We start from the raw sequence: 45419 nt of genomic DNA on the forward strand, positions 1-45419 counted from the left end.
TCATGCGAAAGCGCTCGCGGCGTTTTCCCAAACGGACTACCTTGTACAGCACTGGCACTCACAAGGTCACGATCAGGTATAAGTTCAGGAATCGCTTTATTTCCTGCATGAAATATTTGCAGTATCGCAGGTGCTTCCCCTCGTTTGGCAGCACTGGCTAATTTCCGCAAGCTGGGGATGAATTTGTCATCAAAACCCGCGAATTCATCCGTAAACCCGATTCCGTTTGCTGTAATATGCGTACAGCCCGTTATCACAAGTCCTACTCCATTAACACGATTATTATAGTAGGTCACCTCTTCATCCGATATCGTAAAATCAGCATTGCCTGACCATGTGGTCATCGGAGCCATAACTACCCTGTTTTTCAGAGTGACTCCGTTATTTAATGTGAATGGTGCCAATAACTCTTTATATTTCGGATTCATACCGTAACCTCTTTTTCAGACTTTTTTCAATGCATCGGCAATCAAATCGTCACCAGTAATCAGATCGAATGCACGTTTATAGGTATGCTTCTCATCCAAAGCAGCCAAAATGGCATGAGCTACATCTTCACGAGGGATACTGCCATAGGTGATATTCTCAGCAGCAGACACTTTTCCCGTTCCTGGTTCATTCAAAAGAATTCCTGGACGTATAATGGTGTAGGTCAACCTGCTACTTTCCAGCACTCTGTCTGCATAATGCTTCGCTGCATAATACGGAAGGATATTATCGTGCCAATTCTCCCGGTTATTCGCCTGAATTGCACTGACCATGATAAATCTGTCAATGCCTGCTTTTTCGGCCGCTTCAATTGTTTTTCCAGCACCATCCAGATCAATCAATAGCGTTTTATCGTCTCCCGTTTTCCCACCCGAGCCAGCCGTAAACACAATGGCATCACAGCCCTTGGCGGCTTCTGCAATGGAGTCGACCGTCCCTTCCAAGTCTGCAAGAACCGTTTCGACGCCCTGCTTTTCATATGCATCGGCTTGTTCTTTTTTTCGTACCATCGCCCGAACTGTGTGCTCTTTGTTTTCCTTCAAAAGTTGGATCAGGCGCTGTCCGATTTGTCCATTTGATCCCACTACCAAAACTTTCATACCCAGTCACTCCTCGTCACAAGATTTTGATTTCTGTCAACACAAATTACAGAACTTGAATCTTACCATTCTTGGGCTGTAGGAGCCACAATGACGTCATTGATCATAACATTTGCGGGCTTGTTTACGACAAAACCAATGGTTTCAGCCACATATTCCACATCAATGGCGACGTTATTCAAATCTTCCAATACCGTTTTGACATCCTGATCCGTTACTGTACTCTGCCAGTTCGTTGCGATAACCCCTGGGGATACCAGAACCGCTTGAATATTGTGTTTGACGGCGACTTCTTTACGAAGACTTTCTGTAATCGCCCGCATTGCATATTTAGTTGCACTGTAGACGCCATGACCTTCCCCTACCGCATGGCCTGCAATGGACCCAACATTGATAATCTGGCCTTGTCCCTGTTTTTTCATTTGAGGCAATACGGCTGCAATTCCATATAACGTCCCTTTGATGTTAAGGTCAATCATCTTTTCCCACTCTTCCACATGGGCATTATCCCACAGGGAGAATAGCATGTAACCAGCACAATTGATCAATGTGTCGACGCGACCCAAGTGGTCTATGGTGAAACTCACCAAAGATTGTACTTCATCATTGACAGTGACATCGGTTGCTTTATAGAACGCGTTACCACCCTCATTTTTGATCCGTTCAGTCAAGGATCTCAATTTACCTTCATTTCTTGCTGCGAGGACAACCGTTGCACCATTTTTCGCCAGATACAAAGCCGTCGCCTCACCTATTCCGCTTGAAGCACCTGTTATAATAATGACTTTGTCTTTAACATATTGCATTTCCAAAACTCCCTCTCTTGTTTTAGATAATTACCCAATAACTAATATCTAGCACGGGTACAAAATAAAAAGCATGCGCATGCATTTAATTTAATGGAAAAATCAGATGTTGTCAAGTCTGTGACAATAGAACACCATTATTTCTGCCTAACTGATTACATTTACTGCAGACACATCGTATAGATCAAACATTTAACATTATTAGTTTGTTTTAATAAAATATACGTGGATTAATTTATGAAACTGTATAAATCGGAGGTGCGAAAATTGGGTAGGTTTCATTTTAAACAACCGTTCAAGGATTTAGTAACATATCGGAGCGCATAGTAATGGGATCAAACTTAAGCATGGCATTTACATCTGATATTTACACTTCTCTCGTTATGTTCGCAGGTGTCACAGGAATGATCTTTTGTAAATCACTTAACGCCAGTTGCACCTGACATCCTACTCGCCCACCTGAAAAATAAATAGTCTCAGAATTTACAGCGATATGGTCAATAAAGGTCTTGAACTGCTTTTTCATTCCGATCGGTGAACAGCCCCCGTGAACATACCCCGTCAAGGGCAGTAGCTCCTTCTGAGGAATCATCTCTAGTGTTTTTTCCCCCGTCACCTTTGCGGCTTTTTTTAGATCAAGCTCCTTCTCAACAGGTACCATAAAAACATAATGTACTTTCGAACGACCAGATGTCACAAGTGTCTTGAACACCATAGCGAGATCCTGTCCGTAGGAGTTTGCCACATCAAAAATATTAAGCGTTTTATGATCAAAGTAGTAATAATTATAGTTGATTTCCTTCTGATCAAGGATTCGCATTACGTTGGTCTTATCTAACTTTTTCACCATATTCATCACCAAATATATAAAATTTTTATTTTATAGCTCTGATCGTTGGTTTTTTTATTTTGCAAGATATTCTAATAAATGAATGTGCATTCATATTAATTTGCGTGTTTCCATTTTCACCTGTGCAGTATTCAGAATAATTCGTTCTGACAATACGAAAAGTTCACAAAGAAATTTAATGAATCGTGCATGGAACTAAAAAAGACACCCCTCTAACCTTCTGTAGAGTGCCTTTCACATAACAACGTTAAGCTATATTAAGAATCTTAAGTTTGATATGGCAACGCAGGTAAGCAATCTTAAAGCAATTTTTGGATAACGTTATGAAATTCAGATTTCAATCCTTTTTTTTGAAGTTCTGATTGTAAAACCTGGTTGAAAGTTTGTAGAGCACGCTGGAATTTATTTTCGCCCAATTCCGTAATCCGAGTATAAATACCTCGGCGATCATCCTCGCATATATGTCTTTGCAGGGCGCCACAGTTCTTGGCTTCCATTCTTACTACGAGTCTCGAGGTCGCACTTTGACTTAAACCCACCATTTCCTGAAGTTTCTGTAATCGTAATTCTTTATCCTCCGACTTGGATATAAAATTCAATACATAAAACTCCTTTAATGATAAATCATATTGTTGTTGCAGAGCTTGTTCCAATTTGTCAGTAACATTGGAATATATATCAGACAAAGACAACCATATATCTAAAAGATCATTTTTATTTTGCAATTTTTGAACCACCCAATCTATACTAAAGTAGTATCACATAGTTTATATTATTGTATCAAGCTTAAACGGAACGGTCAAAACCAATTTCATACCTGATAATGATTCATAAAAGTTCTGTTATAAACAATTGTTCGAGACATAGCCAATTCAAGACATTGCCACGAGCAATAAATTTCGATTCATGTTTATGAAAGAAACTGATGGATAGCTTGGAAATTACTTTTCACTTACCGCCAACCAAAAATTGGATACTCCTCATTAAATCCAGCTAAAATCGTGAAATCTGGCCATTTTTCGATCCCTTTCAGATGCGTACCAATACGATTCTCGGCAGCTACCTGTTAGTCCTTCAGCAAATCGATTAGTTATACTCATTTCTACGATGAGCGACAACAAACAGTACTTTCATAATATCTTTCCTTTCAATTAAGAATCTCGAACCTTAAATCAATCTTATTTCGTTTTTAGTCAGTCTTTCTCATCAATAGCGACTGCATTCAATTCATCTAATACATAGTTTACATCTTGCTTTATCTTTCCATTCTGAAGAGCACACCTGAAGATAAAACGCGGAACAAACTAAAACAAAACTGCAGCAAAAAATCATGCGTATGCATATATTTTAATGGATATCTAGACTTTTGTCTGGGTGAGCAATTGTTCAATTGTAACGGGCGTATTATGCGAATTAGTGATTTTGTAGCCATCCAAATATGTTTCGACATTGTCTTGAAAGTAAATCTCCCCTTGTTTGACGAACTGTATTGCAGCTACTGCCGTAAATACTTTTGATACAGAAGCGATTCGGAAAACCGTATTGTTTGCATCTACAGGTAAATTCAATTCGTGGTCAACAACACCATAGCCTTTGGAAAAGAGCCTCTTTCCCTTCTGGACGACAGACATTGCGACGGCCCCCGCCTTCTGCTTGATCTCATCTTTAGCTTCGCTTTAAGCTTTGACTTCATGCTTCTCATAACCCAAGCGAGTACCCAGTTCTGCCTCCAGCATTTCGGCGCAGTATCCTTCTCTTGAAAACTGCCTAATCACTATGATGTTCCCTACGGATGGGACGCTGAAGGTCGCAGCTTATGTAGAGGTAGTATGGAAAGCGAATGGTCCATGGTCTGATTCATTCTGAGGGAGTACATGTGCTAACAAGATTGCATCAGAAAGATTCTTACCCTAGTAGATGTCCTTATATAAAGAACACCTAAATTTATCTACACAGCCTCTCAGCGGAGTTTAGAAATTGATCTTTCAATCCCAGCCTTCTGTTAGATTCAATTCTCTATTACAGATATCGCATTGAACATAAATAACTGTGCCAAGACTAGTTGGAATGAATATATAGGAAAACTTTGCTCCCACTACATCAATCGGTTTACATGAATCCCATTCCTTTATTTTCTTTTCCATTTCATCAGTAATCTCAAATAACATTTGATCTCTCCCCATAATTTTTATTAGTTTGGAAATGGTACATTTTAAATTTCAGCCTTATATACCGGATTCAGCATCTACAGATATATCCCTTAAAAAGTATCGATCCGCGCAACTACTTACGAGGGCTTCTCGATTTTCCTCATAAATCTTTAACAATTGGTTTAATACGAAAATCCGTTGAACATTGTTTTCAGCAAACATGGATAGTTGCTTCTTATAATAATCAGTTTTTCTTCTGGTAAGCTCCGGAGCACTGTTTGTTTTTTTCATAAATGCTGAGTAATTTTAAATGTAACTTATAAAAATCTTCATCATTCATTTGGTTGACAACCTCTCTGAAAACACAGTGTTTTAATAAAACATTGTCTCTATATTTGGATAAATAATACTGTTAACGTATAGTACTCATTTGGTAGAAGCTCTATATATCCAGGTACTATTTATCACTAACTTATATAAATATCTTTATAAAGCAAAACCCTTAATTTTTCTTAGTTTCGTTTATCACTTTAAGCAATAGCTCTAAGAACCTAAAGATACTCTTCTTCAATAACAGCTCGGATTTCCTGTTCAATTTGTTTCTCATACTTCATCCATACTTCTTTCCTTAATCCTGAGACCCTTTTTACTTGCCAAGATTTTGGAATTCCTACTCTTTTGTGTAGTAATCGAACATTGTTTTTTATGCGGCGTATCTGAAAATCACCGACTGATTCATTGAGCCTCTCAAGAATCATCTGAGTTTTTGGTAGTCGTTGCAATCGATTAGAAAGAAGAGGGAGTTTATATAATCTTCGCCCGATTTCATTTGTTGTAATTCTTATTGTTTGGGTTGTATTAGCCATAATTTCAAAGCAAACTTTCTCTACTTCCGATACTAATTCTAAATCTCGCTCGACCCAATTCACCCTTGAAACAAAAGTACCTGCCTTAGTTTTTCGGTCCAAATTGTATTGTAGTAACCATTCTCTGTCATTGCTGTATAGCCATCTGTAGACGTCTGGTCTTTTAAAGCGAAGATTCACTATTTTCTCATCGCTGTATGTACTAAGTAAATCTCTCCAATCCAAACGGTATTTCTCTTTTATTGCTTCCCCTGCACTTGCTTGTATTGTTAATTGGCAAGTCTCTATTTGATTTTTCACTGTTTTAGATCAAGAATTTTAGCTTTTTGTCTAAGAGGCAGATTGGTTAGTTTAAGCTCGTGCAGTTTATCCCTCCATACCTTTCCAAATGATTTAATCCTGCCTATTCGATAATTATCAGCATCTGACCTATCAGGACCTCTTCTAGAATAGACGAATCCACATTCACACGAAAATGTACCCACTGGTTTTCCAGTATCCGAGCATCTAGTTACCAAACACTCAGATATAACCGGTTGTTTATAGTGATTGGCCACCTTGTTTAAACACATCCAAGGCCCTGAGCCAAAAATGGATGGGATGTAGAATTATGATTTCCATAGATATCAATAATTTCTTTACCAAGGAAATGAAGGAGTAATATATGTCTAAGGGGATGACATGTGACACGAGGCGTTCTGCAGAGTTTATGTAGCCACGAATGGTTTTCTTCAGAGTCGATGTAACTATTCATGCTCTGGAGTAATCCCCTCCCATAATAAGCATTGAATTGCGTTTTTAGTTCATTAATTCTTACATCCCCTAGTGCTGTAACTAGATCTCTTTTCAGAAGTTCATTTTTATAAAAACTATGTAACTGTTCAAGGCCAATTGGCATTAAATCATGATTTAATAAATAGCTTGTTTGTTTCGATATAAATATTGGTACATCCAAATTTTGGATGCTCTCATTACGTAAAACCTCCGCATTAACAGCATCTTTCTCGAGAAGATAGAAAGCATGTTTGTTTTTTCTTTGAGCAATAGGTATGGAAGAATCCATAAGCTCACAGTAGTGAACATGACAAACTTGCACACCCTCAATCTGATGCGTTCTGTGCCAGTATGCTACTCCTAGACTTCCTTGCTCTTCTTCATAGCAATCGGGACAATAACGTAGATATTGAGGACTTTTAAGAGAGGACGCCGCCTTACCTAATTTCATGTAAACACTCGAACCATTTCCCACACGCAGAGTTTTTTTCAGTGTTTCAAATCTTTCTGAAGGAAGAAAAGGCGCGTAATACGGAAGTATTGTGTGTTTCGCTATTAAGATATCCGGATCGTAATATTTAGATTTATCTAAATTGTCCCATAGCTTTTCAAGGTTAGAGGTGAACATCGGAGCTGCGCATACAGAGGCATCGCTAAATAACTCATTCATTGTTCGCTTCACATTTATGTTACCGTAAACTCACCGAAAAAGGGATGAGGAACATTAGGAATGATCAAGCCGATGACATTGAATTGCTTACTCAATAAAGAGCAAACAAGTTCGTTGGGTTGATAGTTAGTTTCTTCGATAGTTTGATAAACTTTTTGCCGGGTTCCCTGGCTGATGTATCCCCGGTTGTTTAATACTCGAGAAGCGGTAGTGACTGACACTCCCGCTCTCTTCGCTACATCGTATATTGTCCTCTGCATCTCTTTCGTTAATCAGACGAAATATTCAATCAAGTTGCTATTCTCATCAATGTATTGGATAGTGGTTCGCTTAGTTATAAGGTCAATAAGAAGTTCGCAGTACTTTCCATTATGATCCCAACGCAATCTAACTTCTTCTGTTGATGATTCCTTTACTTTAAACTCTCCGTTAAATGCCTCATAATCGTTACGGAATTGAATGAGCTTCAGAAGCCGCTGTACGACTTCTTTTTGAAGCGATTGCTCGATTTCTTCAAGAGTGTAGTTGTGACGGTTAATTTCACGGCCATCACCGGTTGCCTCAACACGCTCATAGTCATTTTCTCCGGCAAGCAGCCCTACATAATACACCTGTGGAATTCCGGGTGCAAAAAATTGAATGGCTCTTGCAGCAAGGTAAGAATCATCATCGCAATTAAGTACGGAGTAGTAGGTACAGCGAATCTGATGCACATCGAACCCGTCCTCCCCTTTATGCTCATCCGATAGAATTAAGCTGAGATTGGAGCCTCTATCCAAACAGATGTTCACGAGTTCTTGTGCCTCTGTGCTATTAATTAGTCCGTCCAAATCAGGCTTAACCGGGATGCCGTCATGGCAGTCAAGCATCGTGAACTGCTTGGCGGGACGGGTCTTCAAGTAGTCGCAGAGAGCTACGCTAGACTGGTTTATAATGGCTTGCAGAATGCGGTAGGGTAAAATAAAGTCGTAAATCCAGTAACCATGTTCTGCTAATTTATACTGAATGGAGTGATGTGAGTGTACTTCTGGAAGCAGTTCAATCTCTAATGATTCAGCAAGATCCTTGATCCAACCAAGAAAATCATAAATTTCCGGTTCAACGAAAAAACAACTAGTTCCCAGTTTCTTAATAACGTATCCCACCGCATCCAAGCGAACAATTTTGACATTGTATTTTTTAAAATTTTCGAAGAATAAGGTGAGGATCTGTTTTGTCATTTCCGAACGGATATCTAAATCAATTTGTTCAGAAGGATCCGTCTTTCCGAACGTAGTCCATACTTTTTCATATGTGTCGCTCTCTTGAATTTGAAAAGTTGAGTATGGCTGTGGCTTGCGCAAGAACATCTTGTCTATATCTTTTTGTACGGGGATCCCATCATCCCAGAGTTTATCTAAGGTGAGGAATAGGTCTAAATATTTTGAGTTACGACCGTATCTTAGAAAGTCTTGAAAGTATTCCGATTTCTGTGAAATATGATTAACCATAAAGTCAACTAGGATATCGAAACGTTCTCCTATTTCACGGATATCATCCCACGTTCCAAATGAGGGGTCAATTTCAAGATAGGTAATCGGAGCAAAACCCCTGTCGCCTGAAGAAGGGAATGGAGGGAGGATATGTACACCACCCTTAAAAATTTCCGAAAAATGTGAATTGAGTACATTCTTTAACGTTTTTAAATCTCCGCCAAGCGAGTCAGGGTATGAAATCAATTGTACTTTATTTTTTAATGGCATGTTTGTTCCTCCTACATTCGGTATAAGGAGCTAATGACTTCAAGTTTGGGCAAGTCTATGACGGCACCGGTAAATTGTAATTTGTAAGCACTTGTAGCAAACCCCATACGAAGGGATTCACGAATCGTATGACCTTTTATAATCCCAGTATAGAACCCTGACCAAAAAGCATCTCCAGCTCCTGTAGTATCTATCACCTCTGTGGCTAATGAAGGGAATTTTTCGATTGAGCTGCCGTTGGACACAAGCGCTCCTTTCTTGCCCATGGTCAATATAACTAATTTAGCTCCGAGCTCAAGAAACTTCTCGATGTATCGTTCGGGTAAGTCACTGCCAAATAAGCGCTCAGCATCATCCTCAGATGGTTTTAGAATATCGCTTTTTGCAATAATGGATTGAACGTAGCCGATCCCATCCTCGCCTTTTTCCCAGAGCCTTTTATGATAATTAGGGTCAAAGCAAACGAGCACACCGTTTTCTTTTGCAATTTCGATTGCTCTCTCGATTGTCTGGCGGGCAGGATATTTGGAGATTGGCCAGCAGGAAAAATGCAATACTTTAGAATCTTTTAGGTACTGTTCAAGTTTTGAGGTGTAGACCAGTTGATAATCAGCCCCTCTATAGAAAATCGGTATTGGTGTCGATTTGCTTTTCGTCAGCATTACCATGCTTGTCGCCTCATGTACTGTTTGAATGCAATCGGTATTCATTCCGGCGTTTTGGAGCTGTTTCAAAAGAAAATTTCCTAATCCATCATCCCCGATCGCTGATGCTACCACCGAGCGAATTCCAAGTTTTTTTGCATTCATCACGATATTAGAGGGTGATCCCCCAAAATACTTTTGATAACTATTGCTCAAGGAGTCCTCATTATAATCGGTTGATATCAGATCGACAAGAATCTCTCCGATTGCTAACAGATCATTATTTTTGTTATGAAAGGTGATTTTTTCATCTAAATTAAACATGGCTCTCCTCCCCAAATTAAAAGTAAAAGTATAGCTCCCATTTTTTATATGTCAATCGATTGACATATAAAAATACTTGCCTCGTATGCAGTTTGGACTTTTAGAAAACTTCTATTATACTGGTGAATTTAGGATAATATGCAACGGAATTGTCAATAACTTTTTCTACAACCAGGCCATACTGGCCCATATCGTGGGAGAAGCAAGACGGCGATTCAGGCATTGGTTTTCAGGAAGAATGGTACAAGGATAACCTTCCCGATTCGATCAGCATGTCCGTCCCGTCTTCGTTCAATGATGTCGGCTGGGTATGGTCCTAAGCCTGTTATTTTCGGAACGAATCGTGCTTCGATTCGGTTCCGTGACACACATTATTCATTTTTTATTAATCACACATTAACAAGTGGAAGTAAAATAATTCCGATCTTCAAAGGTGGGCAGCCATTCTCCGTGTGCTTCGATTAAGTCATCACATAAGGAAATGATATCATCCAGAGATAATTCTGCAGCTGTATGCGGGTCCAGCATGGCTGCCTGGTATACATACTCTTTTTTCTTGGTGACGGCCGCCTCAATGGTTAGTAGTTGGGTATTAATGTTGGTTCGATTCAATGCAGCAAGCTGTTCAGGCAATTCCCCTATATAACAAGGAGTAATTCCGCTGCGATCAGCGATACACGGTACCTCTACAACAGCTTTACGGGGTAAATTACTAATGAGCCCGCCTGAATTCAAAACATTGCCCGCAAACTTAAAGGAGTTATTGGTTTCCATAGCTTCGATAATTCTGGAGCCATATTCTTTTGAACGTTCGTGAACAAGATTCGTGTTTGTTGTAAGAGTTTCTCTCATTTGTTCCCAATCGCGTATTTGATTTTCACAGCGACGCGGATATTCATCTAGTGGTATGTTGAATTTTTCAATCAGTTCAGGATAGCTGCGCTTTATAAAGTAAGGATGATATTCTGCATTATGTTCGGAGGATTCTGTAACATAATATCCGAATTTATCCATAAGCTCGAAACGAACCATATCATGATGTTTGGACATCTGCTTCTGCAAAGCCCGCCGTTTAATCTCAGGATATAAATCTTTACCATCCTTTTTCACTTCGAGCAGCCAAGCCATATGGTTAATTCCTGCGATTTTTTCTTCTAATCCATCAGGATCCATGTCTAATGCCTTAAAGAGTTCCTTTGTGCAAACTTGAACGCTGTGGCATAATCCAACGGTTTTGACATTCGTATACCTCAGCATCGCACCCGTTAAGGAGGCCATGGGATTCGTATAATTTAAAAACCAGGCGTCAGGGCATACATCTTCAATATCCCTTGAAATCTCAAATAATACAGGTATGGTTCTCAATCCTCTAAATATGCCGCCAATCCCGATGGTGTCAGCAATCGTCTGACGAAGGCCATATTTTTTGGGAATTTCGAAATCAATCACGGTGCTTGGTTTATACCCGCCCACTTGAATAGCATTAATCACGTATTTAGCTCCTTCTAACGCTTCTCGCCTATTCATATAGGCTTTAATTGTGATTGTCTGATTGTAACGATCTCTTAGGTTGGTTAGCATGGTTTCCGATTCTTTTAAGCGTTTTTCGTCGATGTCGTACAGAGCAAACTCAAATCCATCAAGGGCGGATACCATCATACAATCACCTAATACATTTTTCGTAAAAATGGTACTACCCGCTCCGATAAAAGTAATTTTTCGCATTTGTTAATCCTCCCAAAACATAATTTATTTAATGCCTGTAAGCGTGACTCCTTCAATAATTTGCTTTTGGGCTACAATATAAATAATCAATACTGGGATAACAGAGATCGTCGTTCCGGCCATCATTAATGACCAGTCTGCTATATACAGGCCTTTAAACGTATTGAGTAACAACGGTACTGTAAATTTCTCTGGTGTATTTAAGAAAATTAAGGCATCGAGGAAGTTATTCCAAGAACCTAAAAAGACGAAAATTCCAACAGCTGCTAGGGCCGGACGAATCAACGGCATAATGATCCTCCAGTAGATCTTAAAGCTGCCTGCCCCATCGATGATCGCTGCCTCTTCCAATTCTTTCGGAATACCCATCATAAATTGCCGTAATAAGAATACAGCAAATGCATTAAATAAGGCGCCTGGAACAATCAAGGATAAGTGAGAGTCAAGCCACCCAATTTTCGTCATAATGATATACAAGGGAATCATCGTTACTTGTTTTGGAATCATCATGGTCGACAAGAAAAGAATAAATATAAGTTTGGCACCAGGGAAACGGATTTTGGCAAATGCATAGGCTGCCATTGAGGCCGTAAGCAATGTAGCCGACACAGACACGGTCGTAATGTAGAAACTGTTCCAGTAAGCCCTTCCGAACGGCATCGCGGTCAAGGAATCTATATAATTTGACCATTTAATGGGGTGAGGGATCCATGCCGGAGGCACAAGAAAAATTTGTGACATATCTTTCAGTGAACTGCTTACAGTCCACAGAAAGGGAAAAATCATTATCATTGCTCCAAGAGTTAATACAGCGTGAAGAATAATTTGAGACAGCTTAATATTTTTCTTTTCCTTTTTCTGTATGACTGGAATAACATTCTTATCAACACTTCTCATAACGTCATTCGCCATAGTGAACCCACCTTTTTGACATTTTAAATTGGATAAGAGTGAAGATCAGAATAATGACAAACAAAATCATTGCTGAAGCAGCGCTCTGTCCCATTTTAAAGTCAATAAAGCCTTGTTGATAAATATGGTACACGAGAGTATAACTTGCTTTAGCCGGCCCGCCATTCGTCATTACGAAGGCCTGGTCAAATACTTGAAAGGAGCCGATAACAGACATAATGGCAATAAAAAAAGTTGTTGGTGAAAGCAATGGCAAAGTAATGTTCAAAAACTGTTTAAAACGTGAAGCTCCATCAATTTCAGCAGCTTCATAATAACTTCTTGAAATCCCCTGTAATCCGGCAAGGAAGATAACCATGTTGTTGCCAAGTCCCCACCAAATACTTAGCATAGCGATAGAAGGAATAACCCAATGCGTATCGGTCAGCCAATCAGGCCCGTTAATTCCGATATGCGAAAGAAGAAGATTCAAGACCCCAAAATCACCATTTAATATCCACATCCAAATAACCCCGATAGAAACAGAGCTTGTTACTACAGGCATGAAGTAAAATACCCGATAAAGTTCCTTCCCCCTCACTTTATTCAGGCCAACTGCCAGGAACAGGGATAGAAAAATGCTTGACGGAATTACGAATATCATATAATAGACTGTATTTTTCATTGCAATCCAAAAATCAGGATTGTTAAACTGGTTCGCAAAATTTTCGAAACCAACAAAGGTTCTTGCGCCAAACCCATCCCAGTTCATGAAACTTAACACAAGAGCATAAACAACCGGGAGCAAAGAGAAGACAAGCAGACCGATTAATTGCGGGGAAACAAAAAGATATCCCGCTAACGTCCTTTGACGATTTCGCATGACTCACCCTCCATTTAAAATCGAAATAGAGAAAGGGATCGGTTTCTCACTATCCCTCTCCTTAATTTTGTGTAATTATTTGTTCGTTTCGCGCTCCTTTGTTAGTTTATTCGTTTCTACTGTAATATTATTGATTGTTGTGTCCACATCTTGTTTTCCCAATAGCAACAAATCGTATTGTTCGTTTACTCTTTCGCTTAAACCGGGAATACGCCCTTTGAAATACTTAAGGGAACCGTTGGCATAACCTTTTTCACGCGCATCAAGTAAATATTGAGAATGCTCTATCGTTTTGTCGCTTGTTACGATATCGTCAATACCGTTAACCGACGGAACCGCACTGCTGTTTCCGGCAAGCCGTGCCTTTTGGCCTTCTTTTGATCCATAGAAAGTCACAAACTTCATTGCTTCTTCCTGTTCTTTAGACTTTTTGTTTACAGCAAAGAAGGCTATGGGAACTTGTACTGGCTCCATTTTGTTGTTTGTGTTGGATGGCCAATAAATGTAATCTAATTCCATATTTTTCGCCTGGCTGAACATTGGGGTTAACCATCGCCCCGCTGCTACAATTCCCACTTGATTGGACATAAACATGGCATCTAATCCTTGCCCCTTTGGAAGAGAGCCGGCGTATTTAATTTGTCCTTTTTCCCTTAAGTCGTTTACAAATTGGATGGCTTCATGAGCCTTTTGATTTTGATCCATTACGTAGTTTCCTTGGTCATCATAGGAGAGACCTCCGTTTGACCAAATCCAGGTTTCCATTGTCCAGGTTTCACCAATAAATCCTTGTTTGCCGGCGTCTTTTAACTTCTTTGTTACTTCATCAAAAGCCGCCCAGTTCCACTTGCCTTCATCAAAATATTCTTGAGGCGTCTTAATTCCCAAATCTTTAAACATCTTTTTGTTGTAGTACATTACCAATGGACTACAGTCCATTGTAATACCATATATTTTGTCGCCATCTTTTGCAGCTCCCCATAAGCCGTCTGCATACTCATCCGGTTTGGCGTAGCTATTGTCCGTTTTCATAAATTCCCCCAAGTCAGCAAGGGTACCGTTTTGTACTAACTTGACCATCGTAGCATCCCCGACATAGAATACGTCCGGCGCATTACCTCCTTGCAGCTGTGTCAATAGTTTCTGCTCATACCCGTCGCTTGCCACCGGTATCAGTTTTATTTTTACGTTTGGATGTTCTTTGGTGTAGGCATCGATTCCTTTTTGATAAATCTTTAGTTCAGCCGGGTTTCCCCAAGCGGACATCGTAAGGTTTACTGTTTTTCCAATTACGCTTTCACCTGATTCAGAAGATGTTGATGTATTGCCACTGCAACCGGTAAGGGCAATCACGCCTGCAAGAATAGCTGGAACAATTCTCAGTATCGCGTTTGATTTCATTATCATTTCTATACCTCCCGATTTAAAAAAAATTTGAAAACAGTGAAATGATATTCTTTATTAGCCCTCTACGATTGTAACCGCTTTCTTTTTTGTTCTAAAAAAACTGTTCTCATTTGCCTATCTCACAAGAGGGATATGGCCCCCGCAGTCACCACTTCCCGCCCCCCCTTCAATAAGAAAAAGCTCCCCAGTGACCTCTCATAACGGATTGAACCTTTCATCAGATAAAAAATTGCTCAATCAGAATACTTATTTTGTAAGGAGCTGTTGTTGTAATGATAATAAAACACGACCCTCATCATCCTCAATGGTAAGTTCATGCGATAAAAGGGTAAAAAATTGCTCTTCATGGGTTAGTACCAGCGAAGCTGACACCACCCGCAAAGTAGATGTTATTATATGGTAAACTTATTGATAACCTCGTTGTACTCTTGCTGGGCATCAGTGATCGCCAGCTTTGAATAGACCTCTAACGACTTACGGCTTTCGTGACCGGAATAAGGCTGTATGAGTGCGTCATCGATGCCCTGCTTTTTAAGCCAAGTCAACAGGAAATGTCGCAGCTTGTGAGGGGACAAGTTTTGTACAAAACCGACTTCTTCCGAAATATTTGGCCAATATCTATCTTATTTCCCGATCCATATATTTTTCTTCCATGATGATTGGAACAGATAAACTTCCTGTTTCTTTTTCATTGAATTGGCGTGCATGGCCAGCATCCCCTTAAACGATTGAAGGAATGGAACAATGCGAATCTTGCTACCCTCGCCCTTATTAATCCGGATTTGGCAGTAGTGGAAATCAACATCGGTCAACTTGACATTGATCAGCTCTTTTATCCGACCCCCGGTATATAGCAGCGTCTTGGCGATCATCATGTCTTGGAAGTTCTTTGCTTGCCAAACCGCATCGTAGCGTTTAAGCTCCTCTTCTGTAGGTGCATAGGGGAGCTTCTTCGATGTTTTTGGCCCAGCTCTGTTGGAAGATGTTGAAACAGGCTCTTGAGATAGGCATAACCTGGTCGTTCCCCTCTGAGATACTTCGCCAGCTCCTTCGCTTTGCGTACACCTTCTTCCAACGGAAGGCGTCCACTCATGTTCAGCCTAAATGTGCCGTAAGGGTTTACGTGCGTGTAGATCAGTGGGGCAAGAGCCCGAAAGTCTTCCGGAGCCATCATATCGAACCATTTACGGGTCGGATAGGATGCTTTGCAGCATAATGGTCTTGATGTACACCAGACAGTTTTGCAGAAGATGAAGAGACAATACGGCCAGCTCTTGATCCTCTAACCGGTTGATAGAATTTCTCCGCCTTTACCGTAGAAAATAAAGCTTTTGGTCGAGTTCCAATTGTCCACGACATCCAACCTTTCATTGATCTCGCGGCGCAGCTCCTCAGAGTGCAGGTAATCGCACAGGAATATCGTTTTGACTGCTTTGTCGAGTTCTCCCAAAGCTTGATAAGTCGAATGGTTTAAATTATTGCGGGTAAATCGTTTTAAGATTGCCTCCGTTTCAACAGTTCCGAGTCGCAGAGCCGTAGCTACTTCATCATTTGATCGTATTGCTGCCGAAATTGGTCGGGTCAGCATTGGTTGCAAATTCGGATAAGCATCCGTCATGCCTGGTTCGGGCCGGTAAAGTTTTTCCGAATGAATCGCTTTAAGCCGTGGCATGAGCTGATAGCCCAAAAGGTAACAAAATGCGAATGCAACTTCGCTGTGGCCGTGTGACGACCGCGATACCGGATATGTCATTCGGTCATCAGATCTCGATCCCATGCGCCAAACTTTTTAGAATCCGATGCACAGGAAGTCGTAGCATCACCCTAAATATCCTGCATCCGAAAACGAAAAATGGCATTCACCAGTTCGGAAATTGCGTTTCGAAGATTATCCTTATGAATGAATTTCCTCCGGACGTACAGCAAGTCTTTGTAGCTTTCTCCATGCTCACCGGCACTCACACGTTTCAACCCGGTATTTGTCCCGAGACCATAAAGGGACAGAATGAGTCTCTTTTGCAGGGTATCCCGGCTTAACACTTCACGTACAGCAACAGTCTTGAATTTTTCCGTAAATCCTACACATAGATCGGCCTCTTTTAAAATGTCCAAGAGGCTCGTCATCGGCCAGCGCCAAAGCATCTCAGATCCTATCTGCAATAAGTTGACCGGCTCTGCTTGTGGCTCTAACGGAGATAAGCTAATCCAACCGTTCCCCTTCTCAGTGATCAGGACTTTTGGGTTTTTATGGAGACCAGTATCAAGTTTTTCTAATCCATCTTTCATGGCCTGCTTCAACGGTGCAATGAACGCTTCCGCATCCAGCGGGTGCTTCAGAGCCTTATAATTTTCTTCCCGCCGTTTTTCGAAACATATTTTCACATACATTTGCGGGTAGGGGTAGTACCAGCGTCGCTGTCACCATGGGCAAAGTAGATGGATAAATATGTTAAATATAAGTTCTGGGAATTTCGCTATGATTGGAGAAATACCAGCGTCTCAAACGTATGGAATAAACCTACATTTATCTTGTTGAGTTGTTTACGTTAATGGGCAAAGACAGAGCTAGGCTGCCGACATTGATCGGCAGCCTAGTCTTAGTTGGAGATTGAACTATCGTTTCCCGTTAGTTTAATGATCTGACTTTTTTCTTCATCATGACATCAAGAAAATATAGTAAAGTGTGCATATTAGCTTTTACCCCAATATGCACACGCCATCAACATATTTACAGTTAGATACCGTTCTTTTGATAATTTTTCTTGCTACCCGTCCGTGTTATTCTCAGTCTATCTTAGCTTTTTAAACTAATCGAATAACGCATGAATTTCTTTATAGGATACATCCCCGTTTATTGACATCGTTACGAAAGTCACGACTTCATAATTTGAAAACAAGTAATCCTGAGACTCAAAACCTAAGAGTTGAAAAAAATTTTTCCTTTTAATTCTTTGATTATTATTAAGAAATTTAGGGTTAACTTCTTCAATATTCAGGCAAATCCGATAGTTAGAGTATTTATTTATTATCTCATTAACAACTGCTTTCCCGTACCCTTTATTTTGATATGCTTTACTAATTGCCAAATACAATATGTAAAGCATATCGTTTTTTACGATTAGATAATTCTGTTTAGTGACATTAAAGTTGGTACCTTAAAAACTCAGTAATTTCAACTTTTTGATGTTTTTTGCCTCTTCACTAAATTACATTAAAGTTGGTACTTGCAAATAGGGAACCCATAACACGATTACATTAAAGTTAGTACCTGTGATTTACATTATAGTTGGTATCTCAACCCATAGAGAAAGTGTGTTTGTAATCCCTTCATACTTCAAATAAGCACTGTTAATTTACTTCGTCGCGTCTCTCTTTCCAAACTTGGAGGTGCGGCCATTGATTGCAGTGTAACATGGCTTAGGACGATTAAAAAAAGGGCCAGCGAAGACCAGCCCAGAATTCGTTAATGTTAATCAGTAAAGCGTCTTAAGCGCTTCAGGTGTGAATGGCACCAAATCATCCAATCGTCCTTCTCGAATTTTAGTCGCCCACTCAGGATCTACTAACAAGGCTCTGCCGATGGCAACCAAATCAAATTCATCATTTTCAAATTTTTGAACTAAACCTTCGATCCCTGCGTTAGTAGCACCTTTACCTTCTGTGAATAGTGCCATAAAATCACCATCCAAGCCAATCGAACCAACAGTAATCGTTGGCTTTCCAGTAATTTGTTTAACCCAACCCGCAAGATTCAATTCAGATCCTTCGAATTCAGGTTCCCAGAATCGGCGGGTGGAACAATGGAAAATATCCACTCCAGCATCAACTAGTGGTTTGAGAAATTGTTTTAATTCGTCCGGAGTCTTAGCTAATTTAGCAGAGTAGTCTATTCCCTTCCACTGCGAAATACGAAGTACAATCGTAAAATCAGGGCCCACTGCATCGCGGCATGCTTTAACAATTTCTTCAGCAAAACGTGTACGCGCAACCAGGCTGCCACCATAGCGATCTGTGCGTTCATTGGTTTTCTCCCAGAAAAACTGATCAATCAAGTAGCCGTGGGCTCCATGAATTTCAATGCCATCAAACCCAATGCGTTTAGCTTCCGATGCTGCTTGAGCGAAAGCATTAACGATTTCAACAACTTCTGATTCGGAATAATCATTTACATTCCCCCGTGCGCCCATATGCCAGATCTGAGGGATGATTTTCCCTCCTGCCTTATGAACTTCGGATACTACATTTGCCCAACTGTCTAACGATTCTTTACCATAGAAGAAAGGCACATCTTCTTGATTAGATGCATCAGCATGATTAACGACAGTGCCTTCCGTCACGATTAGTCCGACGTTGTTTTCTGCTCTTCGACGGTAATATGCAGCTACGTCTGAACCAGGAACCCCATTAGGAGACAGATTTCGAGTCATTGGTGCCATCACTATACGATTCGATAGTGTAAGATTCCCTAAAGTAAATGGATGGAATAATGGTTGTACAGATTCAGAATAAGACATTTAATTAACCTCCACTTGAATGATAGTCAGTTTTTTATAAAGTTGATGCATCAATTACAAATCGATAACGTACATCGCTTTTCAATACACGCTCGTAAGCTTCTTCAATCTGGTCCGCGTGGATTACTTCAATCTTCGGAACAATTCCATGTTGGGCAGAAAAATCAAGCATCTCCTGAGTCTCTTTAATGCCACCAACAAGCGAGCCCGCAATGCTACGACGACCTGTAAGTAACGAAAATACATTGTAACGGTCCGGTTCCGCTGGAGCACCCACATTAACCAACGTTCCATTGACGCGGAGCAAAGACAAATAGGCATCAACATCCAGATTTGCAGATACGGTATTAAGAATAAGGTCAAACTCACCTGCTAATTCGGTAAATGTTGCTGAGTCGCTTGTCGCATAATAATGATCGGCACCGAAACTTAAAGCTTCAGCTTTTTTGTCTTCAGAACGACTCAGAACAGTAACTTCGGCGCCCAAAGCGTGTGTGTATTGGATGGCAAGGTGGCCAAGACCTCCAACACCCACGATTGCTACTCTTTTACCCGGACCTGCATTCCAGTGTTTCAGTGGCGAATATGTTGTAATGCCTGCACATAAAAGTGGACTGGCTACATCCAGAGCCAATGCATCTGGAATTCGAACAACAAAGCTTTCTTGAACGACGATGTTTTGGCTATAACCACCATATGTCGGATTACCATCATATCCAATAGAGTTATATGTTTGTACTACACCTTTCGTGCAATATTGTTCTTCATCGTTCAGACAATACTCACATTCACCACAGGAGTCTACAAAGCAACCAACTCCAACACGATCTCCGACATTAAATTTTGATACTGAAGAACCAACAGCCTGTACAATTCCAGCAATTTCGTGGCCAGGAACCATGGGAAAGATTCCTCCCTCCCACTCATCATAAGCACTGTGAATATCGGAGTGACAGATACCGCTGTATTTAACAGAAATTAATACATCATTGGGCTGCAATTCTCTGCGTTGAATTGTCGTTTTTTCAAAAGGCGCTTTGGCGCTTGGTACACTTAAAACACGAGTTGTTGTCATCTGGTTGTATTTCCCTTCATTTCATGCTTGTTCTTTGGTATAATATCCCACAGCTTTTGCTTAGAAGCCTGTAGTGTATTGTTTTGGAATTTGTGTTTCTTTTCTTAATTTCGAAGCAGCTTCCAGCGCCCAGTAAGGATTTCTCAGTAATCCTCTACCCACGGCAACCAGATCACCTTCTTCATTACCAATTACGGCATTCGCCAAAATGGGATCATCTAGTCGTCCAACGGCGATTACTGGAACATCAAGGGCTTCTTTGATCCCTTTAGCCAGTGGAACCTGATAAGCAGCATGCGTTCCTGGTCTCCCCCATGCAGCGATAGGACCTTCACCACCAGATGAAATATCAAACATATCTACTCCAGCTGCTTGATATTCTTTGGTAAACGCGATGCTTTCCTGAAGACCATAACCACCCTCAACATATTCTTTAGCCGAAATGCGCATCAACAACGGCATGTCTTCTGGCATTTCGCCTTTCGCCGCTTTGATAATTTCTCGACCAAACAAGGTCAGATCTTTGCCATACTCATCATCACGTTTGTTTGTAAGTGGAGAATGGAATTGATGAATTAAATAGCCGTGTGCGCCATGAATTTCAATCGTATCGAATCCTGCCTTCACTGCGCGAGCAACAGCACTACGGAACTTCTCAACCAGGCCCTTGACCTCATCCGTAGAAAGGGCGCGAGGTGTTTTTGAATTTTCATCAAAGGCGATCGCAGATGGTGCTATAGGTACTTCGGCATCCTCCGCCTTCCGACCGGCATGAGCAATTTGAATTCCCACCTTGGCGCCGTAGCTGTGGCAAGCGTCAACGATTCGCTTCAACGCTGGAATTTGTTCATCGGACCATAAGCCCAAATCGAAATCTGAAATTCGGCCATCCGGCTCGACATCTGTCATTTCAATCATGATAAATCCTGTACCTCCGACTGCTCGACTAACGTAATGCATATAATGCCAATCGGTGGCAACTCCATCTTTGTTATCAACTGAATATTGACACATTGGAGACATCACAATACGGTTCTTCAATTCCATACCTTTTATTGTATAGGGGCTAAATAAATCTTTCACAAGAAAGACTCCTCTCATTTTTAGATTATTAGATGCATGCACGCGCATTTATATATTACCAAAACTATTTCTTTTGTCAACCCAAACATCTTTTTCATATCTTTACGGTGGTTTTAGAGTTCACCTAACTTAGTTATGTCCTGATGAATGCAAAATATACAACGTCAGATAGTTTTCATCAGATCACTAATTTTCGTATATAGCTCTTCTTTTTTCAAATTGGTTTGAATTACTTTATTGAACGTTTCTAATGCATTTTTCAGCTTCACTTCACCTAACGGAGTAATATGAGTATAAATCCCCCTTCGATCCATTTCGCATCCGTTCTTTTGTAATGCTCCACAACTTTTGGCTTCCATTCTGTTTACTAATCTGGAAACAGCGCTTTGGCTCAATCCCACTTTTTTTTCCAACTGTTGTATACGCAATTTCTTTTCGTTCGACTGAGACAAAAAATATAAGACATAAAACTCTTTCAGCGATAGGTCATACTTTTCTTGTAACGCTCGCTCCAGTCCCTCATTGATCGCGATCTGGATATAAACCAATGATAACCATGTATCCAAAGAATTATTGTTGACTTCCAAAAATATCACCACCTTCTACTTCAATCATGGTAGTTATAATCGAATAGCTCGAATCACAGCTGTACTTAGCCGCGATTCGAGCTATTATTTCGTGATAACGTGTTAGTCTTAGTATTGATGGAATACTTTAGAAATCACTTTCCATTGTCCATCCACTTTAAGAAGGGTATGGTAATCAGCATATTCAACTCCAGGTCCTTCTAGAATAATTCTAACTACGGCAACGGTAACAGCAATATCTAGAACATCAATTCTGTACTTCAAGTCTTTTGCAGGTCCCAACGTGTCGATCAATTCATAGAGATTTCGAATCGAACCTGTACTGAGGTTTCCATCATTCGTGTACCCATACATGATAGCATCCTCATGAAAAGTAGATTTCATTACATCGCCTTTACCCTCAATATTACCCTGAATGTATCCCTGCATCGTATTAACAATTTCTTCATAGTCTTTCAATGTTGCTTTACTCATAATATTTATCTCCTCTTGTTTTTATTTGCTTGCGCATGCATTTATAATATTACTGATTTATTTCCTTGTCAACCATTATTATTCAATGACATATAAATTACGAAATCCTTGCTTACGCAAAATGCGCGTAGCTTTTTTGGTTTGAACATGCCTTGAAACAGTAAGAAGATATGTTCCCCAAGAGTAAGATGTTTTTGCCATACGTAATGAAGTCAATCCAAAGAAATATCAATAGTTCCATTTGTAGGTTCTGAACAAAATTGAGATGATTCCCATAACTAAGAACCCAATGGGAACAAAAGAAAACAGCAGCGTTTCAATCAGTAATTGGTATCCATCCTTGCGAAGTTTTAATAACATTAAGTAGTTTCGAAGGAATTTGAAGTTGGTCAAGATTCGAGACTTTTACCTTCAATTCAATCTGATCTTCCTGCCCACACTCAATCAACTCCACCCAATCTGGATTTATGATCAATGCTCTGCCAATGGCCACCAACGAAACACCAGAATTCAATACCTTTGCTGCAAGTGACGGATCAGTAACGGAACCTGCCACAATAAGGGGAATTCTACCGTTTACATATTCAGAAATCAGTTCCATTCGAGTCTTATTGCTTTGTGTCTCAACTGGCATAGAGAGGACATGATCCAAGGATGCATGGATATAATCCACGTTCTGTTCTACTAATCGATCAATTAAAATGTAGGCTTCTTCCATTCTTAGCCCACCTGGCTGAGAACGCTCCTCTGGAGAGAATCTATAGCCCAAAATGAAAGGTTGCTTGGCATATTGTTCAATCACTCGCTTTACTTCACGCACAACCTCAATCGGGAAACGAAGGCGGTTTTCAAGACTACCTCCCCATTGATCAGTCCTCTGGTTAAAAAAAGGTGATAAGAAATTCTGAATTAAAAATCCATGCGCACCATGAATTTCAACGCCATCAAAACCAGCTTCGATTGCACGTCTCGTCGCTTCGCCAAATGATTTGATCATATCTAGGATCTCTTCGTGGGTAAGCGCTCTTGTCAATCTTCCGGATGATTCGCCCCAAGAACTGGCACTTACCAGATCATGGTCTGGAATGAGCTCAGGTATTGCTTTATCACCTGCGTGAAAGATTTGCAAAACGGCAGGTGCCCCCCCTTGCTTGGCAGCATTAGCTAGTTTTCGCAAGCTTGGGATGTATTTGTCATCAAACCCGGCAAATTCATCGGTAAATCCAATGCCGTTGGCCGTAACATGGGTACAACCTGTAATGACAAGTCCTACTCCATTAACGCGTTTCTCGTAGTAGGCAACCTCTTCATCGGAAATTGTGAAATCCGTGTTCCCCGACCAAGTTGTCATTGGAGCCATTACAAACTTGTTCTTCAATGTCACTCCGTTTTTCAAAGTAAAAGGTTCTAATATGTCCTTATATTTCATATTTTCCATCTTCCTCCACTCAGATTTTTTGCAATGCGTCCGCAATTGAGACGTCACCGGCTATCAAATCAAATGCCTTTCTGAAAGTGTGCTTCTCACTTAGAGCAGTTATAATGGCACTAGCCACATCTTCACGTGGAATACTGCCATTTTTGATATTTTCGGCAGCGGATACCTTGCCTGTACCCGGTTCATTCAAAAGAATTCCTGGTCGGATAATGGTATAGTTTAAATTGCTACTTTCTAAAACTCTATCTGCATAATGCTTTGCTGCATAATAAGGAAGGATATTTTCGTGCCAATTTTCACGGTTATTCGCTTGAATTGCACTAACCATAATAAATCGATTGATTTTTGCTTTTTCGGCAGCTTCAATGGTTTTACCTGCACCGTCTAAATCAATGAGCAACGTTTTATCATATCCCGTTTTACCACCGGAACCTGCAGCGAAGACAATAGCATCACATCCCTTGGCAGCTTCTACAATTGAATCAACTGTACCTTCCAAATCTGCAAGAACTGTTTCTATGCCCAATTTTTCATAGTCTTCAGCCTGATTTTTTTTCGAACCATTGCGCGCACGCCATGTTCCTTGCTTTCGTTTAACAAAGTGATAAGCTTTTGTCCAATTTGTCCATTTGACCCCACTACCAAAACTTTCATTTTATCATTCCTTTGGTTTGAGATTTTCATTGTCCCTAAAGCCAAAGAGGCTTACCATTCTTGTGCTGTAGGAGATACAATTACATCGTTGATTAAGACATTAGCCGGCTTATTCACCACAAAACCAATGGTTTCTGCTACATATTCGACGTCAATAGCCACATTGTTTAGATTCTCCAATACCGACTTGACATCTTGATCTGTTACTGTACTTTGCCAGTTTGTTGCGATCACTCCTGGAGAAACCAAGGCGGCATGAATGTTGTACTTCACAGACATTTCTTTACGCAAACTTTCTGTGATTGCTCTCATCGCATACTTTGTTGCGCTGTAAACTCCATGGCCTTCTCCAACCGCATGTCCTGCTATAGAACCAACGTTAATTATTTGTCCTTGTCCTTGTTTTTTCATGTGTGGCAGTACAGCGGCGATACCGTATAATGTTCCTTTAATATTCAAATCAATCATTTTTTCCCACTCTTCAATGTGTGCATTATCCCACATGGAAAACAGCATGTAGCCTGCACAATTGATCAACGTGTCAACGCGACCCAGATGGTCCATTGTGTAGTTTACCAACGCTTGAACTTCATCGTTAACAGTAACGTCTGTTGCTTTGTAATATGCCTTACCGCCATCGTTTTTAATACGCTCAGTCAAAGCTCTGAGTTTTCCTTCATTTCTTGCTGCAAGTACAACTGTTGCTCCGTGTTTAGCCAAATATAGTGCTGTAGCTTCACCTATCCCACTCGAAGCACCTGTTAGGATAATGACTTTATCTTTGATATATTGCATTTTTAATCTCCTCTCTTGAACGGCATTAAATTCTTTTATAATGCATACATGAATATTAAAGCATGCGCATGCATTTAATTTAACGGATTGAAAAGGTATTGTCAAGCCATAATGAAATATTTTTTAAAAACAGCCCTATCATGAACTTTATGTTCTTTTACACAGTTACAAACTATAGTACGTATTATAAACAAAAAAACGCTCACTAAACATCAGTGAGCCCTTTTTTTACAACGCTTTATTCAGCAAATATGGTCAATTATTACATTTTATGAAATACACTTTGCAGCGTTGTCAACTCACCCTGCTGAAATTCCTTTTCCAACAATTCATTGAAAGTTTTTAGTGCACGTTGAAATTTGTTTTCTCCCAGTTCTGTAATTCTTGTATAAATTCCTCTTTTGTCATCTTCGCATATATGTCTCTCCAAGGCACCGCAGTTTTTTGCTTCCATTCTCACAACCAATCGAGATGTGGCACTTTGACTCAAACCCACCATTTCTTGGATCTTCTGTAATCTTAGCTCTTTATCTTCTGCATTAGATATAAAATATAAAACGTAGAACTCTTTTAAGGACAAATCATACTGCTCTTCTAGAGCTTGCTCTAATTTATCATGGATACTAGAATAACTATTAGACAATGACAACCACATATCTAAGGCATCATTATTATTTTTCAATGTAGACCCACCTAATCTAAGTAAAGTATTACCGCATAGTTTCTGTTATTGTATCAAGCTTCAACAAAACGGTCAAAACCTATACAATTCTTAGAATGATTAGTTATTGGAAAATTATATTTAATCTTAAGTAGCGGATCATACTTCTTCTATCATCAGTATCGGTAATAACTTCTTTGAGTGTGTTACCAACTTTTTTTCAAAAAAAGCGTACTTTTGGGTTTTTATTTAGTGACATTATAATTGGTACCAACGAACTGTATTAATTAAAGGTAAATCTTTAGGTTCCAGTTGTAAAAAAGGTATCATGCGTTAGGCGTATAAAGTAGCTGGTTATCCTTAAATGAAATCGAATATAAAGAATACGTTATACTATATTTTTAAAGTGTATATTTAACAATAAATCATCCTTATGTATATATCGTACAAATTAGTGGTTTTGTTTACAGAAAGAACCATAACTATGTTCAATGAAAAAGGTAGGTTCGCAATTGAACCCACCCATTCGGGGAAATTACATAATATTAATTTTCTTTTACCAAACGACCACCATCCTACTTAAGGCTCCTAAGCCCATCATTCCTCCCTGAATGGCTTCTTTTAGCATTGAACCTGTTGTATTGTATTCATGGCCATCCCAAAGAATCAGTAGTACCACAATACCCAACAACATCAGCATATTTTAATTCTTTTCATTTGTCATTTGTCCGAATATAAGAAGGTGGCGAAGAAATAAACTATTTGACCATACAACAACTCCACTAATGTATAAAAATGCATAAATATTGATTTCTCATCAATTATGAATTTTTTTCTCATTTAATCTGAAAATTTTCTCACTAATTATGACACCACACAGATGACATGGAGCGGATAAAGATATGGGTAGATATTTAAGAACGGACACCGGATAATTTATATGTAGTTTATCGAATTGCGGTCAAAAATATCAGGGGTTTGATTATGCCCGTCGAAACCCTGAATGGAGCAATTAACTTATCTATCGCAATGATTATTAAGTTTATTAATACCTGTCTCAGTAATATGCCAATACCCAGCAATGAACTTAGCAATTATTCTAACCGTTTTACTCAAAAAAATAATGAAAGAACCTTAGGTTTTATAGCCTAGGTCCCTTTCATAACTTAAAACTTATATCTATTTTTGAAAGAATAAAACTATAATCACCTCTTCATACGAACGATTAAGCAAAACAACCACAATGGACCCATTAGGATTTTTCATAGATACCAGATAACATGGCGGTGGACAATCTTCTTAAGCGTTTGTTACGTGTTAAAACAAATCAGCTCCTTTGATTATTGTGGGTGCGCTTTCATTATAAATAGAAACAATCCAAAAAAAGGGGATATTTATTATCTATTATGGTGGAAAATATCAATCTTATTGTTTTATCTCTGTATCAAGCGAAAAGAGAAGCAGACTCTATGCCTACTCCTCTTTAAGAAATTATTCTTTTTCTTAGATTTAGTACTTTTGATTTGCTGAATAAACGATTGTCTGCTATCGTCCAAAACAGTTCAGGAAATATATCTTAATTTAATGCGTTGGGAAGCTCTGTGCAGCGAAGACTTTACTGAATTTTCACTCTTGTTTAAGATTCTAGCCGTTTCTTTTATGGAATATCCTCGGACTAAAGTACCGCCTTTGCTCGGTATTACTTGCCATCAAAAGAATTCGATCGACCTCCTCCTGAATTTCAAAATCGGGGACACCCCAGTGATAATAGACCTGCTCCTTACGTAAAATGTAATCCTCCATCTTTTTTAGTTTTATTATTAAATCAACAGCTAAATTTTTGGCAATTCTCATAAGATAAAATCGAATACGATCTTGGGGCAAGCTAGGCGAAGCCCTTATAAACCGAACAAAGCACTCATGCAACAAATCTTCGGCATCCTGCTTGTTATGCAATATCCTCAATAGATAGCCAAAGAGATCTGATTTGCAAGATACATATAGATCCTCGACATCTTTAATATCCATATTATTGCTTATCCCCTCTGTTTTGTTGGAATCGGTACGTTACTTGATCGTCTTAAATTCATATCCTTGCTTTTTTAAATAGCTTATGATTCCAGGCAAGGCTTTGGCTGTTTCTTCCTTCCCATAAGTGTCATGCATGAGTACCACTGCTTTTTCTCTATTCCCCATACTCCTCATGAATTCGCTGATTAGTTGTTCAGCATTTTTAGGTGCTCCTTCTGCATCTTTAGGCAACACATTCCAGTCAATCTGATGATAATCCTTATCATGAAAGGCTTTGTCCAGTACTTCCATACCATCAGGGTCGTTTCTCTGCCATGTCATATGACCACCTGGAAATCGAATCACCCTTGTCGAAAAGTCCTGCCCCAATACTTGCTTTAAAATTTGATTTGTTTTTTCAATATCGTTCATAAAAATGCTCGCATTCACAGTCTGATTAGGATACAAATAACTGTAGTCATGGGAGTAGGTATGATTTCCGATAGCATGTCCTTCCTTAATCAATCTTTTCGTTATTTTTTTAGTCACTTCATTTTCCTCTACTGCTTTTCCTACTACAAAAAACGTTGCTTTCACATTTTCTTTTTTAAGAATATCTAATATTTTAGGCGTTACGGTAACCGATGGACCATCATCAAAAGATAAATAGACTACTTTTTTACCGTCGATCCCCTCAGGTCGCTGCCCTTGCATTTGCTGATTCAAGTACTTTTCAACAAATGCTGCATCTTCAACACCCGAAACATTTTGTAGAGAGGATTCGCTCCCTTTGGATTCGTTATTTAATTTGTCGGTTGATACTGATTCTATTTTTTCTGCATACTCAATCGTTTTTACTGGCTGTGGTTTACTACTGAATATGTCAAAGAGTTTTATAATAATCAGAACAATACAAATGATAATAATAAACAACAGTCTTCTTCTCTTCCTCTTCATTCGATGAGCTCTGGTTCTATTTTGCACATAGCTTTTTTCCATAGTATATATTCCTCCAAAAATCTAGAAGCAGTTCACGTTTTATGTTGCGGTCATGTGCCCATTCAATTATTCGTACCTCAATGCATCTATTGGTTTTAATCTTGCTGCTTTATAAGCCGGGTATACCCCAAATAGAATGCCTGTGCCTGCAGAGCTAAGAAACGAATATAGGATCGGCGAGATTGTAAATTCAACGGTCATGTGTGCCGTTGCTTCAATAATTTTGGAGGCGCCTATGCCTGTAACAACCCCGAGCATCCCCCCTAGCAGACCAAAAATGACAGCTTCGGACAGAAATTGAATCATAATATCTCTTGGCTTGGCACCGATGGCTTTTCGAATACCAATTTCTTTTGTGCGCTCTATAACCGATACCATCATAATATTCATAATTCCGATTCCCCCTACCACGAGCGATATCGCGGCTACACCTCCTAGCAAGCTGGTCATGATATTATCTACACCCAAAGCTGCACCCGCTGCTTCAGCTTGACTCATCACTTCAAATTGATCCGGTTCCGAGGGTTTTAGCCGATGCGTCACACGCAAGCTTTCCAATATGTCTGATTGAGCCTGATCCATCAAGGCTGGTGACTTGGCAGATACCTCTAGGCGGGTAATGTTTTGTTCACCCAGACGGTTCATCATGGTTGTTGCAGGGATGTAAATTTGATCATTCGTACTGTAGTCTAAATTCGTAACGGGCTGAGAATTCAATACTCCGATCACTTTAAAAGGGATCTGTTTAATTTGAAACGTTCGTCCCAATACGCCTTTGGTATCTCCACCAAAAAGACGTACAACCGCTTGGCTTTCCAGAATAGCAACATTCATACGTTTATCCAACTCATCGTTGGTAAATGTCCTGCCTTCAGCAAAGGAAAGCTTTTTAACTTTATAAAATGAAGCGGATGTTCCTATAATAGTTGCATTATAGTTATATCGACCCCATACAACTTTTGAATTGCTCGAAATACTGGGCATTAATGCCGCAATCGAACTCTTTTGTTCCATTGCCTTGATATCAGCCCACGTATAGGAGGGCAAGTTGTCCCTATTGACTTCTTCCTCGGTCATTGGCATGGCTGGTGCAACCATAATCACGTTATTTCCTAATTTATTGATTTCCTCCTTAATACTGGCCTTCGAGCCGTTTCCGATCGCCATAATGGCAATGACCGCTGCCACCCCGATAATAATACCCAGTATCGTTAAAAATGAGCGCATCTTGTTGGTGGTTAAGCTATTCAGGGATACACGGATCGTTTCCATCACATTCATAGGCTTACCATCCTTGACGAAATTCGTCTATTCGTAATAGGCTCATCTCGCTCAATGTTACCATCCCGAAAACTAATCAATCGTTTGGCATATTCAGCTATTTCCAGCTCATGAGTAACCAGGACGATGGTTTTTCCCTGGTCATTCAAGCCTTGGAACAGCTCCATAATCTCGATGCTCGTCTTCGTATCCAGTGCGCCCGTCGGTTCATCCGCCAGCAGAATGACCGGATTATTCACCAATGCTCGGGCAATGGAGACACGCTGCTGCTGACCACCAGAAAGCTCGTTAGGCTTGTTATACATCCGTTCGGCAAGGCTAACGCTTCGTAGCGCCTCCACGGCTCGTTCCCGGCGTTCCTTTGCAGGTATACCTGCATACATCATAGGTAGCTCTACATTGGCTAATGCTGTAGTACGAGGAAGCAGATAGAATTTCTGAAACACAAAACCTAGCTTCTGGTTTCTAACCTCCGAAAGTTCGTTCTCACGAGCATCCAATATGGAATACCCATCCAGGTAGTATTTTCCGGTATCCGGATGATCCAGGCAACCAATGACATTCATCATGGTAGACTTGCCTGAACCAGAAGGCCCCATAATAGCCACAAACTCACCTTCGTTAATAAATAAGTTCACACTGCGTAGAGCCTGAATTTCCTGACCGCCTACTTCATACCTTTTTTTCAGCTCTTTAATTTCAATAACGGTTTTATTGGATTGAGTTTCGCTCATTGTGCCTGTCCCCCTCCACTGCCATTCGGGTCAGCACTGCTGTCCTGAGGAGGAATAACAATGGTTTCGCCTTCCTTGACACCGGACTTGATTTCGGCCTGATCCGCTGTATAGACCCCCAGTTTCACCGGCCTAAACTCATAATCCGCTGGATTCGCCGCGTTCTTCGCCACATATACTCCATCCACACCACCTTCAGATCTCAATGCAAATAATGGCACAGACAACGCATTTTTGTGTTCGGCTAACAGTAGTGATACATCCATATTCATCCCCGGTTGCAGCCTTATGTTTTGGCTATCCAAAGACAATTCAATTTTGTATGTAGTCACATTGGCTTCCGTCACCGGCTCTGGAGAAACAAAGCGTACTTCGCCTTTAAATGGTTTGTCCGGGAATGAATTCGAGTGCATTGTCGCCTGAAGTCCAGTCTTCAATTTAGCAATATCACTTTCATTAACCTTGGCAAGAACCTTCATAACCCCTGTGTTGGAGTTATTCATGACAATAAAAGGTGCAGTAGGACTAGTGCCTACATCGCCGTTGACCTTCAAAATGATCCCGTCCCACGGCGCCGTAACCTGTAATTTACTCAGGACACTTTTCTTCTGCTCTAATGCCGTTTCAGCCTGCAGTAAAGAAGCCTGTGCAGATTGGATGTTGGAAGCTTCAGGCGGGGACTGTGCAGCCTTTAATTGTATTAATGCTGTTTTATAGCCCATTTCCGCCTCTTCGATCGCCTCAGTTTGCTTGGTCTGTGCCTTCTTGTACTGCAGCTCCGCATTGCTCATATCCAGTTTTGCCTTATCCAGATTTTGCTTGACTGTCGCCAGGTCACTTTCTGCTGCCGCATCATTCTGAACCAGATAAGCCTGGTCCTCATAATCCTTCTGGGCCTTATCCAAAGTCACCTTGGCTGCCACCTTTTGTGCAGCGGCTTCCTCTAACTCCATATCGTTCTTGGCTGTTTTAATTGCCATCTGCGCCTTTAAGACATTGGCTTTCTGGAGTTCGATATCATTGGTTTTGGGTCCGCGCTTAGCTTCCTCCAGCTTGGCCCTGGCAATCGCCACATTGGATTCGGCATCCTTAATTTGCAGCCTGGCATCCGAATCATCTAATCGTGCTAAAACCTGACCTGCTTTGACACTATCTCCTGCTTTAACATTGACGGCAATGAGCTTGGCACCCTCAACATTTGTAAAATTGATATTGACTTCCTTAGAAGCCTGAACGGTTCCAGTTACTTTAAGCGATTCGGTCATGTTTGTTTTCTGTACCTGTACGATCTGGTTCGCAGGACCCTCCACGGGCTTTTCCTGACTTCTATTCATGTAAACAGTACTGCCAATTCCCGCTATAATAATCAAGACAAGAATACCTATGATCCCTTTCAATCTTTTTTTCCTTCTTAATACTTGCAATGCATCTTTCTTTTCTGTTTCTGACAATGTTATATCCCCTTAAAATGTATTTTTTCTAAAACCTATACGCTCCACGGTTTGTTTAAAGCATGTTGCAGCATTGTCATTTGAATAATGAGTTCATCCTTATTCCGTTCAATTTGCTTCACTTTTAACTGATTCGTGGCGACCTCCGTACCTGTGGCAAATCCACGTTCCCTTTTTTTACGAGATATGTTCAACACTTTAATAGCGTTCTGTAAATTACTTTGCATTTGTTCGTATTGTTCATCATTTTGCTGTAAGTTAAAGTAGATACTCTTTAGTGATTCTGCCAATTGATCCTTGGTATTTTTGAGCCCGCCTTCCGCTGAGTCTACATCAATCTGTTTAATTTCATAATCGTCCGTTCCCGAGTTCCATGTGTAATATTTAACTTCCATTTTTGCCAGCTTGACAGCCTCCTCCTGTCTCCATACCGAAGGACTCGCCGAGATTGCACGCGTCACAAGCGTATCCAAATTCGTGTTATCCATTTTCCGGTAAGCGGGTCGATCAACCAGTTCATATACCGTACCTTGCGGCTGCCCCATTTGGGTGTTTAGCACCTCTAACGCTTTTTGCAGCGCAGATTTTGCAATCTCTACATTCTTTTCTGCTTCTAAACGAGTCTGAATAATGGTGCTTTGTTCACCTGGAGAAATTTTTCCACGGTTGGCTTTCGCCTCAGCAGCTTTTTCCTCCAATAACGCAAGCGAAAGTGCATCCTCACTACTCTTCACTTTGTTGTCAGCCAAAAGTACGTCGTAATAGTCCTTCATTGTGGTGTAGTCTGTCTGATCTTGAGCAAGTTCGATTTGCTTCTTGGATTCCAAATAAGAAACCGTCGATGAGGCATACCCTTTCCAAGCAGAACTACTAGCCGCGTCCTCTTCACCGTTGCCTGCACCTGCTGGAATGAAATCCAGATTCTTACCTGCATTTTTTAGGTTAATCCGGTTACGATCTATCGTTTGCTGGGCTTCTTTCAAACTAAAGCTATTAGACCGTGCCCATTGCTGGGCTTGACTCAATGTTAGTTTCACACTTGCATTGGAAGCCAATTGCTGCCCCTCTGCTTGAACAAAGGACCCTGAAAAAGAACTGGTTGATAAAGCCAACAACAATAAAATAAACACACTTTTTTTCATAGATATCCCCCTCTTTCTAAGTTTATTAAGTCTAATAAATGCGTTGTTATATGAATTATAATTCTTCCTCTTCACTACAATTTCTTTGTATGACTCCCCATCAAGGAAATCGTGAATTGAGAGCTGCATCGTCTATAAACCGTGGAGATTCCAGAAAGGAGGAACCACTCCTCCCCTTCTGCAACTTTTTTACACACAGCTTATCGTTCCTTATAACATCTTCAAATCCAATTGACGAAGGTACAGGAACCGTACAATAAGAAAGGAAAAGAATTGGATCGCCCAAAAGCCCAGCATAATCTGAATAAGCGTCATGCGAAAGGGTACTACATATATTCCAGATGGTTCTGACATAACTAAACAAAGCACTATTCCTATGGATGATACGACTAATGGCAGAAGAAATAAGAAAGCAATTTGTCTGGATTCAGCTCGTCTCATTTCCCTTGAGTTTAGTCCGATTTTCGACAAAGCTCGGTATATTTCCTCATCCCGTTGAAGATTTACATACAATCTGAAATACAACAGACTTACAGTGCTTGCCAACATAATAATGGCGATAAATCCACCAATAAATTCACTAATATTCAGATCCATCTCCGATGCCAAATAATCCACTGCTCTAGAGTTAAGCACCCCTTTATTCACCTTGTTAGCCAACACGGAATACAACCCTACCTCCTGTTGAGTTTCTGAAGTTTCTAAAGAAAGTTGACCATTCTTCCATTTTGGCACAAAGTAATAAACTAATTTATATGCCAATGGATCATTGAAATACCGTTGTTCAATTAAATGGTCGTAAGTTCGATCTGGAACAACAAGTAACCGTCCTAGTTCAGAGATGATGTTTTCATCAGACTTTAAGTTATGATCTATCATCAGAATATCCATAATCTGAAGATTCTTAATATGAGATTTCCCTTGATTGTAAGTTAGTTTCTTTTTGAAATGGCTTTTCTTTTCTTCTAGAGACATCTCGCTTGAATCCAAAATGAAAAGACCTTGATTCTCCCGAAGCGCAGGTGCCTGTTTTAGTTTCTTAAACCTGGAGGCAAGCGCTTCATAGTTGGATTGTTTCATCACTTGCGCGATCTGTTCACGAAAGGGAAATGTCAACACTTCACCTTTCGAATAATCTACCCCAGCCGTATAAAGATTTTGGTCAATCTCTTTTTCAAGCTCTATAGAACTTACAACACCAGAAGTAAATGCAAATGAATAAGACTGCTCCCTAAGAAATCTTTTTTGCTGCTGCATTGAAGCAAAAGTTGACACTACCCCTACACAGAAAATGATAGAAATGAGGGTAATCAATGAAAACAACTCGGCATTATTCCTTATTTTATATGTGATCTCAGATAACCATAACAAACGTGTTCCGCTCCAAGACCATTTCCTGTTAGCTCTAAGCAATTGAATGAAGAGTACACATGATTGAGTATAAAATAAGTAAATACCAATAGATCCCATTACAATTGTATATTTAAATGTATCTCCAACCGAATAGTGCAATATATAAAAAGAAAGAGTCCCTAAACGATACGGTGCCAGATAAATGTATGGTGGAAAATCAATCTTCATTAAATATACAGCCGCTCCTATTAATACTATGGCAAGAAGGGACAAACTCCATGAAGCTTTTAATTCCCTTTTGAGCTGTGGAACCTTGCTAAAAGGCTGCTGTAATTTAAAATGGCGTATGAAGAAAACAGACACAAATGAGATCAATATAAACAAAAACATAAAGCCCACCACGGTGAAAGCCAGTGCTTTCCAAGGAAAATAAAACGTTAAATACATTCCTAAGACATTGGAGCCCAAAAGTAGAAAGAATTTCGCTGAAACAAATCCTCCGATAATCCCGGTAATTAAGGATAAAAAGCCTATAATTAGATTTTCATATGCGACCAAAAAATAAATTTGTCTGTGATGTGTCCCTAAAATGGTCAGTATACCAAATTCTTTTTTTCGTGCAGCAACAAAAATATGGTTTGTGTATAATACGAAGAAAAAGGAAAACACAAAAATCAACAGATCAGCAACTTGTAATCCCTTTTTTACATTATCGGCTGCGATTGCATCGGAGGCATTAACCGCTGCGATTTCATTGGAGACATCTGGGTGAAAAATAAATATCGCATATACGAAAAAAATCGTAATTATCAAAGAGCTGCTTAAATAATAAGGAACGTAAGCACGCGCATTGTGCTTGAGATTATTCCATGCTAACAGACGAAAGCTCATGCGCATGTCTACTCCCCCCAAAAAAGGAGAGTATATCTATAATTTCTTGAAAAAATAATTGCTGACTATGACTACGATGGATTTCATTATATAACTCACCATCTTTTATAAAAATAACCCGATCGCAATAACTGGCTTCCACGGCTCCGTGTGTTACCAGCACGATTGTGGAATAATCCACACGACTGATAAGCCCCAGCATTTCCATCACAACACGTGAAGACATGGAATCGAGATTTCCAGTGGGTTCATCTGCGAGCAAGAGTGAAGGAGAGTGAATAATAGCTCTGCCTATAGCTGCCCTTTGCTTTTGTCCCCCTGATACCTCATAAGGTCGTTTATCCAAAATATCAATAATATCCAGTTTCTTCGCTACCTCTTCCAGTTTGTGCTCCATTTCCTTTAATCCTTTTTTATTCAGCATCAGAGGAAACAATATGTTCTCTCCCAAAGTGAGAGTTTCCAGCAAATTATAGTCCTGAAATACAAATCCCAGCTCTTTGCGACGAAATAAAGCCAGCTTATCCTTCTTGAGCAGTTGTAGATTTTCCCCTTTAATGCAAACCTCGCCAGAAGTCGGCATATCAATGGTTGAAATCATGTTTAATAATGTAGTCTTCCCACTACCAGACGGCCCCATAATGCCAACAAACTCGCCTTGTTTGATCGTTAAATGGATGTTGTTAAGGGCTCGGTAGGGAAGCTTGCCATAGTATATTTTGGTGACTTGATCCATTCGTACAATCTCCATAATTCATTCCTTTCTTTTTCCTATGTCATGATCATAATCCATCCAGACAAGTGAAGCGATCGATTAACATTACAAAAACCTTAAATCTGTTGTAAGGTTTCTCATTTGCGAATTGAAAACAGGATTTGAACCGTCGTCCCTTCACCAACCGTTGATTTCAGCTGAATGTTATGATTCAGTCTTTTGCAGATTTCAGACACCAAATAGAGTCCCATTCCGGTTGATTCACGATACTTCCGCCCATTTTCGCCTGTGTAATAAGCCTCAAATACCCGTTCTACGTCTTTTTTAGGGATACCAATCCCCTCATCCTGTACTTCCAACACAATGACATGATCTCTTACGTGAGACATCAGTTTCAGACTGTGGGCATGACCTGAAGAATATTTTACCGCATTGGTCATCAATTGGTTAATTATGAATCTTAGCCACTTGGCATCGGTTATCACACACAACTGCTCGTCCACTTCATTGGAAGGATAAATTTCGTTACGAATCAATAGTCTTTTGTTATCATAGATCACATCACTAACCAGTTTTCGTAATACAACAGGCTCCACATGAAAATCAGGTTCAAAGGATTCCAACCGTGACATATATAAAATCATGTCTAGTCCTTTTCCTATTCGATCAATTTCATCGTAAATCTGATCAGATTCAGGATCTATTTTTCCTTTGAGGATTAAATGAATAACAGCAAGAGGAGTTTTCATCTGGTGAACCCACTGATTGATAAATGTAATATGATCACGCTGCTGATGCTCTAACTGATGAATTCGAGACTGATACAATCGGTAATATTGTAAAAGCAAGTGTTGCAAAGAAGAGGCTAATGGATTAAGTACCTTCATCTGAATAAGCTCATCTAAATCTCTTAGGTTTGCAGTGGATAATATTCGATATAAACCAGAGTACAGGACATATCGGAAGAGCAAATAAACCAGCAATATGGAAGCCCCAAAAAAGACGGAATACAGGGCCGTCGACCAGTTACGGTAACCATCCAACCAATAGATACTTAACACAAGAAAAAGTTGGATGATATTAAAAATCACCAGCGAAAAATGGTCACGCCAAAAAAGCTTCACCGTTCATCCTCCTCAGTCAAGTGAAGCCGATAGCCAGCCCCTCTAACCGTCTCTATGATATCCCCCAGTCCCAGCTCGCTCAGCTTTTTACGGACACGAGTGACATAAACATTCAATGTGTTCTCGCCCACATATTGGTGATCATCCCATAAAGCCTCTAAGAGATGAACTCTACCCACAACCTGTTTAGGATACGTCATCAATAGCTCTAACAGTGCTACTTCTTTCTGGCTAATTTCTACATACTTATCATGGTATACAAGTTCCATGATATCGGGATATAGCGTCAAACCTGACACTTTTAAGGAACGGGATTTTGGAGCAACGGCATAAGAACCATAGGCACGTCGCAGATTACTTTCTACTTTGGCTAACAGTACTTCGGGATAAAATGGTTTCGTAATGTAATCATCTGCTCCATTTTGCAAAGCAATGACCTGATCCATTTTATCATCGCGTGCAGACACAAAAAGGATGGGACATGTAGATTGAGTCCGTATTTGTCTACACCAATAAAATCCATCGAAACGAGGAAGATTCACATCAAGTAGTACCAAATCAGGCTCTACCTCTTGAAAGGCAACTAAAACTTGATCAAAATTTGAAACCATAACTCCTTGATAACCATATTTTTCAAGATAAGATTGGAGCAAGGAGCTGATTTGAGGGTCATCCTCTACGATTAATATCTTTTGCATCGTGTTTTCTACCTTCTTAGTGCTTGAATTTTTAACAACTGATTTCTCTATAATGCCTTTATTTGATCATTCAAGCAATAACAACAATCTAATCCCCTTTGGTTGTAGATTTAGGAGGATTTTGTGGTGGTGTATATAGAATCCCGGATAATATGCATGGTGCCAAATATCAGAGTGATTAACAATATAATTATAGTAACGATAACGATGACTGTTATAATGGTTTTTTTACGATTTTTTAATATTTCATTGAAACTTTGCTTTGGATCTTTCAAGTCTGCTCACTTCTTTCCTTGCCTAGCTATTTACCAGCATAATTAGTTTCTACATAACGAACAACAGTTGAATCTTACAAAAACATTTCTTTGCTGTAAGGTTTCTGATTACCTACAGACCATCGTCGGATTGAACTAATGTATGTACATAACAAAACTGCCCGGGGTTGAGAATCTTTTTCTGATTCTCAACCCCGGGCAGTTTATCCTTTCTATCCTTTTACAGCCGAACCTACCGTCATCGCCGCTCCACTTGTTCACTCAAGAACAGGTAGACGAGTACCATCGGTAAGGAAGCCATGGTCATAACAACCCCCATGGCTCCCCAATCTGTGCTGTAAGAGCCTTGGAAAAAAGCAAGCCGAGTGGAAATGTCTTCATATTTTCAGGAACAGTCTATAAATATTAGCTCCATCCATGCATGCCGCCTCTTCAATTTCCTTAGGAATTCCTATAAGAAACCCGTAAAAAATCATGGACGAGAAAGGAAGGCCAATTGCGATATAAGAAAGAATAAGAGCTCCATACGTATTGGTAAGATGAAAATCGCGAACCAGAATCGCCAGCGGTATCATGATAACCTCCAGTGGCATAAACATTCCTATGATCATATAAGTCCGAACGGCAGAACGAAACCTCCATCTCATACGAGCCACTGCGAAGGCAAACATCAGAGCCAGTAAAAGGATGAGCAGAGTCGAATCCGTTGATACGACCAGACTGTTCAGAAAGTAACGGGGAATATTAAACTGCGCCGAGATACTATTATCAGTTGAATATATAGCCTAGAAAAAGCAGCTCCTGGCCTGGCTTTTCTAAAGTGTTTTACCTTAGTTTCTTATGTAAAACTAAACATTCATCCACTGAAAAAGCAAAATAAATCATCTGTTCAAGCATCCTTTTGGTCGTTTTTTTACCTAAAAGTGAGAATTCGCCGGCTAACCATTTTGCTTCTTAATAACTGTTTATTTTCTGTAGAAGATAAATAAAATCCCTTGCGCTTGGTCTAATTCCCCTCTCCTCATCCATCCATTGTAAGTAATCATTTATAATGGGATCTTTCACGCATAATCTCCATTTCATTATACTAAGTAATTATTGAAAAGATAAAATCGTTCTCTTTCAACAAATACTACCACTTTATCACGTCACAAACTCACTCTGTTACCACACTTTTGAATATAAACTATAAATTTTATTATTCTTGCTACCTATGCCTTTTTATTTGTTTTTTTGAACTTAATGATTTATTCAATGAAAATTCACTGTGTTAATATTTTTCATTCTATTATTGTTTCAACATCTTCATGAGATTTTGCATAATAAGTCTCTGAACACCACTTAATTTGAGGCTCTCTATTCTTCTCATAAATTTTGATTAGTTGATTTAAAACAAAGATCTTTTGAACAATATTTTCACAAAAAAAGTTAAGCTGCCGACTATAAAAATTAATTTCCTTTTGATAAGGATGGCGATCCTTTTGGTTCCTCTCGTATACATCAAGAAGTTGAATATGTAAATTATAAAACTTCTCAGTGATCAGGACTTTTGGGTTTTTATGGAGACCGGTATCAAGTTTTTCTAATCCATCTTTCATGGCCTGCTTCAACGGTGCAATGAACGCTTCCGCATCCAACGAGTGCTTCAGAGCCTTATAATTTTCTTCCCGCCGTTCTTCGAAGTCTGTTGGCAAGTCATCGTCTGGATTCCGGTATCGGTTCGCTCCGTTCACCCATATTTCCTTGCAGAGAAGCTTTTCCCCGTAAAGCTTTCAGGACGCTTATTTCATAGTTCATTCGATTAATTTGCTTAACATACTTTCGACACCTGGTTTGCCCGGATTGGCCTTTAGCTCTTGAAACCCTCATCGCTGCTTGAGCCGCCCTGATCTTCATCCAGAAATGTGATATCGAAGAGTACATCCAATTTGGACAAAGATGTGTACGGCAACTTTTCCAGTGTAGCTTGGAAAAATTGTTCTCATAAGTCGGATGCTATCCTCACGAAAGCCAAAAAACTCCCTGATTGTGTTCTATGGTAGGTGATGGAGCGGGCACTTGAATTGGGACATGAGGTTGTAGCCGCGGCTCGCCGGCCGGAAGTCATTACCCCCGCAGAGCGGCTCAGCACCCGGCAGGGGGATGTATTCGACGCGTCGAGTATGGCCAAAGTCATTGCTGATACAGATGTGGTTATCAGTTGCATAGGTCCAACCAGTAACTTCGCGCCAGGTACCGTCATGTCAGAGGGAATCCCGAATATTATTGCGGTCAGCCAGCGTGCTTGAGTTAAGCGCCTAGTCATGCAGAGCGGCATTGGTCTGAGCAACAGGAAAGAACTTTCGCAGTCAATCGGTGGGCAATACGCATTCACCGGCGCATCTTCTCGAAGACGATCAAGGACAAGGCCATTGCCGGGCGTACGGTGCAACGGAGCGACCTAGATTGGGTTATTGTACGACTGGACTCTGTCACTTTGAAATATACGGCAGACCCCTCAGCCCGCATCGCTCCGTTCCTGCCGCTTCCCTTCTCAGACTGTGCTGACTGCCTCGTACGGGCGGCGACGAGTGAGCCAACCTGGCTAAGGAAAATCATCTCTGGACATTTGCCTGAAGCTGCGTTGACCGATGTATTTCTCGACAAAAGGACACCCGTTATCTTTTTCATTACATATTTTCACATACATTTGCGGGTAGTATCAGCAACGCTGGTACTACCCCATAGCCATCAAGCTAAGAAATTAATATATCCCCAAAACGAAAAAACCTTTTAAATAAAGGTTAGCTTTTTTTCGTTTTGGGGGTATTCGAAAATTTTAACTTGATGGGTATGTGGTACTACCCCTTATACCGTGTGATTTTTTGAGGCGCCCAATCCAGATATGAACAACAGAGCGCTAACGACAAGCAACAATAACAGAGGGAGGCTCCAACTTGCCGTGATGTCATGGAGTAAACCAAATAAGATCGGTCCAGTTGCTGCCAGCAAATATCCAACGGATTGCGACATGCCGGACAAAGAAACTGCATCGTGGGCATCTTTCGTCCGCAAGCTTAAAAAGATCATGGCCAAGCTGAACGCAAATCCCCCACCAATTCCGAGTAAAATTGTCCATAACGAAATGAAAGCATTTCCGCCGAAGTAAAGGCCTCCCAATGAGACAAACAACAGGATAGTCATTATGATGACCAGTAAACGTTGGTTCTTCATGCGTCCCGCAACGATCGGCACGATGAACGCTACGGGCAGCGCAGCGATTTGAAACAGCGATAGCATCCAACCGGCGCTGTCTTCACTCAAGCCCCGGCTTGTCGTGATTTCAGGCAACCAAGCGACCAAAACATAGAAAATGAGAGACTGCATCCCCATAAAAATTGTAATCATCAATGCCAGCGGTGAACGCCACAGACTTCGACGTGCTGACGCACCGCCTGTTGTCGTCCTGGAAGACGCGTGACTCGCTCGAGCCTGAGGTAACCAGAATAGCGCGGCCAACAGAGCAAGTGCGCCCCAGATGCCTAGCGCGCCATTCCAACCGAAACCGAGATTACGGGCGAGCGGAACACTTACACCGGATGCGATCGCCCCGCATAAATTCATCGACACGGAGTACACTCCTGTCATGAGGCCGACTTGACGAGAGAAATCCCGTTTAACCAGACTCGGAATGAGCACGTTGCACACCGCAATCGCGAGCCCTAGCAAAGCGGTGCCTACAAACAAAGAAGCTGTTGCAGTCAATGAGCGGATAGCGATACCCGCCATGAGCAGGACCAACGCATAAAGCATGGTCCTTTCCACCCCGAAGCGGCGTGCCAAAATAGGCGCGAACGGTGAAAGAAGCGCGAAAGCAAGCATCGGCAAAGTTGTGAGCAGACCTGCCCCAGCATTCGACAGTCCGAGGGAATCGCGAATCGAGCCAAGCAACGGGCCTACCGAGGTTAGCGGTGATCGCATGGTCAGTGAGATCAGGACGATGCCGATGATGATCGGCCAACTCGACGACAACGACTTCTTCACCATCGTTGCCTTCGTATCGCTTTGTACGCTCACGGCTGTTTCCCTCCTTTGACGTCGAGAACAGCTTGCGATTCCGCAATATAACGGTGAACCGCTGCCACAGCACGATCGGCGTCCTGATCGACAATCGCTTCGACCAGTTGCCGGTGCATTTCCAAGAAATCCGCACCGACTTCATAACGAGTCAAGCTTGTAATCGAATCTTGCGCTGCTTCAGCGATATGGTCGTATAATTCGATCAATATTTCATTGTGAGATGCAGCGACGATGCTTTGGTGAAGACGAATATCCTCCGTTACAAAGCCATCAATGTCACCGAGTGCTGCCGCCGCCTCGCAGCGTTCAAGTTGGAGAAGAAGTTCATTCGCCTCGTCGCTCGTTCTGCGTTGCGCAGCCAGATGTGCTCCCTCACGTTCGAGAGCATGCCGGACTTCTAACGTTTGCAGCGTATCGGAGTGCAAAATGCGTTTTTGCAATACGACCCCCAAAACACTTGAAGAGCAGACGTAAGTTCCGTCACCTTGTTTCGTCTTCAAGAGTCCCGCATGTATTAATGCCCGAATGGCTTCCCTTAATGTATTGCGGCTAACATTCAATTCAGTCATCAACTTCGGCTCGGCCGGAATGCGCATCCCGACAACCCACTTACCGGATTCGATCAAACTTTCCATTTGCAGTGCAACTTGCTCAACCAGCGTTAGTCGATTTGTTTTCTGAAGCATAGGTTAACTCCTCCAACATTTATTTATCAAACATAGGATGTTTGGTATATTGGCATTTTATCACACTTATTTAATTGAGACAAATCCCTGCCCATTCGTAATAGTATAAAGTTCCGTTTATTATTTAGTAAATGGAACATCGAGCTTTTTGAAATACATATTGCCTAAAAAACATAGCATAGATATATTGATTTCAAATGCTTGGTTCCGACTCTAACCATTTTTGGAACCGACGATTACGTCTTAGATTAAATACATGTAAACAAAGTGGAAGCCCTTATTTAACAAGGACTTCCACTTTTGGAGTTTAGATAACTGACACTACGCTGGAACTACCCCTAGCTCGCTTACAGGCTCGGCGCGAGACATGGATTAGTCTTTGTGTATAGGGGTAATACCCCATGCCCATCAAGCTAAGATGAATCTATACCCCAAAATGGAAAAATAAGCTATCCTTTCTATATCAAGCATAATTCAATAGAAAGGATGGTTTGCCATGAATTCTATTCCACTTTCTATCAGCGAAGAAATGCATTTACTAGCCCAACAGCTTCAACATCATTTTTCTCCTACCCAACTTGAGGAGCTCGCTAGAAAAGCTGGCTTCGTCCAACGAAAAAGCAAATATACCGCGCAAGATTTGGTTTCCTTATGTGTCTTTTTAAATGATCATGTATCTGTGACTCCCCTCGCACGATTATGTAGCCAACTAGATGCTTCCAATCAGCTTTCGATGAGCGCAGAAGGATTGAACCAGCGGTTCAATCCTTCTGCAGTTGCCTTCCTTCAATCCCTTTTTTCAACGCTTCTCCAAGAAAAAATCTCGACTTCTTTCTCGCTGCCTTGTGAATGTAACTCCTAATATCATCGGATCCGTATTCTGGATTCGACTGTTTTTCAACTTCCAGATCCCTATGCAGACCGTTACCAGGGATCCGGAGGAAGTTCTCATACGGCTGGTATGAAAATTCAACTCGAATACGAGTTGAAAACCGGAGAATTCTTACAAGTGGATGTTGGCCCCGGAAAAAACAACGACGGTTTATATGGTTCAAAACGAGCGAAAACGGTGGGAATGAATGATCTTTGTATTCGAGATTTGGGCTACTTTTGTTTAGAAGACTTCGAAGAAATAGAGCAGCGAGGAGCTTTTTATGTTTCGCGGTTAAAATTGAATGTCCGCGTATATGAACAAAATAAGGAAGTTGAACAATTCAAAGATGGCAAGGTAAAAAAACAATCATTGTTCAAAGAAATCGATCTGGAAGCTATCATGAATTGCCTTCAATCCGGAGAAATGGTAGAACTTTCCAAAGTGTATCTGGGTCTCTATAAAAAATTTCGTACACGGCTTCTCATTTGCAAACTTACGGAAGAACAGACTCAAAAGCGGCTCCTGATGCGTGCTAAACAGGAGAAAAAGAAAAACATGACTTACAAAGAACGAACAAAACGCTTAAGTGCCATCAATATCTACATGACCAATGCCCCTGACATTTACTTAAAAAAGAGCATGTCCATGACCTGTATTCCCTACGCTGGCAAATCGAGATTTTATTTAAAACGTGGAAATCCATCTTCCATATTGACCGATGCAAGCCGGTCAAAACCGAACGTTTTGAATGTCATGTATACGGGCAGTTGATCGCCATTTTGCTTAGTTCTTCTCTCATGTTTCAGATGCGCAGGCTTTTGTTGATGAAGAAAAAGAAAGAAGCCAGTGAATTCAAAGTAATCTGTATCTTAAAAGAATATTTTCTTTCTCTACATGATGCCATGAAAAAGCAAGCAGATGATGTACAGCGGGTGCTTCTCCAATTCTTTCGGATGATTGAAAAGAATGGACGCAAGTCACATCGGTATGAGAAGAAAACCGTATTTGACATTCTAGTCGTCGTGT

Annotated in this window: 44 protein-coding genes and 5 pseudogenes (1 of these 49 only partly in view); 3 read left to right on the plus strand and 46 right to left on the minus strand. The window is 40.5% G+C overall.

Features of this window, described 5'->3' with window-relative positions:
- The 13 genes and pseudogenes from QD47_RS09050 to QD47_RS09100 form a co-directional block, all read right to left on the minus strand.
- Positions 1-428, minus strand: the 5' end (the start) of a protein-coding gene (locus QD47_RS09050) for an NADH-dependent flavin oxidoreductase (RefSeq protein ID WP_044645820.1). The gene continues 694 nt to the left of window position 1, outside the view; the window shows 428 of its 1122 coding nt (coding positions 1-428); the start codon lies at positions 426-428; its stop codon lies beyond the left edge, outside the window.
- Between the two features lie 15 nt (positions 429-443).
- Complete coding sequence (locus QD47_RS09055) at positions 444-1088, minus strand: SDR family oxidoreductase (RefSeq protein WP_044645821.1); 645 nt, start codon at positions 1086-1088, stop codon at positions 444-446.
- Positions 1089-1150: 62 nt separating this feature from the next.
- On the minus strand, positions 1151-1894 hold the full coding sequence (locus QD47_RS09060; RefSeq protein ID WP_044645822.1) for an SDR family oxidoreductase: 744 nt from the start codon (positions 1892-1894) through the stop codon (positions 1151-1153).
- Between the two features lie 367 nt (positions 1895-2261).
- On the minus strand, positions 2262-2744 hold the full coding sequence (gene ybaK, locus QD47_RS09065; protein WP_044645823.1) for a Cys-tRNA(Pro) deacylase: 483 nt from the start codon (positions 2742-2744) through the stop codon (positions 2262-2264).
- 299 nt (positions 2745-3043) lie between these two features.
- A complete protein-coding gene (locus QD47_RS09070; RefSeq protein WP_044645824.1) occupies positions 3044-3469 on the minus strand; it encodes a MarR family winged helix-turn-helix transcriptional regulator in 426 nt (141 codons plus the stop codon).
- Positions 3470-4102: 633 nt separating this feature from the next.
- Positions 4103-4402, minus strand: a complete 300-nt coding sequence (locus QD47_RS09075) for a serine hydrolase domain-containing protein (RefSeq protein ID WP_268794237.1) — start codon at positions 4400-4402, stop codon at positions 4103-4105.
- A 327-nt stretch (positions 4403-4729) separates the two neighbouring features.
- A complete protein-coding gene (locus QD47_RS09080; protein ID WP_044645826.1) occupies positions 4730-4912 on the minus strand; it encodes a hypothetical protein in 183 nt (60 codons plus the stop codon).
- A 533-nt stretch (positions 4913-5445) separates the two neighbouring features.
- Complete coding sequence (locus QD47_RS09085; protein WP_082067138.1) at positions 5446-6060, minus strand: TnsD family Tn7-like transposition protein; 615 nt, start codon at positions 6058-6060, stop codon at positions 5446-5448.
- Entirely contained in the window at positions 6057-6332 is a 276-nt protein-coding gene (locus QD47_RS34080; RefSeq protein ID WP_082067139.1) for a TnsD family Tn7-like transposition protein, read from the minus strand. The genes QD47_RS09085 and QD47_RS34080 overlap by 4 nt, the downstream gene beginning before the upstream one ends.
- Positions 6323-7216 carry a TnsD family Tn7-like transposition protein gene (locus tag QD47_RS09090; RefSeq protein WP_268794235.1) on the minus strand — a complete coding sequence of 298 codons (894 nt, stop codon included), beginning with the start codon at positions 7214-7216 and terminating at the stop codon, positions 6323-6325. Before QD47_RS09090 ends, QD47_RS34080 begins: the two co-directional genes overlap by 10 nt.
- A gap of 17 nt (positions 7217-7233) precedes the next feature.
- Positions 7234-7464, minus strand: a pseudogene (locus QD47_RS30620) (LacI family DNA-binding transcriptional regulator); the annotation flags it as partial.
- Positions 7465-7476: 12 nt separating this feature from the next.
- Positions 7477-8946: a sucrose phosphorylase gene (gene gtfA, locus QD47_RS09095; protein ID WP_044645829.1), complete on the minus strand. Its 1470-nt coding sequence runs from the start codon at positions 8944-8946 to the stop codon at positions 7477-7479.
- A gap of 11 nt (positions 8947-8957) precedes the next feature.
- Positions 8958-9914 (minus strand): carbohydrate kinase family protein, encoded by a 957-nt coding sequence (locus QD47_RS09100; RefSeq protein ID WP_044645830.1) that lies wholly within the window; start codon positions 9912-9914, stop codon positions 8958-8960.
- Positions 9915-10063: 149 nt separating this feature from the next.
- Here QD47_RS09100 and QD47_RS32115 point away from each other — a divergent pair, with 149 nt between their 5' ends.
- A complete protein-coding gene (locus QD47_RS32115) occupies positions 10064-10234 on the plus strand; it encodes a hypothetical protein (protein ID WP_161797164.1) in 171 nt (56 codons plus the stop codon).
- A 76-nt stretch (positions 10235-10310) separates the two neighbouring features.
- Here QD47_RS32115 and melA read toward each other — a convergent pair whose 3' ends face one another.
- The 30 genes and pseudogenes from melA to QD47_RS34105 form a co-directional block, all read right to left on the minus strand.
- Entirely contained in the window at positions 10311-11639 is a 1329-nt protein-coding gene (melA, locus tag QD47_RS09105) for an alpha-glucosidase/alpha-galactosidase (protein ID WP_044645831.1), read from the minus strand.
- Positions 11640-11663: 24 nt separating this feature from the next.
- Complete coding sequence (locus QD47_RS09110) at positions 11664-12431, minus strand: carbohydrate ABC transporter permease (RefSeq protein ID WP_235332222.1); 768 nt, start codon at positions 12429-12431, stop codon at positions 11664-11666.
- 109 nt (positions 12432-12540) lie between these two features.
- A complete protein-coding gene (locus QD47_RS09115) occupies positions 12541-13413 on the minus strand; it encodes a carbohydrate ABC transporter permease (protein WP_044645832.1) in 873 nt (290 codons plus the stop codon).
- Between the two features lie 75 nt (positions 13414-13488).
- Complete coding sequence (locus QD47_RS09120; RefSeq protein WP_044645833.1) at positions 13489-14820, minus strand: ABC transporter substrate-binding protein; 1332 nt, start codon at positions 14818-14820, stop codon at positions 13489-13491.
- A gap of 392 nt (positions 14821-15212) precedes the next feature.
- Positions 15213-15695, minus strand: a pseudogene (locus QD47_RS32475) (tyrosine-type recombinase/integrase).
- Positions 15692-17223 (minus strand): annotated as a pseudogene (locus QD47_RS34370) (Tn3 family transposase); the annotation flags it as partial. The pseudogenes QD47_RS32475 and QD47_RS34370, both read right to left, overlap by 4 nt.
- A 404-nt stretch (positions 17224-17627) precedes the next feature.
- Entirely contained in the window at positions 17628-17924 is a 297-nt protein-coding gene (locus QD47_RS34095; protein WP_044645834.1) for a GNAT family N-acetyltransferase, read from the minus strand.
- A gap of 369 nt (positions 17925-18293) precedes the next feature.
- Complete coding sequence (locus tag QD47_RS09140; RefSeq protein WP_044645835.1) at positions 18294-19334, minus strand: NADH:flavin oxidoreductase; 1041 nt, start codon at positions 19332-19334, stop codon at positions 18294-18296.
- Between the two features lie 34 nt (positions 19335-19368).
- Positions 19369-20409 carry an NAD(P)-dependent alcohol dehydrogenase gene (locus QD47_RS09145; RefSeq protein WP_044645836.1) on the minus strand — a complete coding sequence of 347 codons (1041 nt, stop codon included), beginning with the start codon at positions 20407-20409 and terminating at the stop codon, positions 19369-19371.
- Positions 20410-20469: 60 nt separating this feature from the next.
- Positions 20470-21492 (minus strand): NADH:flavin oxidoreductase/NADH oxidase, encoded by a 1023-nt coding sequence (locus QD47_RS09150; RefSeq protein ID WP_044645837.1) that lies wholly within the window; start codon positions 21490-21492, stop codon positions 20470-20472.
- 164 nt (positions 21493-21656) lie between these two features.
- Positions 21657-22079, minus strand: a complete 423-nt coding sequence (locus QD47_RS09155; protein WP_044645838.1) for a MarR family winged helix-turn-helix transcriptional regulator — start codon at positions 22077-22079, stop codon at positions 21657-21659.
- A 108-nt stretch (positions 22080-22187) separates the two neighbouring features.
- Positions 22188-22553 carry a nuclear transport factor 2 family protein gene (locus QD47_RS09160; protein ID WP_044645839.1) on the minus strand — a complete coding sequence of 122 codons (366 nt, stop codon included), beginning with the start codon at positions 22551-22553 and terminating at the stop codon, positions 22188-22190.
- Between the two features lie 316 nt (positions 22554-22869).
- Positions 22870-23991, minus strand: a complete 1122-nt coding sequence (locus QD47_RS09165; RefSeq protein ID WP_044645840.1) for an NADH-dependent flavin oxidoreductase — start codon at positions 23989-23991, stop codon at positions 22870-22872.
- A 10-nt stretch (positions 23992-24001) separates the two neighbouring features.
- Positions 24002-24645: pseudogene (locus QD47_RS09170) on the minus strand (SDR family oxidoreductase).
- A gap of 51 nt (positions 24646-24696) precedes the next feature.
- The gene (locus tag QD47_RS09175; protein ID WP_044645841.1) at positions 24697-25440 is read right to left on the minus strand and encodes an SDR family oxidoreductase; all 744 of its coding nucleotides are present in this window, start codon (positions 25438-25440) and stop codon (positions 24697-24699) included.
- A gap of 262 nt (positions 25441-25702) precedes the next feature.
- Entirely contained in the window at positions 25703-26122 is a 420-nt protein-coding gene (locus QD47_RS09180) for a MarR family winged helix-turn-helix transcriptional regulator (RefSeq protein ID WP_044645842.1), read from the minus strand.
- Positions 26123-27280: 1158 nt separating this feature from the next.
- Complete coding sequence (locus QD47_RS34100; protein ID WP_152643784.1) at positions 27281-27367, minus strand: glycoside hydrolase family 30 beta sandwich domain-containing protein; 87 nt, start codon at positions 27365-27367, stop codon at positions 27281-27283.
- Between the two features lie 296 nt (positions 27368-27663).
- On the minus strand, positions 27664-27801 hold the full coding sequence (locus QD47_RS33900) for an RNA polymerase sigma factor (RefSeq protein WP_327204667.1): 138 nt from the start codon (positions 27799-27801) through the stop codon (positions 27664-27666).
- On the minus strand, positions 27746-28129 hold the full coding sequence (locus QD47_RS09185; protein WP_235332218.1) for an RNA polymerase sigma factor: 384 nt from the start codon (positions 28127-28129) through the stop codon (positions 27746-27748). Before QD47_RS09185 ends, QD47_RS33900 begins: the two co-directional genes overlap by 56 nt.
- A gap of 39 nt (positions 28130-28168) precedes the next feature.
- Positions 28169-29110, minus strand: a complete 942-nt coding sequence (locus tag QD47_RS09190; RefSeq protein ID WP_044645843.1) for a polysaccharide deacetylase family protein — start codon at positions 29108-29110, stop codon at positions 28169-28171.
- A gap of 66 nt (positions 29111-29176) precedes the next feature.
- Complete coding sequence (locus tag QD47_RS09195) at positions 29177-30391, minus strand: ABC transporter permease (RefSeq protein ID WP_044645844.1); 1215 nt, start codon at positions 30389-30391, stop codon at positions 29177-29179.
- A complete protein-coding gene (locus QD47_RS09200) occupies positions 30388-31125 on the minus strand; it encodes an ABC transporter ATP-binding protein (RefSeq protein ID WP_044645845.1) in 738 nt (245 codons plus the stop codon). Before QD47_RS09200 ends, QD47_RS09195 begins: the two co-directional genes overlap by 4 nt.
- Positions 31122-32576: an efflux RND transporter periplasmic adaptor subunit gene (locus QD47_RS09205; RefSeq protein WP_044645846.1), complete on the minus strand. Its 1455-nt coding sequence runs from the start codon at positions 32574-32576 to the stop codon at positions 31122-31124. Before QD47_RS09205 ends, QD47_RS09200 begins: the two co-directional genes overlap by 4 nt.
- 35 nt (positions 32577-32611) lie before the next feature.
- On the minus strand, positions 32612-33718 hold the full coding sequence (locus tag QD47_RS09210; protein WP_044645847.1) for a TolC family protein: 1107 nt from the start codon (positions 33716-33718) through the stop codon (positions 32612-32614).
- A gap of 210 nt (positions 33719-33928) precedes the next feature.
- The gene (locus QD47_RS09215; RefSeq protein WP_044645848.1) at positions 33929-35968 is read right to left on the minus strand and encodes an ABC transporter permease; all 2040 of its coding nucleotides are present in this window, start codon (positions 35966-35968) and stop codon (positions 33929-33931) included.
- A complete protein-coding gene (locus tag QD47_RS09220) occupies positions 35934-36713 on the minus strand; it encodes an ABC transporter ATP-binding protein (protein ID WP_044645849.1) in 780 nt (259 codons plus the stop codon). Before QD47_RS09220 ends, QD47_RS09215 begins: the two co-directional genes overlap by 35 nt.
- A 101-nt stretch (positions 36714-36814) precedes the next feature.
- Entirely contained in the window at positions 36815-37801 is a 987-nt protein-coding gene (locus tag QD47_RS09225; protein WP_044645850.1) for a sensor histidine kinase, read from the minus strand.
- A complete protein-coding gene (locus tag QD47_RS09230) occupies positions 37798-38499 on the minus strand; it encodes a response regulator transcription factor (protein ID WP_044645851.1) in 702 nt (233 codons plus the stop codon). The genes QD47_RS09225 and QD47_RS09230 overlap by 4 nt, the downstream gene beginning before the upstream one ends.
- 652 nt (positions 38500-39151) lie before the next feature.
- Positions 39152-39445, minus strand: a complete 294-nt coding sequence (locus QD47_RS33025) for an ABC transporter permease subunit (RefSeq protein ID WP_268794236.1) — start codon at positions 39443-39445, stop codon at positions 39152-39154.
- A 609-nt stretch (positions 39446-40054) separates the two neighbouring features.
- On the minus strand, positions 40055-40507 hold the full coding sequence (locus tag QD47_RS34105) for a hypothetical protein (protein WP_412177965.1): 453 nt from the start codon (positions 40505-40507) through the stop codon (positions 40055-40057).
- A 312-nt stretch (positions 40508-40819) separates the two neighbouring features.
- Between QD47_RS34105 and QD47_RS33035 the strand changes: the two genes are divergently transcribed.
- Complete coding sequence (locus QD47_RS33035) at positions 40820-41062, plus strand: NAD(P)H-binding protein (protein WP_235332224.1); 243 nt, start codon at positions 40820-40822, stop codon at positions 41060-41062.
- A gap of 82 nt (positions 41063-41144) precedes the next feature.
- Here QD47_RS33035 and QD47_RS33040 read toward each other — a convergent pair whose 3' ends face one another.
- The 3 genes from QD47_RS33040 to QD47_RS09255 form a co-directional block, all read right to left on the minus strand.
- Positions 41145-41444 carry a hypothetical protein gene (locus QD47_RS33040; protein ID WP_235332220.1) on the minus strand — a complete coding sequence of 100 codons (300 nt, stop codon included), beginning with the start codon at positions 41442-41444 and terminating at the stop codon, positions 41145-41147.
- Between the two features lie 177 nt (positions 41445-41621).
- The gene (locus QD47_RS09250; protein WP_044645852.1) at positions 41622-42830 is read right to left on the minus strand and encodes a CynX/NimT family MFS transporter; all 1209 of its coding nucleotides are present in this window, start codon (positions 42828-42830) and stop codon (positions 41622-41624) included.
- Entirely contained in the window at positions 42827-43519 is a 693-nt protein-coding gene (locus QD47_RS09255; protein ID WP_044645853.1) for a FadR/GntR family transcriptional regulator, read from the minus strand. Before QD47_RS09255 ends, QD47_RS09250 begins: the two co-directional genes overlap by 4 nt.
- Positions 43520-44024: 505 nt before the next feature.
- On the opposite strand from QD47_RS09255, the pseudogene QD47_RS09260 reads away from it, so the two are divergent.
- Positions 44025-45419, plus strand: a pseudogene (locus QD47_RS09260) (IS4 family transposase); the annotation flags it as partial.

Source organism: Paenibacillus terrae (assembly GCF_000943545.1).
In the GTDB taxonomy this organism is placed as follows: Bacteria; Bacillota; Bacilli; order Paenibacillales; family Paenibacillaceae; genus Paenibacillus; species Paenibacillus terrae_A.

Coding starts and splice junctions, on each gene's coding strand:
- QD47_RS09055 (WP_044645821.1), bottom strand. CDS start 1,088: ATGAAAGTTTTGGTAGTGGGATCAAATGGACAAATCGGACAGCGCCTG.
- QD47_RS09060 (WP_044645822.1), bottom strand. CDS start 1,894: ATGCAATATGTTAAAGACAAAGTCATTATTATAACAGGTGCTTCAAGC.
- ybaK (WP_044645823.1), bottom strand. CDS start 2,744: ATGGTGAAAAAGTTAGATAAGACCAACGTAATGCGAATCCTTGATCAG.
- QD47_RS09080 (WP_044645826.1), bottom strand. CDS start 4,912: ATGTTATTTGAGATTACTGATGAAATGGAAAAGAAAATAAAGGAATGG.
- QD47_RS34080 (WP_082067139.1), bottom strand. CDS start 6,332: ATGTGTTTAAACAAGGTGGCCAATCACTATAAACAACCGGTTATATCT.
- gtfA (WP_044645829.1), bottom strand. CDS start 8,946: ATGCCATTAAAAAATAAAGTACAATTGATTTCATACCCTGACTCGCTT.
- QD47_RS09100 (WP_044645830.1), bottom strand. CDS start 9,914: ATGTTTAATTTAGATGAAAAAATCACCTTTCATAACAAAAATAATGAT.
- melA (WP_044645831.1), bottom strand. CDS start 11,639: ATGCGAAAAATTACTTTTATCGGAGCGGGTAGTACCATTTTTACGAAA.
- QD47_RS09110 (WP_235332222.1), bottom strand. CDS start 12,431: ATGATAATGATTTTTCCCTTTCTGTGGACTGTAAGCAGTTCACTGAAA.
- QD47_RS09115 (WP_044645832.1), bottom strand. CDS start 13,413: ATGCGAAATCGTCAAAGGACGTTAGCGGGATATCTTTTTGTTTCCCCG.
- QD47_RS09120 (WP_044645833.1), bottom strand. CDS start 14,820: ATGATAATGAAATCAAACGCGATACTGAGAATTGTTCCAGCTATTCTT.
- QD47_RS34095 (WP_044645834.1), bottom strand. CDS start 17,924: ATGCTTTACATATTGTATTTGGCAATTAGTAAAGCATATCAAAATAAA.
- QD47_RS09140 (WP_044645835.1), bottom strand. CDS start 19,334: ATGTCTTATTCTGAATCTGTACAACCATTATTCCATCCATTTACTTTA.
- QD47_RS09145 (WP_044645836.1), bottom strand. CDS start 20,409: ATGACAACAACTCGTGTTTTAAGTGTACCAAGCGCCAAAGCGCCTTTT.
- QD47_RS09160 (WP_044645839.1), bottom strand. CDS start 22,553: ATGAGTAAAGCAACATTGAAAGACTATGAAGAAATTGTTAATACGATG.
- QD47_RS09165 (WP_044645840.1), bottom strand. CDS start 23,991: ATGGAAAATATGAAATATAAGGACATATTAGAACCTTTTACTTTGAAA.
- QD47_RS09175 (WP_044645841.1), bottom strand. CDS start 25,440: ATGCAATATATCAAAGATAAAGTCATTATCCTAACAGGTGCTTCGAGT.
- QD47_RS34100 (WP_152643784.1), bottom strand. CDS start 27,367: ATGAAAAATCCTAATGGGTCCATTGTGGTTGTTTTGCTTAATCGTTCG.
- QD47_RS09185 (WP_235332218.1), bottom strand. CDS start 28,129: ATGGATATTAAAGATGTCGAGGATCTATATGTATCTTGCAAATCAGAT.
- QD47_RS09190 (WP_044645843.1), bottom strand. CDS start 29,110: ATGGAAAAAAGCTATGTGCAAAATAGAACCAGAGCTCATCGAATGAAG.
- QD47_RS09195 (WP_044645844.1), bottom strand. CDS start 30,391: ATGAATGTGATGGAAACGATCCGTGTATCCCTGAATAGCTTAACCACC.
- QD47_RS09200 (WP_044645845.1), bottom strand. CDS start 31,125: ATGAGCGAAACTCAATCCAATAAAACCGTTATTGAAATTAAAGAGCTG.
- QD47_RS09210 (WP_044645847.1), bottom strand. CDS start 33,718: ATGAAAAAAAGTGTGTTTATTTTATTGTTGTTGGCTTTATCAACCAGT.
- QD47_RS09215 (WP_044645848.1), bottom strand. CDS start 35,968: ATGCGCATGAGCTTTCGTCTGTTAGCATGGAATAATCTCAAGCACAAT.
- QD47_RS09220 (WP_044645849.1), bottom strand. CDS start 36,713: ATGGAGATTGTACGAATGGATCAAGTCACCAAAATATACTATGGCAAG.
- QD47_RS09230 (WP_044645851.1), bottom strand. CDS start 38,499: ATGCAAAAGATATTAATCGTAGAGGATGACCCTCAAATCAGCTCCTTG.
- QD47_RS33025 (WP_268794236.1), bottom strand. CDS start 39,445: ATGTTTGCCTTCGCAGTGGCTCGTATGAGATGGAGGTTTCGTTCTGCC.
- QD47_RS33035 (WP_235332224.1), top strand. CDS start 40,820: ATGGAGCGGGCACTTGAATTGGGACATGAGGTTGTAGCCGCGGCTCGC.
- QD47_RS33040 (WP_235332220.1), bottom strand. CDS start 41,444: ATGAAAAAGATAACGGGTGTCCTTTTGTCGAGAAATACATCGGTCAAC.
- QD47_RS09255 (WP_044645853.1), bottom strand. CDS start 43,519: ATGCTTCAGAAAACAAATCGACTAACGCTGGTTGAGCAAGTTGCACTG.